This window comes from Pseudomonas sp. MWU12-2345 (assembly GCF_023242385.1).
GTDB lineage: Bacteria > Pseudomonadota > Gammaproteobacteria > Pseudomonadales > Pseudomonadaceae > Aquipseudomonas > Aquipseudomonas gingeri_D.
This window is the reverse complement of sequence record NZ_JALLJA010000008.1, coordinates 1-56,530: the sequence shown is the minus strand read 5'-3', so window position 1 is coordinate 56,530 and position 56,530 is coordinate 1. Positions and strand designations below refer to the sequence as shown.

The following is a 56,530-nucleotide window of genomic DNA, read 5'->3' as shown; positions in this document are numbered from 1 at the left end:
GATGGTGCCGCGCCAGTTCCTTCTCGGTCAGCGCAATCATGTGCCGGCGGTTGAACAGGCCGGTCAAGGAATCTGTCGTTGCCATCCGCGCCAGGCTCCTGTGGGCACGGGTCACCGTGACCACATAGAACAGCGCCAGATAGCTGAACATGCAGAACACCACGGTCAGGTTGAAAATGTGCACACCCAATAGGGCATTGGAGGAAATGGGTTGCAGGGGCTGGATGTACCACATGAGCACATCCAGCCCCACATAGTAGGCCCACAGGCAAGCCGCGAGGATCCAGGCGCTACGGGCACGCATGGTCACGAACAGGGGCGGAATGAACATCAGCAGGAAATAATGGAAGCCGCTTTCCCAGCCAATCAGTACCGTTCCCAACCCTGCGTGCACCAGCACTTCAGCGCGGATCAGCAGGATCGCCAGCCGATTGCGCCGCTGGCTGAACGCGCGATAGGCGTAGACATACATGGCCACGCTGATCACGTTGACCCAGGCCAGGATGGGTGAACCCAGCATGAGAAAAATGAAGAGAAAAGCGACGTCCACGGCACCAGCCAGCTGGCAGCAACGCATGGAAAGCTGCCAGAACTCGGGACGCGCATAACTCTTGTGCTGGTTTTCCGGGGAAGTCCCTGACATCAAACCTGTCACCTCAGGTTCCGGTTATGATTCCCGGTCCCTATGTAGGTTGACTACCTGATAGCCGACAGCTAAGTAGAGCCTGAAGTGTAGTGAATCGCCCGGGGATCGGCCAGCCCAAAAATGGCACATTGCCTCTATGATTTGAAGCGCCCCACCAAGCCGTTCAATTCATTCGAGAGGTGCGAAAGCCGGCCCGAGTCTTCCTGTGCGGAACTGGCCAGGCTTTCGACCAATCGCGCCTCGTCGTAGATCTGCTGGATATGCCGATTGATCTCCTCGGCCACGCTGTGCTGCTCTTCCGCCGCTGCCGATATCTGCAGGTTCTGATCGCGGATTTCATTCACCGACTGCTGGATGCCTTCAAAGCTGTCACGGGCACTCTCGATCGAGGACACACTGGCGCGCGACAGGTCCAGGCAGCTTTCCATCTTCTGCGACACTTCTTGGGTCTTGCTGCCGAGCGTACCGAGCAACTGGTCGATTTCCCCGGTGGAGTCGGACGTGCGCTTGGCCAGGGCCCTGACCTCATCCGCGACCACGGCAAAACCCCGCCCCTGGTCACCTGCCCTGGCCGCCTCGATCGCCGCGTTCAGCGCCAACAGATTGGTCTGCTCGGCGATGGCGCGAATGGTGCCGAGAATCTGGTTGATATTGCGGCTACCCTCCTCCAGCTCAACCATGGCCTGGGAAGACTCGGTCAAGCGCCGGCCCAGGCGGCCGACGTTCTGGGTGGTCAATTCGATCTGCTGTTTGCCCTCGGCCACACGCTGGTGTCCGCTCTCGGCGGAGTCGGCGGCCGTGCTGCATGAACGGGCCACTTCGTTGGCGGTGGCGACCATTTCGTTGAAAGCCGTGGACACCAACTCCACCGCTTCACGCTGGCGACCGGCCGCCTGGTTCATGTTGTCGGCCACTTCGCTGTTGACCCGCGAGGCGTCCTGCAAATTGGTCGAAGCGGCGCCGATACGCTGGATCAACTGGCGTATCGCGGCGAGAAACTTGTTGAACCAGCCGGCCAGCTCCGCGGTTTCGTCCTTGCCCTGCACCTCGAGATCACGGCGCAGATCGCCCTCGCCCTCGGCAATCGACTGCAACCCCGTGCTGACCTGGCCGATCGGCTTGACGATGACCCTGGCGAACGCCGCGGCGAGCAGCGCAAAGAGCAACACCAGCACGACCACAATCACCGCCGTCACATAGGTCATGCGCGTAGCCGCGCCCATGACTTCGTTGTACTCGATCAAACCGACATAACGCCAACCCAGGCCGGGGGATGTCCAGACATTGGCCATGTACCTGACCCCATTGATTTCCACCTCGGTGGAACCTTGCGCGGTGGCGGCCAGTTTGGCGTAGGGCTCGCCCAGATCCTTGAGCTGCTTGAAGCTGTGCGCGGCGTCACGGGGGTCGACCAGCACGGTGCCGTCTTCGATCAGCATCACGTAGCCGCTTTCGCCGAGCTTGATGCTTTTGACCAGCTCGGTGAGGTTTTTCAGCGAAACGCTGACGACAAACACACCCTTGGCCTTGCCGGCGTCATCGAGCATTGCCCGGGCAGTGCCGACCAGCGCCACCGCGTCCTTGTCATAGTAGTAAGCGGGGGTTCGCACCGTTTTGCCGGGGCTGGCCATGGCGGCCTTGTACCAGGGGCGCGAACGCGGGTCGTAGTTCGATAGCTGCGGGTCGTCCGGCCATTTGGCGTAGCTGCCATCTTCCAGGCCGATGGACAGGATGGCGGCGGCCGGGTGGGTCGCGCCATAACGGGCGAACGCATCGATCACCTGGCGAGCGGCCGCTGGCAGAGGATGGCTGGCGGCATCCGCGGTTTCATAGTGCTTCAGGCTGTCGACCGATGTGTATACAGGATCAACCGCCATTTGATCGACGTTCTGCTGAGATCCATCGAAAAACTGCCGGATATTGCCGTCGATCTGGCGTATTTCACGGGTGCTGCCGTCGATAAACTGATCGACGGCCTGAGCCCGTATATTCAGCACCGATATCACTGCCACAAGGCTCACCGGGATAAAGGCGACCAATACAAAGGCAAGGACAAGCTTGTTTTTTATTTTCATTACGACAATCACCATCCGCGCAAGTGGGGTGCGAATGGCCAGACTACACGGGCAAATAGCGATTTGCCACCCAACCTGGATCAGATGACCAGATACAATATCCGCCGATTTTTCGTATACAAAAATATAAAATATTGTACCAATCGTTAGCGAAGACCTACCGTTTGACCAAGACCGGCCGCCCCTTTTCGAGCGATCCGGCCCTTCAGGCTCAAACTTTTCTGGTCTTCGGCAACAACACCGCCAACACCCCGAACAATGGCAGGAACGAGCACATCGTGTACACGTACTCGATGCCGTGAATATCCGCCAGATGCCCCAGCAACGCCGCGCCGATCCCGCCAAAGCCGAACATCAAACCGAAGAACACCCCGGCGATCATCCCGACATTGCCCGGCACCAGTTCCTGGGCGAACACCACAATGGCCGAGAAGGCCGACGCCAGGATAAAGCCGATAACCACACTCAGCACCGTGGTCCAGAACAGGTCCACATAGGGCAGCATCAAGGTGAACGGCGCCACGCCCAGGATCGAGAACCAGATCACCGCCTTGCGCCCGATCTTGTCGCCAATCGGCCCGCCGGCAAAGGTCCCCGCCGCCACCGCGCCGAGAAACAGGAACAGGTGCAGTTGCGAGCTGGCCACCGACAGCTGGAATTTCTCAATCAGGTAAAAGGTGAAGTAGCTGGTGAAGCTGGCCATGTAGAAATACTTGGAGAACACCAGCAAGCCGAGCACCACCAGCGCCCCGATCACCCGATGCTTCGACAACCCGTGAGTGGCCTTCTGGCCCTGCTTGAGCTTGAAAAGATTCAGGTGCGCGCGGTACCAGCGACTGATCCCGTAGAGCACGCCCAGGGCAAACAGCGCGAACAGGCCGAACCAGGCGATATGGCCCTGGCCGAACGGAATGATGATCGCCGCCGCCAGCAACGGGCCAAAGGCGGAACCGGCATTACCGCCGACCTGGAAACTCGACTGCGCCAGCCCATAACGCCCACCCGAGGCCAGGCGGGCGACCCGCGAAGCTTCCGGGTGGAAGGTCGAGGAGCCAACACCGATCAAGGCCGACGCCAGCAGGATCAACGGGAAACTGCCGACCTGGGACAGCATCAGAATCCCGATCAGCGTGCTGATCATCCCCATCGGCAACAGCAAGGGCTTGGGATGACGGTCGGTATAAAAGCCGACCCAGGGCTGCAACAAGGAAGCCGTCACCTGGAAGGTCAGGGTAATCAGCCCGACCTGGGTAAAGGTCAGGCCATAGTTGGCCTTGAGCATTGGATAGATCGACGGCAAGACCGACTGGATCAGATCGTTGATCAGGTGCGCCAGTGCCACGGCACCGATCACGCGCATCACCAACGGGCTGGTTTGCGGCGCTGTCGCCGTCGAGATCGAAGCGCTGGACGTTTCAGAAAGGGCCATGAAGTGATTCCGTAACACGGATGGATGCACAGTTGCAGGTGCAGCAATGTGCCATTTTTCGGTGCACTCACGCCAGATACTTGCAGAGCTAACAATCGGTTTTTTCCCGATGAAATGGCTGATAGCGTAACGCCATTGGTCTGAATCTTGCGTGCTCTGAGTGCTTACAGCACGCCCCCTTACAAAGGGAGCCGAGAATGGGAAGTTTCGCTACAACGGCTAACCTACACCGCCTCACAGCCGGACTTCCGAAGTATCTAATGACGGCACCCGTTACGATCGCACCAAAATCGTGCGCGGCGCCCTGAGGAGTAGTCGACCATGCACGCTTTTTTATCACCGGGGATTCGACTGCTGGGCCACTTCGGGTTCGCCCGCAAGTTTCAGGTACTGTTCCTGTTGTTCATCGTCCCACTGATGGGCAGCCTGTACCTGATCGGCCAGGATTATCGCAGCAAGCTGGCACTGATCACTGAAGAGCGCGCCGGCGTCCATCAACTGCTCTCCCTCGATTCACTGGACAACCTGCTGGAGGCCCAGCGTGATCGTGCCGCCCGTTGGCGCGCCACGGAAACCAACCGGCAGCCGACACCCGCCACCCTGGCGGCCATGGCAACACTGGACAAGGCCCAACCGGAGATCGACCAGGCCGTCGAGGCACTGGGCAAGACCCTGCAAAACGAAGGTGCCGATGCCGACACCCTGAAGCGCTACCAGATCCTCCAAGCCGCCCTGAGCGGCCTCGACTCCGCCAGCCTGAGCAAGGTCGGCTGGTGGCCGGACGGCTACGATCGTTTCACCAGCGCCTTGAGTGCATTGCAAGCGTTGCGCGAACAAATCGCCATGGACAGTCGCCTGATCCTCGCCCCCTGGATGGAAACCTACCTGCTCACGCAAATCGCCACCCAGCATGCGCCGGACCTGATCGAACGGGTCGGCCGGCTGGCCAGTGTCGGCCAGGCCTCCGTGGTCTCGGGCCAGTTCAGCCTGCAAAGCCGCCTGCAATTGAAGGACCTGCGTAGTCGTATCGGCGATGCCCGGGACCAGTTGACCAAGACCGGCAACCTGCTGGAAAGCCGTCTGCCGGCGGAGCTGAAAAGCTGGGCCGAGCGTTACCATGCCAGCCTGACGCACCTGGACGAGGGCCTCAAGGTGCTCGACGACGGCATGTTCGGTGGCAGCATCACCCTCAAGCCCGATGGCTTCGAACAGGCCCTGGACAAAATGCTGGGTGAGCTCGCCAGCTTGCGCCAGGACAGCCTCACCTCCCTCGACAGTCGCCTGGACTATTACCACGGCGCGGCCATCCGCCAGTTCAGCCTGTTGGCGGCGATCTTCGGTTGCCTGCTGCTGGCAGCGCTGTACCTGTTCGTCTGCCTGCAAGCCTCGATCCGCCGTAGTGCCAGCGGTATCACCTTGCTGGCCGAATCCCTGCGCGACGGCAACCTCTGCTTGCAAGTGCCGGTGGAGGGGCGTGACGAACTCGCGGCCATCAGCACCGCGTTGAACGTCGCCGTGGTGCAACTGCGTACCAGCCTGCAGGGGGTCGACCATGAAACCCTGCAACTGAGCGCGGCCGTGCGCACCCTCAACACCCACTCCAGCGGTGCCCTCAGCGAGGTCGAGACGCAACAGGCGCAGATCAGCCAGATCGCCGCGGCGGCCACCCAACTGGCGGCCACCTCCCAGGGCGTGGCGCAGAGTTGCGAACAGGCTTCCGGCAGTGCCCAGAACACCCAGCGCATTGCCTCGGAAAGCAGCCGCGACAGCCAGCGCACCACCGCCAGCATCCAGCAGTTGAATCAACGCCTCAACGAAACGGCAGCCGCATTGGGCCGGGTCAGCGAGCAGGGCCAGCAGATCCAGCTGGTGGTCGACACCATTCGTGGCGTGGCCGAACAGACCAACCTGCTGGCCCTGAACGCCGCTATCGAAGCGGCGCGGGCCGGCGAGCAAGGGCGGGGCTTTGCGGTGGTGGCGGATGAGGTGCGCAGCCTGTCGCAGCGCACGCAATCGTCCACCGCGCAGATCGCCAGCACCGTCGACAGCCTGCGCTCCACGGTCAGCCAGGCGGTGACCTTGATGGAAGCGGCCTGTATCCAGGCCGAGACCGACGCCCAATCGGTGACCGGACTGGGTCAGCGCCTGGTGGAAATCGCCGGCGCGGTGCAGACCGTCACCGACACCCTGGCGCAGATCGCCACGGCGGTGGACGAACAGGCGAGCACGGCGGATGAGGTCAGCGGCAATATCCAGCAAATCGACCAGGCGGCCGTACGGCTGCTGGAAGGGGCTCGCGCGGTTAACCGCGCGGCGGACAGCCTGAGCGAAGGCAGCAAGGCTCTGAGCGACAATACCGGGCGTTTCCGCCTGAGTTGAGACGGCGTTGGCCCGCGGTTTTCACCGTCGGGCCTTAACCGGTTGATAGCGCAGAGAAAATTTTCAGATATTTGCTTGACACAATAGCGTTACCGGCGAATAATGCGCGCCACTTGGCTACATAGCTCAGTTGGTTAGAGCATAGCATTCATAATGCTGGGGTCCGGGGTTCAAGTCCCTGTGTAGCCACCAAGTACTAAAAACGGCTTACCGAAAGGTAGGCCGTTTTTTTATGCCTGGAGAAAAGTGCCAGGCCGGGCAAGCCGCTCCCGATCTCAAAAAGGCAGGTCTCGGCGGCCTGAAAAAGCCGTGCGTCCCTGGAAAGCCCGCCCGGGATAAATGGCAGGGATTTGCCGCCCAAGACTGACTGGATAAGCGCCGACTCGAGGTAAATCATACGGTAGCGAAAGCCGGCTTCGGTACAGGTGTCACTGGCCATGGTAACTTTATTACCTTCGAGACAGGACCTCCAGTTCAACCATGAAAATGCCCGACATCGACGCTATCCAGGCGTTTGTCCTGGTCGCGGAGCTCAAGAGCTTCACCCGCGCCGCTGATGTTATAGGCGGCACCCAGGCAGCTATCAGCCTGAAGATAAAGCGGCTGGAAGAAACCCTGGGGCGCAAGCTGCTGGAACGCACGCCGCGGCGGGTAACGCTATCTGCCCATGGGCAGACTTTCTTGGCCAGCGCACGGCATTTGCTGGATAACTACCAGCAAGCGCTGAACTGCTTCGGCAAGCAGAAACGCACCCTGCGGGTCGGCGTCAGCCATCACATTGTCGGGGCCGATCTCACCCTATGGCTGCGACGTATGGCGAACACCGACCCGGAGGTTATCGTCGCCTTCAGCCTGGGCACTTCCCGGGACATGCTGGAGAACTACGAGCAGGGCAAGCTGGATGTGGCCTTGATCCTGAGGCACGACAACCGACGCCAGGACGGTGAGGTGATTGGCGCGGCACGATTTAGCTGGATGGCTGCACGCGACTTCGAACTGCCGCCCGGAGCACCTTTACCCCTGGCGATACAACCGGCGCCCTGTGGCATGCGGTGCATGGTGATGGCGGTGCTACAAACACAGAATCGCCCTTGGGAAGAGGTCTTTGTCGGCAGCGGGATTCTGGCCATCGGCGCAGCCGTCGCCGCCGGCATCGGAATAGGCGCGATGGTCGGGCGCATGGCTCCAAACGGCTGCGTCGACGCGGCACAGCGGATCGACCTGCCGCCCCTGCCCTCTCGCGAAATCGTGCTCTACACCGCGCAGCGCGACGCCCAGGCGCAAGCGCTGATCAGTACTTTGAGCGCAGACATTTCAAATGGTTGAGCTAGAAGAATAAGCGCCCAGTCAAGGCCATCATCATCGTCAGGCTCAGCAAACCCAGGCTGACGAGGACGAATGCCGCGAGATGTACAAGTACGATCATGAGCGACCGCATTCGATACTGTTCCATATTGGCTTCCTTGGTGGGCTCCAGAAGCAGCAGTATGGGGAGGGGGATAGTGCGTGAAACAGACGTCGCGGGCTATTTCAGTGATAACCAAGTACTAAAAACGACTTACCGAAAGGTAGGCCGTTTTTTATGCCTGGAGAAAAGTGATGAGCAAGGAAGGCAAAAACAAAAGGCCCGGAACGGGGCCTGGCTTGGCAAGGTTCAGGATTTATGGGTGAATGAATTTTGCTGCAGTGAAGGCAAGCCCCGCGAGAACAGCTGAGATTTGTACGAAGCGCCAAGTCAAGTCACTGACGACTTTTTGAACGTCAGTAGAGATTGAGCCGCGCAGAGCCTCCACATCCGACTTGGTTGCCATGTTTTTCTCAACGTTGTCGAGTTTTGTCTCGACGCGAGCAAACCGTTCCCTGATCTCAGGGATTGCTTTCTCCAGTGCGGCTACGCGCGCTTCCATGGGGTGATCTCCAGGCGGTTCCTCACCACCAGTATTGCTCGAACCCTCTTTCTTGTCATCCCAGCGACCAGAAACGACATCACCCATTTTCTTTCTCCATGGCAGACAAGCCCTCCACAACTTTTTTAACGCTGGTGTAAGCCATGTAGCCGCAGCTTGGGCACTCCATCGAGAATGTTGGATGCGCCACTCGCTCAGAAAACAAATCCTCTGGTGACATCCCATCCATCCTGGTGATCATCATGCAGGACTCAACGCCCATTCCCAGGGACTTGTCGATATAGAAATTCCACTCTCCATCGTGGGGGCATACCGGACAAGAGCTTGAGCGGCCAACCTTTACCAGAAAGCTTATGAATTGGTTCAACGTGATCCGCCATTCCTTTGGTATAGAGTCGTTGTCTTCCAACCTTCACTCCTCAGTAAATCGCCTGATTTTTGACCACTTCACCGCAATGACTGGACGGATAGCCCTCATCCAACCAAGCGCTCTTACTCTATCCCCCGGCGCTTTTCCTCGACCTGCAAGACACATCTCTTTTCATCGTCTGAAATTTCCTAGAAACTTCCGACCTGTTGCGCCTGCCGATTTCGCTGGCTAGCCTTGAGTCGTCACTGCCAAATGCAGTGATCGGGTTTAGCAGCTCGGATTCGATTGGCGCACAGCGCCCCCTTTAGTCAGGCGCTTTTTATTGCCTGCCTTTTATGGTGGCTGTGCGCAGGGCACCTTCGGGTGCGCCGGGTTCTCCAATCGACCGGTCTGCTAACCTGCGTACAGCTGCCACCCCAAAATCGTTTAGCAGCGATGGTGTCGGCTCCAACCGATTTGATTGGAGATTCATCATGTTCAAGGTAACGCCCAATCCACCCGCCTCATTCGGCATGGAAACCATCGACCCACAAGCTGTCGACCGCGCCCTGGCTCACTACATACAGCCAGAAGGCCACGCACCAAGGTCTCCCGGTTCGATAGCACCGCACAAATGCCCGGCCACCTCCCAAAGCCGCGAAGACGCCCTGGTCAACGCCAGCTCGATCCTCGACTCCGCTGCCGCCACCGCCTATGAAAATGCTGACAACCTCACAGGTGCCAACCGCAAGGTGGCGATGGGTATCGTGCATCTGATCGAGCTGGCACAGCGGCAGGTAGACTCTGTGATTGAAGAAATAGCCGTGCCGGGCTGACAGAGCAGTGCGATGGGGGAGCCTGGCTAAATGCCCTCTCCTTTTTGCCATCCAAAAGCCCTTGCTATTAGCCCCACAAAAAGCCCAGGGCGCCCGTAATGCTCTGGGGCTTTGACCTTGTCCCTGAAAAACGTATTCCTTGCCAGCCAGCGCCCAACGTCGCCGCAAGGATATGGCATGGCTAAGCCCAAGGCAGATCGCGCAAAGCATGCGCTAGCGGCCTATTTGTCTAATTGATTTATCTATTTAAATGAGTTGGCCGCCTGTTTCCTGATTATTTAGATTATCGAATTCCCCGCACAAAAAACCAGCACCGACACCGCGCTGACACGGATCGTGGCGGTGTTCGGCGTGGTGAAGCGTTACTGTGTTTATCTGTTCACGAAGCGCCTGTCTAGCGAGGCAACCGTCCTATCTGTGTAGATTGAAGGAACCGAATAAAGAATTTGGTACAGATTTCAAAAAAAACCACCATACAGATGACCATCTGATTAGTTGTACGGTGAAAAAAACAACGGTCTGGATCTTAGTTTTTCGGTAAAAACGGTAAAAAATATCACGTCATGGATATTGACCACTCTCTAACAAAACACCAACAAGCCAATAAATAATGGCGAATTTATCACTGTCTATAAGCACTCAAATACTTTAAACAAATCAAGTTATGAGCCCGCTAGCGTCGCTTTCAACCACCGTTCTTTTGAAAACGCCCACTCAATGGATGAGCTCGCCGTGAACAAAACAGCTGAATTCGACAACCGCCAGGATAATAAAGCCTCACAACTGAAAGCACGAAATGCGTCGAGAATGGCTGAAATAAGCACTCCACATTTCGACGGCGCTTATGAAAAAAGCCTGATGGGCGTGTCTTGCAGAGTTTTCGAGAACCTACGCATCGAGATTGCCACCCGCGCAAGGGAGGTGATCGATTACACCCGATACGGCTACCTCAGCCTGGACAGTCATCCCAAAGTGCTCGCGATAGCGGTCGCCAACTTTGCCTCGGTCCTTCAGACATACAGGTGCTGAGCATGAATATCGCCAACTGGCTGGACCAAGCCGGCCTTCGCTACCCGAAGCATCCGGCCTTGTTCGAGGGCCGGCAGCAAGTCGCCAACTATGGCGACTTTGTCGCTCTGGTCCGGCACCGAGCTGCGTATCTGATCGACGAGCACGGCATTGCCCCCGGCGACCGTGTCGCGCTGTCCATGAAGAACTGTTGCGAATACCTCGAACTGCTCTACGCCATCTGGTGGGCCGGTGCCGTGGCGGTGCCGATCAACTGCAAGCTGCACCCAGTCGAAGTCGGCTGGATCGTGCGCAACTCGCAGTCTCGGCTGATTTTCACCGATGGCGGCCAGGTGTTCGCGCCCGGAGCCCTGCCCCAGGAGTGTCGAGAGCTGGATCGAGAGGACATGGGAGCACTCACATCAATCACTTCGCCACCGGACACGCCTTGTCCGCGTCAGGCCAATGACGTGGCCTGGTTATTCTACACCTGCAGCCCCACTGATCACTCCCAGGGGGTGATGCTGAGCCACGGTGACATGACGGCCATGTCGCAAGACTGTACGCCCGATGTCGATCCGATCGACGCCATGGTGTATGCCGCGACAATGTCTCACTGCGCCGGACTCTACAGCCTGATCCATGTGCGTCGGGGCGCTCGCCATGTCGTCCCGGAGTCTCGCGACTTCAAGGCCGACGAGCTGTTCGAACTGGCGAGCAGGTTCGGCAATATCACGTTGTTCGTGGCTCCCGCCATGTTCACAGACATGGTCGAACAGGCCCGCCGCCAAGGCTACGACGGCAAGGGAATCAAGACAATCATCTATGGCGACGCGCCCATCTACCCGATAGATCTGCGCAACGTACTGCTCAGGAACAACTACGGCGAGCTCCTCAAGACGGAGCTGAGCCTGTGGTTGAAGGTGAGCGCCAATGACGCAAGTGTTCCCTGAAGAACGTTTTCGCAGATAGCCGAACCTTCGGCGGGATCGACCCTACAGCAGTTCATCCAACTGGGGCTGGTACAGATCGTCATTGCCACATGGAGGGAGGACTTACGTGAACATAACGACCGTTATAACAAGGGCCATACTTCTCGTTCAGGAAACTTGAACGCTCACTGACACACAATGTCGGGCCGCCTACTCACTCATGTTCGCTTGCACCTGCACGCAGGATCAAAAGCAAGTTAAACAGTGTACAAAAACCCCCACACAGACCCGACATTACGCTGATAAAGCCGACAAAGTAGTGGTGTTAACCTCTGATCAGCTTCGGGACTTTCCCGCAGCCGGCCCCTCTGAATGGTCAAATAATTCAGAGACTACAAATGACTACCTGCGCCTCTCGTTCCGACTCACGCAGGCTTTCCCAGTATTCCGGAGGTCACGATGTCTATCGGTGCAATCTCAGCTTCGATTTCAACCCCCACCACCGCCACCACCCAGGCCGCGACAACCGCTGCGAACCAGGCCGCTACGCAATCCGCGACCACCAGCACCACCGCCAGCACCGCGGCAACCCATAAGCACCATCACCGCCACGCCGCACAAAGCAGCACCAGCAGCGACAGCGAAAGCACAACCGCTTCGGCCAAACCGTCTGTAAGCGGCAGCGGGCAGAGCATCGGCGAGACCATCAGCGTCACCGCCTAAGCGCTGCTCAAGCCCGTCAAAACAACAAACCCCGCTTCGGCGGGGTTTGTCGTTATACAGCGCAATCCGAGTCATCACGCCAGTGGCCATGAGCCACGAGCCCCTATTGTTGCATCGGAACCGGTTGTGGCTGGTAGTAGTAGCCCGGCGGCGGAGGGGGTGGCGGTGCCTGGTAGTAAACCGGCTGCGGCTGCTGGACGTACACCGGCTGCGGCTGGACGTAGACCGGCTGTTGAACGTAAACCGGTGGCTGGGAGTTGGCGACGACCGTCCCCACTACCGCGGCGCCGACCACACCACCCAGTAAGGCCGCCCCCAAACCATACCCACCACGGGCCTCAGCCTGTCCCGCGACGGCGAGCACGCCCAGGAGCACGACGGCTATTTTTGCTCTTGAGAGCGGAGTCATCATGGTAAATCCTCTTTTCTACATCAAACCGGCTATTTTAATAAATGCTCCGGGACTACTGATCAGACCGTTTTTCCTGGGGAATACGTCACGCGCCAAAGTAAAGACTTGGTAAATCCTGTATCCCATTTGTTACCTTCAACTTTCCCCCGCCGCCCGACAGTTCCAAAAATGCAGAAACACCCTCATAAATGGATTGAACTCACCGATCCAACGCCAACTTCCAGCCATTTTTTGTGTATATAAAACGATACATGATATAAAAAACAGCGTGACATATTAAATGCAGCACGGCGATAGCAGTATGCCTGCACCCTCGCACCCGCCATTTTGACCACGCCTCGACGGCGCAAGGGTGTCAGCCGGGTCCTGCCTTTTGGCCGCGCAAACAAACAGGTCCCGTTTTCAGGTGGGACCTGCATCACTCAGAACATCACGGTGACCAACGAGCACTTAACGGGGCGCCGGAACCGGTTGTGGCGCGTAGTAGTAGCCCGGAGGCGGTGCCTGGTAGTAGACCGGCGGCGGTTGCTGGATATACACAGGCTGCGGCTGGACGTAAACCGGCTGTTGAACGTAAACCGGTTGGGAGTTGGCGACAACCGAGCCCACTACGAGCCCGCCGACCACCGCACCCAACAGGGCCGGACCGCCCCAACCCCAGCCGTAACCGTGGCCGTAGCCATAGTGGCCGTAACCGTACCCACCCCGGGCATCAGCCTGCCCTGCAATGGCGAGTACGCCAACAAGCAAGACAGCTACTTTCATTTTTGAGAGTCGACTAATCATGATAAGTCCTCTGCATTTGCACCGAACCGGATTTAATAATATCCCCGGGCATACCTTTCAGACAGTTCTTTTTGATGAATTCGCAACGCGCCAAAGTAAAGACTAGGTAAAGTTTGTACCCCGTTCGTCACTTAACATCGAAACCGAATTAAACACCTGCTTTGGGCAGTTCCATGAATACGAAAATAAGCCCGCAAATGAATGGCTTCCGCCCTCCCCGTCTCAACTTTTGACACGTTTATATGTATATAAAACCATACCCGGCGGCGACGACTTCGATGCGCTGACGGCGGAACGCTATGGCTGGCTCAATCGTGCGTTACCGGATGTCGAGCTGGATGGTTTCGTCGACCGGCTTGCCAGACGAATCGCCTCGTTCGACGGTCAGGCCCGGGCGAACGCGCCGCCGGACTGGGCCTTGAGTTCGAGCTGCGCATGGGTCACCACCTAGGGTGGTTGTAGTGCCTTCTCTGATATGAAATTCTCTCAAGCATCACCTTTTTTGAACTCACCTCAATGTCGCGCTCCCAACGTCTCCTGGCCTTGATCCAGATTTTACGGTGCCACCGCTTTCCGGTGGCCGGTGCAGTGCTGGCCCAGGAGCTTGGCATCACCTTGCGCAGCCTCTACAGGGACATCGGGACCTTGAAGGAACAAGGCGCAAATATCGAGGGGGTAGCCGGACTGGGGTTTGTGCTGCACCCCGGCTTTCTACTTCCGCCACTGATGTTTTCAGAGGAGGAGATAGAGGCCCTCGTCCTGGGTTCGCGCTGGGTAGTCGAGCGTGCAGATGAACGCCTGGGTCGGGCAGCCCGTAATGCCCTGGATAAAATTTCGGCGGTCCTTCCATCGGGCCTGAGGGACGAACTGGACGCCTCTGCGCTACTCATCGGGCCCAGCACCTCGCCGTTGCCGGTAGACATTGTGCAGCCGCTGATTCGCCAGGCGATCAGGGCAGAACTGAAAGTGGACATCGTCTACCAGGACTTGAAAGGCGAACAGTCCTGCCGAATCATCTGGCCGTTTGCTCTGGGTTATTTTGATGAAGCCCGCGTACTGGTGGCCTGGTGCGAACTGCGTGAGGGCTTTCGGCATTTCCGCAGTGACCGGATAACCGAATTCAAGGTGGCCCAGGAGCGATATCCGCGCCGACGCCAGGCACTGCTGAAGGCTTGGCGTCTACAGGAAGGAATCAGGCCCCAATAGGCGATGACTGCTGACAAAAATGGGTAGGGGCCTGCGTAGGATAGAAAGCGCCAGCCAGCACTGTGCTGATAGCACCACTTCCATCCCAGGCCAGGAGCCCTTCAATGATCAAGCCCAATTTTTTCATCTTGTATGTCGACAGCCCGGAAGCCAGCGCCCGCTTCTACGCCGATTTGTTCGGTAGCGCGGCGATAGAGGCTTCGGCCACGTTTGCGATGTTCGCCTTGGGCTCCGGGGTCATGTTGGGTCTTTGGTCGAAGCACACGGTGGAACCACGGGTCGCCGACATCGGGGTTGCAGGAGAAGTGGCGTTCTCCGTCGCGGAAAAATCGCTGGTTGAGTCAACCTATCAAGCGTGGCTCGCCAAGGGGCTGAGCATTCTCCAGACACCGGTAGAGATGGATTTCGGCTATACCTTTGTCGCCCTTGATCCGGACGGTCATCGACTGCGTGTGTTCGCTTCGTCGGACGCCTAGTGGCGGGCCAGGCGAGCACCTACCCAGGTCGGCAATCCCACTCACCCGCAGTGTCGGCGGGCGAGTGGGGCCAACTCCCGCGCTCCGCCTTGTCAGTCGTCTTCTTCAAGCAGCAACAGCGCACTCAGCGTCTGGCGCTTCCTGATCAGACGATGCTCGCTACCCGTCACCAACACCTCCGCCGCCTGGGTACGGCTGTTGTAGTTGGAAGACATGGAGGCGCCGTACCGTCAGCCTGATCAAACCTTTGCACCGCCCGGCTTCCAGGCTGGTCAGCCTGTTTGAGGAAGCCTTGCGGGAAGAGGCTGCGGCAATTGAAGCCCGATTGGCGGCGATCAGTGCTCATTCAAGGGTGAACTTGTAGACTCCAGGCATTGATGCTCTTACCAAGTACAAGGACGTATGAACCTGCTCGACGATATGCTGACCGAAGTGATTGTTCGCGCCATCTGCTTTCCCGTCGGCTGGCCCGTCGTGAAGTTGCTGACGCGAGGTAAATACCCAGCCAAGGGCTCATGGTTCGCCGATACACCGCAAGCTCAATGGACTACTGCTGTGGGACTTGCGGCCCTGGTTATCGCCATGATGGCGGCACTGAAACAGTTTGCATTGCCATAACAATGCCTCCCATGGTGCAAACTCGCGAAGCTTCAGAGCAGCTTTGCCGACACTTTCACTGCAACCAGTCCCACAACCCAGGCGACAACGGTCAACTTGATCAGGGTCAGATAACCTTCCCCGGTGAAAATTCTCAAACTGATGAAGTAAACCAGCGCACTGAGCAATATCCAGAGCAGACTCGTCTGCTGACGAGCCTCTGGCAGCAATAGATTCAGTCCTTCGCCCAGGCTCGTGACAATCAGGGCTTGAACGAAACCAAGGGAGATATTCATGAGGTGCGCGGCCAACCACAACGTAGCGGCAGTCACAGCGATTGATAGAAGTGCACCGATGAGCATAGGGCCTATTCCTTTAGACACCTGAGTGGCAGCCAGAATATTCTGGCTACGTCTTAGGTAAGTGTGATCCATGGACATTGATTTATCAGAGCCGACACCATCAGCATGGCGTGTAGCCATCAGTGGCGATCATCGGCGCGAAACCTTAACTGCTTTTCAACGCAAACTCCATGGGATAAACAGACTATCAATTGAGGAGGCCTGCTCAGGCTCACCATGTAGCCATGTAGCCGTCGCTCAACCCCTGAGTCGCTTTAAAACTTACGACATATTGCTTCACGCCCCCCAGACACTGAAAAAACCCATCATAAACGGTGAGGTAGTAACCATGGCTCAAACCACATCGGCCTGAGCCCTTGGTGCGGCGCAAAAATCAGAGATGGAAAGCCTGCCGGCCAACCAGCAACCATTTGCCATGCTGCTTCTGCCAGACCTGGAAGTTCTCGATCTCAGTGGGAATCAACTCGCTGCCCTTGATCGCCTGTCCCGAAAAGTGATGGCGGACGAACGCCACGTCACCTGACAGGGTGATGGTCTGGTTCTGCATCTCCAGCGTCTTGAACGCGCTTTTCCCTGTTTCGATATCGCCGATAAAGTCCTTCTTGCCCTGTACCTTCCCACTGGAATGCCCGTAGGTCAGGTTCTCGGAGGTCAGGGCTTTCAACTCAGGGATATCCCTGGTCAACATGGCCTGGGTCAGGTGATCCACTGCGGCGGCAACCTCCTTCTCTCCCGTCGAAGGGGCTGCGGCTACGTAGCCACTGAAGAGGCACAGGAAACCAATAAGCAGCTTGATTCTTGTCATGGGGTATTTCCTTGTTGTTATGGGCACGTGGGCGGTTTTCGCTACCGACGATATCGTCAGTCATCGTACAACACAACGGGCTTTTGCCGGGCAGACCGACGGACGAAGTGCTTGATGAATCCACCACTCCGGCCTAGCTTCGTGACACGTGCCGTTGAACGCCTGGCCGTACCGCCAACCTACGCAAAAGGATTAACCCATGCCTTTAGTCAGAATCGATGTGGCCGCCGACACCGCGCCTGAAACCATTGCCACCATCAGCGATGTGGTTTACCAGGCCATGGTCCATACCGCCAATGTGCCTGAACACGACAAGTTTCAGATCATCAACCGCCATGCCAGGGATGAGTTGGTCTATCCCGCTGACGGCTACCTCGGTATTACCTATACACCGAACATCGTGTTTATCCAGGTCACCTGGAATGCCGGACGAACGGTTGCGGTCAAGAAGGCGTTCTACAGGGCGATCGCCGAGGGGATTCATACCCGGACCGGGCTGCGTAAAGAGGACGTGTGGATCAACCTGATCGATGTAAAACGCGAGGACTGGTCGTTCGGCAACGGCGAGATGCAATACGCGCCAACGGAATGAGATGACATTTTAAATATTGGGGTGGCGCGCTCAATACGACGCCCCATTGACGGCTACACTACAAGGCAAGGCCGCCTATCATTCGTTCAGTTGATAGTAACCATCAAGGAATGCAAGTTCAGTTTTTCTGTCAAAGGAGGAGGATAGCGTCATGCCGAACCGACTTCAGAAGGAAAACGCGCGATGAGAATTTCTACCTTGCTGGCTCTTGTCGCCGTATTGACCGGCGGCTTCGTCGCTACCGTCCCAGCCTACGCGGCGGACGATCAATCCTGCCATTTCCTGCCGGTGGCCGACAGTGCCGCCAGCCTCAAGCACGCCCAATCGGTGGGGGTGCTTTACAGTGAAAACACAGTCAGCACCCTCCAGTACCTTGAGCGCTACCATAGCGTTGCGCTGAGCGGTGCGAAGAATGCGGCACTGGACCCGCGTATCAGCGACGCCTTCGTCAACAGCTCAGATCCGAAGCTGGCCATCGACTGGCTCATGGGCTCGCTGCAGAAACAGTTCAGCTCGGTGACCGTCTACGACAACCTCGACGCGCTGGTAAAGGCCCGTCCTGACGTGGTGGTGATGCTCGACACCTACAGCCGTCTGGTGACCAAACGCAACAGCCAGTTCGAAGCGCGTTTCGTCGCCACGTTCTACGACTCGAACCTGCAGTACATCGGCAAGGCCGAAGGCTTCGGTGGCAAGGAACTGCCTTCGGTCTGGGTCCATGGCAAGGCCGCGCCGGAGATTGCCGCGCAAATCAACCAGCAACGCGATTTGCAGGTCAACGCCCTGAAGCAATTCGATGCCTCGCTCAAAGCCTTGGTGACCACCGGTGAAACCGATCGGGTCGCCACCAACTGATTCCATACATCGCCAGGGGAAGCCACGCTTCCCCTGCTCTTTTCTACTCGCCAGCAATCAATATCCCGCCACTATTGGCGTCAATACAAGTGCCTTCGAACACGACACGATTAAACATTAAGATTCGCATTTAAGAACATAAGCAATATGCAGACGAAACAAATTTTCAATCGCCCTGATTATTTAAATAGCCTGTGTATCCCCTTCAACTTTTGAGTATGCTTTATCCCTTGAACTCGTCTATTTCAAGGCGAACGCCAATGATTGCCAATGACCTCAGAACCCACACCTGGTTAGTCGACTAGCCTGGTGCGCCGCGGGCTGAGAGTCATTTGCAAATAAGGGAAGAAGTTTCTAATGAACGATGAACAGTTCTCCGACGAACACGAGGACGAACGCTACAGTCCTGCCGAACGTGCGGCAGCGGCGTCCCGTTGTACCTGGGTCAGTGTCGGGGTCAACCTGGCGTTGTCCTGCATTCAGATCATCGTCGGTATCCTGTCGAAATCCCAAGGCCTGATCGCCGACGGTATTCATTCCCTGTCGGATTTGATTGCCGACTTTGTGGTGTTGTTCGCCGGCCATAAAAGCAAGCAGGACGCCGACGAAGGCCATCCCTATGGACACCTGCGCTTTGAAACCGCCGCCTCGATGATCCTCGGCCTGCTGCTGCTGGCCGTGGGCATCGGCATGATCGGTTCGGCCGTGCTCAAGCTGCAAACCCCGGAATCCATCCAGAAAGTACACATCACCGCGCTATGGGTGGCGGGCGCCGCGCTGGTGACCAAGGAACTGCTGTTTCGCTACATGCTCGCCGTGGCGAAGAAGGTGAAGTCGAGCCTGTTGATTGCCAATGCCTGGCATGCACGCTCGGATGCGGCCTCGTCACTGGTGGTCGGTGTCGGGATTGTCGGCAACCTGGCGGGCTACCCGATTCTTGATCCGATTGCCGCACTGGTGGTCGGCGGCATGATTGCCAGGATGGGCTGGTCGTTCGGCTGGAATGCCTTGAACGACCTGATGGACAGCGCCGCCGATGAAGAAGAGGTGGCGTCCATCCGCACTACGCTCCTGGAAACCCCCGGCATCAAGGGCGTGCACGATGTACGCACACGCAAGATGGGCGACATGCTCGCGGTCGATGCACATATCGAAGTCGAGGCTTCTATTTCCGTTGAAGAAGGGCATGCGATTGCCGTGGCCGCGCGTGAAAATGTCATGCTGCGCCATCGGGTCCTGAACCTGATGACGCACATTGACCCCTGGCATCGGCCGGACCTGGACCATCTCGACCCGTCCAGATCCGGAGCCTGAAACCAGGGCTCTTCCACGGGCCTTTTAACGGCTGTTCTTCAGACTCCTGCGCGCCGCATGCCGCTCCAGCGCCAGTTCGATCAAGCGGCTCACCAGCTCGCTATAGCTCATCCCTGCCGCCTGCCAGAGCTTGGGGTACATGCTGATGCGGGTAAAGCCGGGCAACGAGTTGACCTCGTTGATCAGCACTTCGCCGCCAGTGGTAAGAAACACATCGACCCGCGCCAACCCGGCGCAGCCCAGCACCTGGAACGCCTCGATGGCCTGTGCGCGAATGCGCTCGCTGTCCTCTTCGCTGATCGCCGCCGGCACCACCACTTCGGCGGCCTGCTCATCAATGTATTTACTGTCGTAGGAGTAGAAGCCGCTGCGCACGACGATCTCGCCGCAACCGCTGGCAATCGGTTGGTCGTTGCCGAGGATCGCGCATTCGATCTCCCGCCCGCTGACCGCCGATTCGATCAAGACCTTTTCGTCAAAGCTCAGCGCCAGGGCCAAGGCGGCCTGATATTCCTCGGCGGTCTCCACCTTGCTCACGCCCACCGACGAGCCCTGGTTCGCCGGTTTGATGAACAGCGGCAGGCCCAGCTTCGCCTGTGCGGCCTCGAAGCCAAGCCGCGCGGCGGTGGCCCGGTTCACGCTGATAAAGGGGGTCACCGCCAGCCCGGCATCGCGCAACAGGCGCTTGCTCACGTCCTTGTCCATGCACACCGCCGAGCCGAGCACGTCGGAGCCGACAAAGGGCAGGTCGGTCATGCGCAGCAAGCCTTGCAGGCAACCGTCTTCGCCGAGGGTGCCGTGGACGATGGGGAAGATCACATCGACCTGCTCCAGCAGCGCCTGGCTGCTGGTGTCCACCAACTGCTGGCTGGACTTGCCGGGCACCACGGCCAGTTCGCGATTGGATTGGTTCAAGGCGATAAGCGCCGGGTTTTCGGCGTTGATCAGGTAGTTGGAGCTGTCGTTGAGGTGCCAGTGGCCCTGCTTGTCGATACCGATCAGGATCGGCTCGAAACGCTCGCGGTCCAGTGCATCGACCACATTACGCGCCGATTGCAGCGACACCTCATGCTCCGCCCCCAGCCCACCGAAAATAATCCCGACTCGCAACTTGCCCATCTTCCGACCTCGTGTCCAAATCTGTGTTTCAGGGAGATTCCCTTTGTGCGCAGACTATTCGCAAGGCGGGGATTTGGCACCCCCCTGATGGGTAATTTCTTGAACACGGCCCCTTGCAGGAGCCGGCTTGCCGGCTCCTGCAAGACTTATTGTTCGTCGCGCCAGTTCACATTCACTGTCTGGCTGGCCTCGCCATTCAGGACAACACTCTGCCGGTTCTCGCGACCATTACGATGGCTGACAACCTCGTACTTGCCTGCGGGCAACTTCACGTACAGCATCGGCCCGACCTGGGTCAGCGACAGTACCGACTCCCCGCCAGCCTTGTTGATCGTGATGTCCGCATCGGGCACATACTCGCCCTTGGGGCCCACAGTCGCAACAATGTGCAGGTTGTAACCACGGGTTTGCTGTAATGCCTGGCTCTCATCCTGGCCGATGCCTCCCACCAGGTAAGACACGCCGTTCTGGGTTTGAGGCGATAACTGCACCGCCTCCTGATTGATCGGTTCACTCTCACCTGCCGCCCGAACCGTCGGCGACACGCCCAACAGCACAAGGCCCGGCAAGGTACAGAGCAAAAGAGCACGAATGGAGATCATGACGAATACTCCCTGGCTCCGATGGAGCCCGAGTCTCATCCTTCAGGCGGGGCTAGCGCCTGATTTCATTCGACAGGCAGCGGCGGATCCCTGGATGGCGAGCGAGCTGCGCGGATGAGCGGGGGTTGGTTTCACTTCGCAGCGAATGCTGCCTTTAAGTCTAGTACCCGCCGACCAACGACTTAGATCAATTTCAAACCGGGTCGAGATCGGATAGGACTAGCTGTTTCCAGTCGTCCTTATGAAAACGCCCGATGGCTGGCATCGGGCGTGGGTCAGGCAGGGCAGCGGCTCAAGCGGCGTTCAGCACACTCAGGTCCAGGCGCCCTTCGCGCAACGGCGGGCACCAGTAATAGCCGCCGGTAATCGGCCGGCTGAAGCGATACAAGCCGTCGACGATGCCATCGTCCAGGCCGCTCATGCGCCGCAGTTGCGCCTCGAACGCCTCTAAGGAATGGCCGAACGCCAGGAACATCAGGCCCGCACCCTGCTCGTTAGCCCAGGGCATCGAACGACGCACCACGAAGGCCTCCGGGGCAAAGCTCTCCTGGGCGGTACGTTTGACGTGGGCGGACTCCGGTGCGTCGTCCAGCTCTTCATTGTCGCTCTTGCGCCGCCCCATGATGTTGTCCTGCTCATGGGCGGGCAGCGCGGCGAAACCATCCAGGTCATGCTGCCACTGCTGGATCGCGGCAAAGCTGCCACCGTCCGCGGCGATCCCCGCCGCCACCGCGGCCTCGTCCACCGGGTTCTCGGTGCCGTCTTCATAACCGGTCAGGTCGTGGCCGCTCTTGTGGCGGAAGGCCTCGGTCATCTGCACCAACTTCAGGGCCGGCGCCAGCGCCTGCTCCAGCGCACGACTGCGCAGCAGCAAATCGCCACGATCTTCACCCTGTAACCAGCACCACAGGGCATGCTGGGTCGACGGATTATCCACCCCTACGCCGGTGATAACGGGAAAGGCCCGCAACCCTTGGACATGACCACCCAGCGCCTGCACCAACGACTCGCCAAAACCGACCACGGTATGCTTTACGTCCACCAGCCGGGTGAGATTGTCGAGTGCGGCCGGCAATGCTTCGGCGGATTCAAGGGCGAAAAACAGGTGGCGTGCCTGCAAGGGCACAGGCTTGGCAAGGATGCCGGGCTGGTAGTGACTCATGGGAGCTCCTTTGGCAAAGCACGGAGTTTACCTTTGTTGCGCTCGCTACGCTTGCGACTGAAGCGACGGCGCCCTCAGAGCTTCTGTGTCATATAACGACCGCGCCCGGTTTTCTTGGCCTGGTACATGACCCGATCAGCGGCCAGCAGCAACGCATCGGCGGAACTCTCGCCGTTGCCCAGGGCGATACCGATCGAGACCCCCACCTGGCAAACCGTGCCGGCAATCAGAAAGGGCGCACTCAGCGCCGCGATGCATTTGGTGGCCACGGTACTCACGGTGTCTTCGGCATCGGTCCCGAGATCGCTCAACAGGATCACGAACTCATCACCACCAATACGCGCCAGGGTATCGTTCTGCCGTACCACCGCGCCAAAGCGCTTCGCCACCTGACGCAAGACCTCGTCACCGGCCTCGTGCCCGAGGGTGTCATTGATTCGTTTGAAGCCATCAAGGTCCATGAACAACAAGCCGACCTGCGTGCCTTTGCGCTGGGCCTGGGCCAACACCTGACGCAAGCGGCCAGAGAGGTGATGGCGGTTGGGCAAGCCCGTCAGGGTGTCGTGATGGGCGATCTTTTCGAGCTCCGCCTGCTTCTCGTTGAGCTTGAGCAACAGGCGATTGAACGCCGAGATCAAGTGACCGACTTCATCGTTACGCACCACCGGCAGGGGCGCATGGGGCAGTTCGTCTCGGGTCATGCAGTCCGCCTGGGCAGCGGCATGGAACAACGGACGAAAGAAAAAATACAGCACGATGGAACAGATAATGCCGAACAGAAAAATCGAGGCGATGGCCCCCCTGATCAGGAAACGCTGGGTTCGCTCAACGGTTGAAAAGGCCTCGTGGCCAGGCAGGCTGGCCACAATGAACCAACCCGTGCTGGGTACGGAGACCATGGCGCGGAGTTCTTCCTTGCCCTCGGCGTTGAGCGTGATCCCGGTACCGCGAAAACCCGCCATGGCCTGGTCCATCAGGGCATCGAGGCCCGGCCGCGATACCGGCTTGAAACCGATCCCCTGCGTGGAAGATTCGATCTGCAGGCGACTTTCCGGAAAAACCAGCTGGAACTCGCCCGTTGTCGTTCCCCCGCGGCTCTGCAGCAAGGAATCAAGAAACCCGGGGGCGGCGAGCGACATCATGCCAACGATGGCGCCCTGCACCTCACCCGCCGCATTCCTGATCGGCGCGGAGATCGGCAGCATCGGTTCCGCCTTCGACCGGCCCTCGATCGGCCGGCCGATAAAGGGCTTACCGGCCAACCCGGCCTGAACATAATCACGATCCGCATAATCGCTATCGGGAGAAGCCTCTTGATTGGGGTCGCCCGCTACCCGCTTGCCACGGGCGTCGACGATAAAGAGATCGGTCGAGATCAGGGCCTGGTAGGGAGATCGGTCCTTCAGCCAGCCGCGCAGTTGTTCAGGCTGCGCCAACAAGTCGAGGGGCACGCTGGCTGCAAGGCGCTCGATCAAGAGCCTGCGCCGAACAATCTTGCTGTCGACATCGTGCGCGACATAAGTCGCCAACGCCAGTTGCTGGCCCTCCACGACGGCGCTCAGGTCCTCGCGCAGGAAGTGGGTCAATACGTAATAGCGCACGATAGCGCCAGACACGACAATGCACAGCGCCAACACCAGCAATCGGGTCAACACGCTGTTGTAGATTCGGGCGAAGGTCAAAACGGCATGATGTTTTTTTGACATTATCGAAGTGTAACCGACGACATTACACTTTTCGCTATTTTCCCCAACGCTGCACGCACGCCATAGCAAAGCCTTGCGTAGGCAGAATCGCGCTTAGCCCATATGCACTGAACATCACTTATCAGGAGCTGGACCATGTCAGACACCAGAAACGCCTCATTTGATGCCATCGCCCGGGAACTCGGCTACAGCTTCGACGGTGAAATGAAGATCGGCGGCAACTACGTACCGGCGGTGCGGAACGATCTTGAAGTCTATGTCAGCGGGCAGATTCCGCGCGTCGATAGTACCGTGATGGTGACGGGCCGAGTGGGCGCCGAAACCACACTGGAGCGGGCGCGGCACGGGGCGCAGATCAGCACCATGCGGGCCCTGGCGATTTTGCGCCAGCTGCTCGACGGCGACCTCGGACGGATCAGGAAAGTCCTGCGCATCAATGTGTACGTGCAGAGCGCGGCGGACTTCACTCAACAGAGTGAAGTCGCCGACGGGGCGTCCGAGGTACTGTATTCGGTATTCGGCGAGGCCGGAGTGCATACACGTACCTCGGTCGGGGTGTACCAACTGCCGAAAAACGCCTCGGTCGAGGTGGATATGGTAGTGGCGCTCAACTAGACAACTGGTTGGCGAACTGCCCGACCGCATTGACCACCTTCTGCGCGCCGTCCTGGATCTCGACGATCACCGTGCCCGCCTCTGCCGCCAGCGCAAGACCTTCCTCGGCCTGGGTCTTGCCGCTGTTCATCAGCGACACCGCGTCCCGCGCCATGTCCTGGTTCTGCCGGACCACACCGACGATCTCGTCCGTAGCCTGGCTGGTACGCGAGGCCAACTGCCGCACTTCGTCGGCCACCACCGCAAACCCACGACCCTGCTCACCCGCGCGCGCCGCCTCGATGGCCGCGTTGAGCGCCAGCAGGTTGGTCTGCTCGGCAATGCCGCTGATGGTCTTGACGATGGTGCCGATCACCTGGGACTGCGCATTCAAGGCTTCGATGCCGTCGCTGGCGGTTTGCATGTGCGCGGCCAGGTCACGCATCACTTCCACCGCCTGGGTCACCACGGTGGTCCCGCGCTGGGCGGTGCTGTCGGTCTGCAACGAAGTGCTGTAGGCAATGTTCGCCGCCTCGGCCACCGCCTTCTCCTGATTCACCTGGGCGGTGATCACGGTGGCGAACTTGACCACTTTGTAGAGCTTTTCGTTGGCATCGAGGACCGGGTTATAGGACGCCTCCAGCCAGACCTCGCGACCATGGCTGTCGACCCGCTTGAAGCGACCGGCGACGAACTCACCGGCATTCAGGCGCTTCCAGAACGCCTGGTATTCGGCGCTGCTGGATTCAGCCGGCTCGCAGAAGACACGGTGATGCTTGCCCTGGATCTGCGGCAGGCTGTAACCCATGGCATTGAGGAAGCGGTCGTTGGCGGTGAGCACTTCACCGGCCAGGTTGAACTCGATCACCGCGGTGGAACGCAACAGCGCACCGATCAGATTTTCGTGCTCGCGGGACGATTCGATGGTGCGGGTCAGATCGTTGGAATAAATCGAAAAATGGCGGATACGTCCCAGGGAATCACGAATCGGCTGCAGGATCGAACGCAGCCAGGCTTCCTGGCCATTACCGCGCAGCAAGCGCACCGCACCGCTGAAATGCTCGCCCCGGGTCAAGGCATTCTTGAAACGCTGCTGAAAGTCAGAATGCTTGAGATAGTCCGGCACGAACTCATCCAGGCTACGCCCCACCAGCGACGTGCTCGGGTAGAGCATTTCCTGGATGAAATTCTGGTTGGCCGATTCGATGCGACCGTCGGGGTCCAGGGTCAGCACGAGCATTTCCTGCTCCAGGCTATCCTTGACTTGCTGGACGCTGGAGAGTTCTTCGCGAAGAGCCGAGAGCTCCTGCTTCAAGCCTTTGTTAAACATGGGTGGCACCGATGGGCAAATGAAAGCGCGGGTAATCAGTCATTGGCATCGGCTAGGGCAGTTTTTTCTGAAGGCGGATTCCGGGTTATTTCCAGCGAGCGGCCAGCGAACAATTCGACTGAATTTTTTCCGCCCCCCGGGATCACTTTAGAACGACAAGGACGTATCCCCAGGAGGATTCCCAGGTTTATGAGCACGGCAAAGCTTTTCGTTATCGACTACACCCTTAATGGCACGCCCAAGTCTTTCGTGATTCGCTTGGAGCACATGGACAATGCCGAGGCCTGGCACTGGGCCAGTTGTGATGCCGGCGTGGGCCGCATCGGCAAGTTCGGTCGCGAACGGGTGAAGAAAACCAGCAAACCCATGGCCGAGAAATTCGGCATCGACGCGGTGAGCTGGCGCCAGGCCTGAAACATTCCCGCTGCGTGGCCGGGGGCCGTTTGTTGCCCCTGGCCGCGCCCTTATTCCGGCTTGAGCAATGCCTCATAGTCCGGACTGATTTCCGCCAGGATCATCAAGGCCGCCGCCCCCAGCGCCACCGCGTCGTGCCCGGCGGTGCCGAGTTGCAGACGTGGGTACTCGCGGTCGCGACGACTGCTGATGGAACGGCTCAACGGTTCCAGCCCCTCCACCAGCCGATTCATGATCGCGGGCGGCAGGAAACCACTGATCAGGATGGTCTGCGGATCGAGTAGAGACTCGAGGATATTGATCGCCTGGCGCAAGGCCGGCACCGCCTCGTCGAGCCAGGCCTGGACACCAGCGGCAAAGCGCGGCTCGCTCATGTCCCAGGTGCTGATGTCCTGGTCGGCACGCTGGCCCAGGTGCTCGAGCAAGGCGGCGATGGAGATGTAGCGCTCCAGGCAACCGTGGTTGCCGCAATGACAGACCTTGCCGCCGGGCACCACAGTCATGTGGCCGATTTCCCCGGCGTTGTGCCAGTGCCCGGAATACAAGCGGTTACCCAGGTACAAGCCGGCCCCCAGGCCACTGCCGATAAACAGGTGGACGAAGTGCTGCAGGTCGCTGGCAATGCCGTGCAGGCGCTCGCCCATGGTCGCCGCCGTGGCATCGTTTTCCAGCAGCACCGGCAGGCCGACGGCCTGTTGCAGGCGCAGGGCAATATCAGGCTCGTCCCAACCGGACATCGCGGTCGGCCCCACCGCGGTCATGCCCTCGACACTGAACGGTCCCGGCAGAGCCACGCCGACGCCGAGGAAGCGTCCGTGGGGCAGTTGCCCGCGAAACGCCGTTACCGTCTCGAGAATCAGCGGCAAAGCCTCTTCGAAGCTGGGGTAGTTCACCGTCAGGGTGACTTGGGCGCGGGTGTTGCCCAACAGGTCGAGCATCACGCCGATGATCGAGTGCTGCGCCACGTGAAAGCCGAGGGAAAAGCCACCCTCCGGATTGATCGACAACGGCACCGGCGGCTGGCCACGACCGATTTTCTCGGCCGCGTGCACCAGCAGCATCCCCTCCTCTTGCAACTCGGCGACGATATTCGACACCGTCTGCGCCGTCAGCGAGGTCAGTCGCGTCAGGTCGGCACGGGTCAGGCGTCCGCCCAGGCGAATGGCTTCGAGGATCACCCGGCGGTTGTGCAGGCGAGCGTGTTCAGCGTTGGTGCCGGTGGTCACCGTGCGGGTGTTCTGGAGACTTTTCATCGGCGAATGATCGGCGCTGCCAATTAATTAAATCAAGTTGAATTAATACTCGTGACGTGCTTTTCTATTCGTCAGGTCGCCGCTGTCCCAGGCGCCCGCAACCCATAACAATAACGATACCGAGTCGCTGCAAGGCGTCGCCGGCACGCAGCACCTTCGCTACCTGCCGCCACCTTCGGTTACTCGCGCAAGAGGACGTCACAGCATGAGCATCTCCAATCCCCCCGGGCAGAGCTCGTCCGGCAGCAAACGCAAGATCGGTCTGTTTCCCGCCACGGCCATCAACATGAGCCAGATGTGCGGCGTCGGCCCGTTCATCACCATTCCCACCATGATCGTCATCATGGGCGGCCCGCAGGCTTACCTGGGCTGGATCCTCGGCGCGCTGCTGGCCCTGTGCGACGGCCTGGTCTGGGCCGAGCTCGGCGCTTCGCTGCCCGGCGCCGGTGGTACCTACGTCTACCTGCGCGAAGCCTTCGGCAAACGCACCGGCAAGCTGTTGCCGTTCCTGTTCGTGTGGACCGCAATGCTGTTTATCCCGCTGATCATGTCCACCGGGATCATCGGCTTCGTGCAGTACCTGACCTGGTTCTGGCCGGACATGAGCCAGACCACCGGCAACCTCATCGGCCTGGTGCTGATCTGGCTGATCATCGTGCTGCTCTGGCGCAAGATCGAATCCATCGCCCGCCTGAGCATCGTGCTCTGGGTGATCATGCTGGCGAGTATCGCGGCGCTGATCGCCGCGGCCTTTTCGCACTTCCATCCGGAACTGGCTTTCAGCTTTCCCGAGGGCGCCTTCAACCTCGGCGACAGCAGTTTCTGGCTCGGCATGGCCGGTGGCCTGACCATCGGCATCTACGACTACCTGGGCTACAACACCTCGGCCTACCTGGCCGGGGAAGTCGAACAACCGGGCCGGGTGATCCCCAAGTCGATCGTCTGGTCGGTGCTCGGCATGCTGGTGATCTACCTGTTGATGCAGGTCGGCGTGCTCGGGGTGGTGGACTGGCACCGCATGCTCGACCAGAAGTCGGCGGCCTACAACTCCGTAGCCTCGGTGCTGCTCAGTGAAACCTGGGGCGATACCGCCGCGGCCGTGGTCACCGTGCTGATCCTGATCACCGCCGTGGCCTCGGTGTTCGCCGGCCTGCTGGGTGGTTCGCGGGTGCCGTTCGAGGCGGCGAAGGACAAGGTGTTCTTCAACGCCTTCAGCGTCACCCACCCCAAGCACGACTTCCCGGTCTACGGCATCCTGAGCATGGGCGTGCTGACCTCCGTCGGCTTCATGATCGGGCGCCTGACCGACCTCACCACCCTGATCCAGTTGCTGACCACGGTGATGATCCTGGTGCAGTCGGTGGCGCAGATCATTTCGCTGTTCGTGCTGCGCAAGACCAAGCCGCACCTGAGCCGTCCCTACACCATGTGGCTGTACCCGGTGCCAGCAGTGATCGCCCTGCTCGGCTGGGTCTACATTTACCTGGCGTCCAACCACAACGCTCCTGGCGCCTACCCGATCCAGTGGTCGCTGGTGTGGGTCGCGGCCGGTTGCGTGGCCTACCTGTTCTGGGCGCGGGTGCAACAACTCTGGCCCTTCAACAAGACAAGCGATACCCACGATGCACGAGCCGTTGAATAACCCGGACGCCACGGCGTCCACCCAAGGTGTGCTGCTGGCGATCGACGTCGGCGGCACCAAGACCCAGATCGCCTGCTACGACCCGGTCAGCCAGCACCTGAGCACCCGCAGGCTGACCACCCATGCCGACGGCGCCCGTGGCGTACCGGCCTTCGAGCGCATCCTCGCGGCGGCACGCGCCTGTGTCGGCGATTTTGGTACCTCACGGGTGGCCAGCGTGGCCGCGGTGTTCCCCGGGGTCGTGCGTGGTCGCAACCTGTTGATGGCACCGAACACGCCGGGGTTCGAAGAACTCGACCTGCCGTCGTTGCTGGGCGAAGGCCTGGACACCCAAGCCGTGATGCTCGACAACGACGTCAAGGCCGGCGCGCTGGCCGAGGCCCGCTGGGGAGCGCTGGCGGGCATCGACAACGCCATCTACCTCAACCTGGGCACCGGCCTGGCGGCGGCGGCCATCGCCAATGGCCGTTTGATTCGCGGGCAGAACGGCGCGGCCATGGAAATCGGCTACATGCTGGAGCCCTTTCTCGACCCGATGTACCCCGAGCTGTGGCGGACCCACGCACAAGGTGCCGCGCCACTGGAAGAGTTTTTCTCGGGCGCCGCGCTGACCCGCCTGGCCACGGAAATGCTCGGGCCGGGCCACCGCGCCCTGGACCTGTTTGCCAGCCGCGACCTGACGGTTCGCCAGGTGCTGGAACGGCGTATCGCCGGCATGGCGGTGCAGGTCAGCAATCTTGCCGTGGCCCTCGACGTCGAGCGCATCGCCATCGGCGGCGGGCTGTTTCACCAGGCCTCGACCCTGGCACCGGCACTGAAACAACTGATCGGCCAGGTGGTGCCCTTCCCTCCGGAGATTGTCGCCGCCCACTTTACCCATGACGCGCCGCTGTGGGGCGCCTTGAGCATGGCCATGGACGCCGCCGGCCTGAGCTTCATTCCCGGCGATCTTCTTTGCGTACCCGACGGCCCACGGGGCTGACGGACATCCAGGTATTTACGTTATGTCACTGATGCTCCAGGAAACCCTGTCGATACCCGCCGTCGTGCAACGCATGCTCGACGATGACCGCGCCATCGTCGCCCTCGGCGAGCAACTGGCCGCCGCGCCGCCGGAGCTGATCATCAGCGTCGCCCGTGGCAGCTCCGATCACGCGGCCGCTTACTTCGGCTATGCCATGATGAGCCAGGTGGGGATTCCCTGGCTGTCGATTCCGCTGTCACTGGTAAGCCTGCAACAGCCGCCGCTGCGCCTGAAACACTGCTGGGTAGCCGCCCTGTCGCAATCGGGCAAGAGCCCGGACCTGATCGCCAGCGTGAACTACCTGAAACAACTGGGGGCCCGCGTGGCCGCGTTCGTCAACACCGCCGAGTCGCCATTGGCCGCCGCCAGCGATGCCGAGGTACTGCTCCCGGCCGGGCTGGAACAGAGCGTGGCCGCAACCAAAAGCTATGTCGCCATGTTGATGGCCGGGGTGCAGACCGTGGCGGCGCTGAGCGCCAGGCTGGGGCAGGACAATGGCCTCGGTGTCGCCCTGCAAGGCTTGCCCGCCGTCCTGGCGCGGGCGGTCGACGAGGACTGGTCGCTGGCCCTTGAGGTTTTGCGCCCGGTCGACAAGATGGTGGTGATCGGACGCGGCCCGGCGCTGCCCATCGCCCAGGAAGCGGCGCTGAAACTCAAGGAAACCTCGGGGATCCAGGCCGAAGCCTTTTCCAGTGCCGAGGTCCGCCACGGACCGATGGAAATCATCGAGGCCGGTTATCCGGTCCTGCTCTTCGCCCCGTCCGGGCCCGAGCAGGCCGGCACCCTGGCGTTCGCCGAGGACATGCGCCAGCGCGGCGCCCGGGTCTTGCTGGTGGCGCCACGAGGAACGCCCGGCGCCAACCTGGTCAGCGTGCCGACGGCCCACCCGTTGCTGGAGCCATTCACCATGATCCAGGGGTTTTACCTGATGGCCGCCAGACTGGCCGAGTTGCGTGGCCGCAATCCCGATCAGCCACGCTTCCTCAAGAAGGTGACCGAGACGCGCTGACTGCGCAAAGCCGCCAGGGACGGACGCGGCTCAACAGCCGCGAACGCTCGAAGCCTCGGCCGTCGCAGAGGCACGCGGCCCGAAGTACAACGCGATCAGCACACCGACGCCGCCCATCACCGCGCAATAACCGACGCAGACCCAAGGACTCCAGGGCATCAGGCCGATCAGCAACAGCGGCGTGGTGCTGGCCCAGAGTGCGTAGGCGATATTGTAGGTAAAGGAAATACCGGAGACCCGGATGCGCGCCGGGAACAATCCCACCATCACTGAAGGCACCGCCCCTACAACACCACAGGCCAGGCCCGCCAGGGCATAGGCCAGGCCAACCCATTCAGCGCCATGGATCAGGCAGCTATAGAGCAGCGCGATGCCCAACGGCAGCAAGGCGCTGTAGAACAGCACCGCGCGCCAGGCACCGATCCGGTCCACCAGCCGGCCGGCCAGGACACAGCCAATGTTCAGGAACACGATCCCCAGGCTGCTGAGGGCGAATGTATGGCTGGCGCTCATGCCGAAGACCTTCTGCATCACGGTCGGCGTGACCACCACCAGCACCACCACCGCCGAGGTCAGGACACAGGTCAGCAGCATCGCCGGCAGGATCGCCCGACGGTGAGTGCGCAGGACCGCCTGCAACGGCACCTCCTCGCCTTCTTCACGACGCGCCTGCAAGGCCATGAACACCGGGGTTTCGCTGAGCCAGCGACGCAGCCAGACACCAATCACGCCGAACACCCCACCCAGCAGGAACGGAAAGCGCCAGGCGAAATCGAGGATTTCGCCGGGGCTGTAGATCCGCGCCAGGGCGGTCGCGGTCAAGGCGCCCAGCAGATAACCGAAGGTCAACCCGGCCTGCAAAACCCCCAGGGCATAACCGCGGTGCCCGGCTGGCGCGTGCTCGGCAACAAAGACCCAGGCACTCGGCACCTCGCCGCCCACCGCCGCGCCTTGCAACACCCGCAGCAATAACAGCAGCAGTGGCGCCCAGTAACCGATCTGGGCATAGGTCGGCATGATCCCGATCAGCAGGCACGGCAGGGCCATCATCAGGATGCTCAGGCTGAAGACCCGCTTGCGCCCCAGGCGGTCGGCGAAGTGCGCCATCAGGATGCCGCCCAGCGGGCGAGCCAGATAACCGGTGACGAAAATTCCGAAGCTTTGCAGCAAGCGCAACCATTCGGGCATTTGCGGGGGGAAGAACAACTCGCTGAGGGTCAGCGCGAAGAACATGAAAATAATGAAATCGTAGATTTCCAGCGCACCGCCCAACGCCGCCAGGCCCAGGGTCTTGTAGTCAGCCTGAGAGAAACGCCCGGCGCGAGAATAGTGATTGGCCTTCATGAAGGGACCCTGAACAGACTTTCTGGAAAACTCGCGACTGAAACCGTACGGCCCTACACAGCCCCTAAAGGGGCATCTCGATCCCAATCGCACGATTACATAGCGCTAGCAATGGTCCATCGAATCACCGAAAGGGACAAGCTGACAATGCATCTGGGTTGGTTTTCAGCCCGAACCTGTACATTGAATTTTCGCGACTTTAACCAATAATCGGGCTTGCTCCTACCCATGAGACAGAACACAACATGGAACAAACCGAGCACCATCATGGCATTTTTTCTCACCCGAAACTTGAGGCCCCTTCTGGTGCAGGAGGTGAGTTCGAGCATGAGCATTTTCGCGCAAGAATTCCTGTCGAAGATTTCAAACTTCAACAGCTTGACCCGTGATCTGCGCAAGTGCGGTATCGAGATCAAATATCTGGGGCTTCTCGATAACAAAATCGTTATCGAACAGAACAGTGCTCATCAATTACACCACGAATTCGGTAATGAACTGCGTGGCATGAACTACCGCACCGAGGGGCGAATTACCCGCAACACCTTGATGGTTCGTGGTGTTGATGTTTCATGGCTCACCCTGGTGAAGGAGCAGGATCAATGAACCCGTCCTAATCACTGCAATCGCCGTGATACGCGATGCAGTCGAACATGAAGATCCCACCACGAAACTGCCCGTTCCAACTGGCGCGGGCAAGTGCCTTTCAGGAGAAACGCCTTGCCTGCATTGTGTATCCATTGGTGCTCGCCGCTCGACAACGGCCAGCAAAAAGCGACCAAGCAGCACAACACCAACGCGCTTGATTTCACCAGCATCGTCGACTTTGCCCAGGAAGCGGATGAACTCGGGATCGACTCCTTGCTAATGAGCATCAGTTATCACATGCCCGACCCGCCGCGGATGATCGGCGCTATGCATGGTGGGCAGCTATCAGGAAGTCGCCGAATACTTGCTGGAGTACAAAAAAGTCGGCATCAGCGAGTTCATCTTCTCTGGCTGGCAGACCCGTGAAGAGATGCGCGGGTTCTGTCGCCATGTATTGCCACGGCTGCGCAAGCTTGAAAACGCACTGGAAAATCAGCATGCGTGATTCCCCACGCTGACCGCCTTGGCATTGCTGGCTGTAACCCCAGACGCCCCGGAAAACCGAGCCTTCAATCACAAGAGGAAGACACCGATGAGCATCCATGCCCGTACCCAACGATTGACAGTTCCCCAACTGGTCGCCATGAAAGGTCAACAGAAAATCGTCTCGCTGACGGCGTACTCCAGTTCGATAGCCAAGCTGATCGACCCTATCGTCGATTTCATTCTGGTCGGTGATTCCACCGCGATGGTCGGCTACGGTCGTGCCTCGACGCTCAGTATGCAACTTGAAGAAATCATCGGGCACACCCGGGCAGTGGTCGACAGCACACGATTGTCCTGCGTCATCGCCGATATGCCGTTCGGCAGCTATCAGGAGTCCAACGAGCAAGCCTTTCGCAACTGCGCCCAGGTCCTGGCACGTACCGGTTGCGATGCGGTCAAGCTGGAAGCGAACAAAGCCCTGGCAGGCACCGTCGAGTTTCTTGTAGCACGTGGTATTCCGGTGATGGCCCATGTCGGGCTGATGCCACAATTCGTGAATATCATGGGCGGCTTCAAAGCCCAGGGCCTGAGCCCTGAAACCGCCGCGGCGATTACCCTTGACGCCCAGGCCAATCTGGAAGCCGGGGCCTTCAGCCTGCTACTCGAAGGCGTGGCCGAAGGTGTCGCTCGCCAGATTACCCTGGACTCGAAGATGCCCACCATCGGTATAGGGGCGTCGCCGGCGTGCGACGGCCAAGTGCTGGTGACAGAGGACCTGTTGGGCCTGGGTGGCGAGCACGCGCCTCGCTTCGTCAAGCAGTATGCCGACGTCGGTACCGTGATTCGTGACGCCTACGAGCGCTTTGCCGACGAAGTCCGCCACGGCCAATTCCCTGAACCACGGCATTGCTACGGTATCTGATCCTCGTCGGCAATCGCCTGGACCAGGACCTTCAGGGCGTGGGTAATGTCCTTGCTCCAATCGATGGTGTAGCTCAGTCGCAAGTAGTGCCTCCAGGCACCTTGCAGGCTGAAAATTTCACCTGGAGCAATCACGATACGCCTGGCCAGCAGACGCTCGAAAACCCGTCGCATGTCCACTGGCCGTGCAGCTTCGAGCCAGAAGGTCGCGCCACCGTCCGGCACCATCATCCGCAATTGGCCATCGCCGTGTTCGTGAAGCAAGCCCTGCAGGCGTTTCATCCGGTCCAGCAGCATGGCACGCAAGACTACCAGATGCTGGTCGATACGCCGGGAACTGAAGAGTTTGGCTATAGCTTTCTGACGAATCGGCGACAGGCGAAACGCCCTATCCAGAAATAGCCGGTGCAGCGCAGGGCCGTGCCGGCGACACAGCAGATAGCCATAAGGAGCCTCCGAACCGATGATTTTATCGAAGGTGGAGAACACCAACAGTTTCTCCGGGTCGGCAAAATCGCGGTAACGCGTCGGCTGCGCAGAAAAACAGAACTCGCCATAACTGTCGTTCTCGAACAGCCAGATATCCCGCTCCGCCAACCAGCGACAGATCTGTTGCTTGTCCTGTGCCGGCATCAGCATGCCCTGAGGGATATTCACCGTCGAAGACAGCACCGCCAGCCCCACCGGCTCGCACCTGAGCAGATCCTGCAAAGCAACGAGATTGAATCGCCCATCGTTACCCAGGGGTACCTCGATAACGCGGATCCTGGCGGCTTGCAACTGGCGCAGGATCGCCCAGGAGCAAGGTGACTCAACCAACGCCACACTCCCGCTCAAATTCAGGGCTTCGAGTGACAGCTCCAACACGCTGCGCAGGTCCGAGCCGACATACACGTGCTCAGCCTGCCAGTAGCAGTGGGCTGAACGGGTGTAGCGATCAGCAATCACACTGCGCAACTCCGGTTCTCCGAAGGGCTGATAAAGCGGAGCGTGGGTACGCGGATATTGCCGCGCCAGTTCGCGCTCAATCATCAGCAGCGGCCCCTCCAAGGACAGCAACATCGCCGGGGCATCGCTGCTCAGGGCTAGCATTCCCGGCTGCCGGGCATTGGCGAACACATTGTCGAGCAGGTTGGGCGATCCTTCACTCAGCGGGGGAGCCGGCATAGCCTTGGCGAAATAGCCGAGTTTCGGCCTGGCATAGATCCTGCCCTCGTCCTCTAGCAACGAATAGGCATATTTGGTCGTCGACACCGATACATTCAGGCGCAAGGCCAACTGTCGCAAGGAGGGGAGTTTCTGCTCGCTCGTGGAGTTACCGGTCTCGATCAACTCGACGAGGTAGCGATAAACCGCCTGGTAGGAGAAGGAAGACTCCTTGTTCATGTCCATATTCACTTGCGTTCATTCCCGTGAGCCCCTGTCAGGGACATCAGAGTATGCAAGACCGAGCTCGGATAAAAGAGAATCGGAAAATGCCATGAGATTGATTTATCGTGGGCATCTGCCTACACGTGGCGTTTCACACTCATCGCTTGTAGCTCCCCAATAAAATCAAGAACAAGAGGACCTCTCCATGGCCGCTGCTATAGAAACCAGCCGCTACGCCCGCTTTGCCCTGCTCTGCTCGAACTGGGCCGAACGCTGGTTTCCCGACTCCTGGGTGTTTGCCGCACTGGCGGTGATCGTCGTCGCCCTGGCCACCCTGGCCATCGGTGCCAAGCCGAGCGAAGCCGCGATGGCCTTCGGCGACGGCTTCTGGAGCCTGATCCCCTTCACCATGCAGATGGCCTTCGTGGTGATCGGCGGTTATGTGGTGGCCAGTTCGCCACCGGCGGTGAAGCTGATCGACCGCCTGGCCCGGATCCCGAAGAACGGCCGTTCGGCGGTGGCCTGGGTCGCCCTGATTTCCATGGTCGCCTCGCTGCTGAACTGGGGGCTGTCCCTGGTCTTCGGCGGCTTGCTGGTCCGCGCCCTGGCGCGCCGCACCGATCTGCGCATGGACTACCGCGCCGCCGGTGCCGCCGCCTACCTGGGCCTGGGCGCCGTCTGGGCCCTGGGGCTGTCGTCGTCCGCCGCCCAGCTGCAGGCCAACCCGGCCAGCCTGCCACCGTCGATCCTGTCGATCACCGGGGTGATTCCTTTCACCCAGACCATCTTTCTCTGGCAGTCCGGCGTGCTCTTGCTGGCGCTGATCGTGGTCTCGCTGGTGATCGCCTACGCCACCGCACCGGGCCCCGACTCGGCCCGGGACGCCAAGGCCTGCGGCGTCGATCCGAGCTTCAACCTGCCACCGCTGAGCCAGCGCTCGCGCCCCGGCGAATGGCTGGAATACAGCCCGCTGCTGATCATTCTGCTGGCCTTGCTGGCCGCCGGCTGGCTGTTCCATGAGTTCTCGACCAAACCGGCGATCAGTGCCATTTCCGGGCTGAACACCTACAACTTCCTGTTCCTGATGGCCGGTGCCCTGCTGCATTGGCGCCCGCGCAGTTTTCTCGACGCCGTGGCCCGTGCCGTGCCGACCACCACCGGCGTGCTGATCCAGTTCCCGCTGTACGGTTCCATCGCGGCGCTGATGACCACGGTCAAGGGCGGCGACGCGCTGACCCTGGCCCACCACATCTCGACCTTCTTTACCCAGATCGCTTCGCACGATACCTACGCGTTGCTGATGGGGGTGTACTCGGCGGTGCTCGGCTTCTTCATTCCCTCCGGTGGCGGCAAATGGATCATAGAGGCGCCCTATGTGATGCAGGTGGCCAATGACCTGAAATACCACCTGGGCTGGGCAGTCCAGATCTACAACGCGGCCGAGGCGCTGCCGAACCTGATCAACCCCTTCTACATGCTGCCGCTGCTGGGCGTGCTGGGATTGAAGGCGCGGGACCTGATCGGCTTCTCCTTCGTACAACTACTGGTGCACGCACCGTTGGTACTGTTCCTGCTGTGGGCGCTGGGGACCACCCTGGCCTACAACGCACCCGTCATGCCATAGCGATTGCTACAAACTACAAGCCGCTGCAAGAGCGCAGTTATCCGCGCTCTTGTGGCTCGCCGCCCCCCAGTAAAGTAACAAGTAAGTGACAATTTCAAAAACGACGACGCTAATTGCAACAATGCTGAATTGATGCTGAATAAGTACGCAAGAACGCAAATTCCGCGAGTCAGTGATCCGCGTCATGTATTACGCTGTCCGGACAAACCGGCACGATCGTACCATCACGTTTTTTTCCGAGCGTGCCCCGCCCCACCCGTCGTGCTTCAAGGTGGATGAATCATGGACCAATGGAAAGAAGAGCAATTGCGGCTTCTGGGTTCGGCGCAAGACGAGCAGGAATTGTTCGAGCTCTTGCCCGGTCTGGTCAGGCAACTAGGCTACCCCTATTACCGCTATATCAGACTGAACCCCGGTGCCTCCCCCTGGATAAAGAACAACTATCCCGAGGAGTGGAACCAGTACTATCAGGACCACAACCTCTACGAGATCGACCCGGTGCTGACCCGTGCCCGGCATTCCCATATGCCTGTGCTCTGGTCGCCGGAAATTTTTGCCAAGGCCCCAGCGTTCTGGACCCAAAAACAATCGTTTGGCATGCGTCATGGCTGGTCACAGACGGTACAGCATGTTCAGGGCCACCAGAGCATTCTGTGCGTCGCCCGCCCCAAGGGCGAAATCGATCGCCGCGAGTTCTACCAAAAAGCCGGGCATATTCTGTGGCTGTGCAATGTCCTGCATTCAGCAGCCATCCGCGACCTGTCCAGCACGCCCACGTATCTGCTGTCTCCTCGGGAAGTCGAGGTATTGAAGTGGTCGGGCGAAGGCAAGACAGCACCGGAAATCGCCCGGTTGCTTGAGCTCAACGTGCGCACGGTGAACTTCCATATCGCCAACGCGATCACCAAGACCGGCACCACCAACAAAGTCGCGGCGATGGTCGCGGCGATTCAGTCCGGGGACCTGTAAGGCCCCCGGCAAAATTCCGTCACGCAATCCCTGCCCCATCCCCCTCGACAATTGGCATACTGCCCGGCGGCAGAATGGATCTGTCGTTGTTCCGTCATATTGCATTGCTAAGTTTCGATGCGAAATATTTTGATACGTCAAACCCAGCCAGCAGGAACCCAGGATGAGTGACGAGAAAGACCTCGACCAGTCGCAAGCGCCCGAAAACGATAACCCCACCGACACCAGTCGTCGCCGCTTTCTCGGTGGCGTGGCGGTGCTGGGCGTTGGCGCGACGCTGACCGCCTGCGGTTCCCCGAGCGAACCCGGCAAGCCGGACACCCGCGAGCTGTCGGGGGCCGAGCTGGACAAGGCGCTGCACGACCAGGTGAAAACCGTGGTGGTGATCTACGCCGAGAACCGCAGCTTCAATAACCTGTTCGCCGACTTTCCCGGCCTCGAGAAACCCTTGTCAGCCCTTGCGGCGGCGGACTACCAGCAACGCGACCGTGATGGCAGCCTGCTGCAGACCCTGCCGCCGGCCTGGGGCGGTGTGCTGCAGATCGGCCCGCAAAGCGTTGACGGCGTGACCTACCCCGCGGAAACCCAGTTCCAGCAGAACCTGCCCAACGCTCCGTACGCCCTCAAGGGCCCGAACGGCGAGGACCTGCCCCTGAGCCTGGTCACCCGCGACCTGTGGCACGTGTTCTACCAGAACCAGATGCAGATCAACGGCGGCAAGAACGACCAGTTCGTCGCCTGGGCTGACTCCGGCGGCCTGACCATGGGTCACTACGCCCAGAACCGTTACTCGTTGCGCCTGTGGGACGTGGCGAAGGAGTTCGTGCTCTGCGACAACTTCTTCCAGGGTGCCTTCGGTGGTTCGTTCCTCAACCACCAATACCTGATCAGCGCGACCGTGCCCTTCTACCCGGACGCCGCCAACTCGGTGGCCAAACCGCAGATCGCCACGCTGCAGAGTGACGACCCGCTCGGCACGCGCCTCAAACCCCTGGAGAAATCCCCGGCCAGCGCCATGACCGGCGCGCCGCAGTTCGGCCCCAGTGCGTTGACTCCAGATGGCTACGCGGTGAACACCATGGCCCCGCCTTACTGGCCGACCTGGATCCGCGACCCCGATCATCCGGACTATGCCAAGCCGGGCTTGCCCACGGTACTGGTGCCCCAGGGCCACGAACACATCGGCGACAAGTTGTCGAAGAAGAACGTCGACTGGGCCTGGTACGCCGGTGCCTGGCAGGTCACCCTGGACCAGTTCAAGGACTCGGCCGGCATTCCGAAGATCCCGAATTTCCAGTACCACCACCAGCCGTTCAACTACTTCAAGCAGCAGGGTCCGGAAAACCCTGGCGAGCGTGCCAAGCGCCTGCGCGATGGTGGACTGGGTGAGGACCCGAGCAGCAACAAGTTCCTCGCCGATGCCCAGGCCGGCAAGTTGCCAGCGGTGACCTTCTACAAGCCCCAGGGCAACCTGAACATGCACGCCGGTTACGCCGACGTGGCGTCCGGCGACCGGCATATCGACCGTATCCTGAAAGTACTGCAAGAAAGCCCGCAATGGAAAAACATGGTGGTGATCGTCACCGTCGATGAAAACGGCGGCTGGTGGGACCACGTGGCGCCACCGCAAGGCGATCGCTGGGGGCCGGGCACACGGGTTCCGGCCCTGGTGGTCTCGCCTTTCGCCCGCAAGGGCACGGTGGATCACACGGTGTATGACACCGCCTCGATCCTGCGCTTGATCACCCGGGTATTCCAGCTGGAGAAGCTCGACGGTCTCAAGCAGCGTGATGACGCAATGGTCGCCCGCGGCCAGAAGCCGATGGGCGATCTGACCAACGCGCTACGATTTACCGTCTGAGACAGGCACGCGGAGGAGCCAGTAGCTGGCTCCTCTTCTCGCCCCCCGTAGAAGCCTGCTTCTGCAGGTTCGCTCATGTATCGGCGCCGACCAAATAATAGCCCAGAGCCACTATCCGCTTTACCCCCTCCGTACTCCGGTAATATCCTTGCCCGCTAGTATTCTGTTTCAGAATTTTGCCGAGCGAAAAGGGAGTTCGTCGTAATGATCGTAGGGATTGACCTGGGGACCACCAACAGCCTCGTTGCCGTCTGGCGCGGGGAAACCAGCGAGTTGGTACCCAATGCCCTCGGCCAGTTCCTGACCCCCAGCGTGGTCGGCCTGGACGATGAAGGCCGGGTACTGGTCGGCCAGGCGGCGAAAGAACGGCTGCACACCCACTCCCAGACCACCACGTCACTGTTCAAGCGCCATATGGGCAGCGCCCAGGAAGTACGCCTGGGCGATCGCCTTTTCCGTCCGGAGGAACTCTCCGCCCTGGTGCTCAAGAGCCTCAAGGAAGACGTCGAACGTGCCTACGGTGAAACCGTGCACGAAGCCGTGATCAGCGTCCCGGCCTACTTCAGCGATGCCCAGCGCAAAGCCACCCGGATCGCCGGTGAGTTGGCGGGACTGAAAGTCGAAAAACTGATCAACGAACCCACCGCCGCCGCTCTCGCCTATGGCCTGCACCAACGCGACAAGGAAACCTCGTTCCTGGTCTTCGACCTCGGCGGCGGCACGTTCGACGTGTCGATCCTTGAGCTCTTCGACGGTGTCATGGAAGTCCGCGCCAGCGCGGGTGACAACTTCCTCGGCGGTGAGGATTTCGATAGCGTATTGCTCGAATACTTTGTCGACAGTCAACGCGGGGCCGCGGACTTCCCGGCCCCGGCCAGCGTCAGCCAGGTACTGCGGCGCGAAGCCGAACGTGTGCGCAAGGCGCTGGGCCAGGATGCCAGCGCCGAGTTCAGCCTGCGTGTCGACGGCCGGCAGTGGAGCCGGACCGTTACCCAACAGCAATTGGCCGAACTCTACGCTCCGCTGCTGGAACGTCTGCGCGGCCCGATCGAACGGGCCCTGCGCGATGCACGGATTCGGGTCAACGACCTGGACGAAATCCTGCTGGTGGGGGGCACCACACGCATGCCGCTGGTGCGCAAGCTGGCCGCCGGCCTTTTCGGACGCTTCCCCTCCATCAGCCTCAACCCGGACGAAGTCGTGGCCCACGGTGCCGCCATTCAAGCCGCACTGAAAGCACGCTCCGCCGCACTCGAAGAAGTGGTGCTGACCGATGTCTGCTCCTACACCCTTGGGATCGAAACCTCCCATCAGTTCGGCCAACAGATCGACAGCGGACACTACCTGCCCATCATCGAGCGCAACAGCATCGTGCCGGTCAGCCGGGTCAAGACCGTGTATACCCTGCAAGACAACCAGGCCGTGGTGCTGCTGAAAATCTACCAGGGAGAAAGCCGCCTGGTACGCGACAACGTCTTTCTGGGACAGCTGGAAATGCCGGTGCCCAAGCGCAAGGCCGGCGAGGTCTCGCTGGATGTGCGCTTCACCTACGACAACAACGGTCTGCTCGAAGCCCAGGTCAATATTCCGCTGACCGGCGAACAGCACTCGCTGATCATCGAGAACAACCCCGGGGTGCTGTCACCGGAAGAGATCCAACAGCGCTTGCAGGCCCTGACCTTGCTCAAGGTGCACCCACGCGATCAGCAGGTGAACACGGTGCTGAGCGCACGCCTGGAACGTCTTTACCAGGAAAGCCTGGGCGAGTTGCGCGAACGTATCGGCCAATGGGCCGGGCAGTTCCAGCAAGTGCTCGAGGGACAGGACGAACGACGCATTCGCGAGATCCGTCAGGAACTGATCGAACAGCTGGATAAACTGGACAACGGTATCTGGCACTGACAGGAGTCGCGACATGAATTGCTGGACGCTCTTGCAACTGCCGGAAGACGCCGATGAACGCAGCATCAAGCGCAGCTACGCGCGACTGCTGAAAAGCAATCGCCCGGATGAAGACGCCGAGGGTTTTCAACGCCTGCGCGAAGCCTATGAGCATGCGCTCGAGATTGCTCGCTGGCGGGACGATGACTCGCCAGAAGAAGCGCCTCCCCTGCCCATGGCCGTCCTGACAGCCGACGCGATGGAACACGCCCAAACGTATGAATGGTCCTGGCCCGCGGATATTCAACCGCTGAACACGCGCCCCGCTGCGCCAGTCCGCGATGATCCGGTCCCGTCCCTCCTGGCCGACCTCACCGAACAGAACTTGCCGGAGCGTTGGCAGCAGGCACGACAACAGCAATGCGCCGACGCGTTTCAACAGGCGCTGTTGAACCTGTGCTTCGAACAACCGGGGCTGCGTCGTTCAATTGCCGCTTGGGCCGTTCAGCAGTTGGAATGGTTGACGCCCTGGCAAACCGTGCGCATGACACCCTGGCAAGCTGAAGCCTTGTCCAGTGGATTGCTGCAGGAATATCGGCAGGCACTGCAGGACCTGCTGGAGGCCGGGCAGGAACGGCCATTCCTCCAGCAGTTGAAACATTACTCGCAACAGCCCTGGATGAAGATTTTCGACCGAAGCCAGGAATGGCAACGGATCGTGCTGCAGTTGTTGAACGATACCCAATGGAGCGTGCCGTTATTCGACCGGGTCTGCCAGGCGTTCGGCTGGGACAACCGGGTAGGCATTACCCCAGAACCACTATGGGTCTGGCAATCGCTGAACAGGCGCTGCGAACGGGAAGCCTTCCATGAGGAGCTGCAAGCCAGGGCCTTGAAGCATCTCTACAGGGCGCCCGCGCAAAAAGCAGCCTACCTACTTCTGACCCCGCTCTCTCTCCGGCAACAGGACCGCGAATTCAAGGAATTTACCAATAGCCATTGGCAGGCCTGCCAGGACCTTGCAGACCAACTCACCCACAGGTACCCGGAACTTATCGAGCGCCTGCCCAATCCCGACGTTTTTTTCTGGCGCAAGTTCCTACCCCGCGCCGTCCCCCCCTCCAGTTGGAGATGGCTATGGGCCGGCTGCTCGCTGGCGGTGACACTGTCGACGATTCCCGCCTGGCAGACCTGGCTAGCCAAGGGCACGCTATGGACCAATTTGCTGACTTCGCTGCTGACCGGTTTAGTCCCGGTGATTATCGGTACCTACGCGATGCGCCTTTGGCAACCGATGTGCTGGAGGCTGATGGCGATCGATTTATGGCTGAGCGAATACCTGCTGCCCAAACGCATCAACCCGAACCGATATTGGCTGGTCATTCGTCACGGCGTGCCACAGGCAGTCATCGCACTGCTGTTTCTGGCCTGGTCCGGCGGACTGGGCATGGCGACATTCATCGGCATCGGTGCAATCGGCCTCTTCGACAGCAAGCGCCAGGGCGGCGAGCGCCCCGAATCGATCTGGCGACACCCCTGGCAGGCCATCCTGCACTTCACCCACTGGAGCCCCCTGCAACTGGGATTCTTCCTGCTGATGTTGTGCATCACGATCACATGTTTGCTGGTGGTCCCTGGCTATCCACTGACCGCGGACAGCAGGCGATGAAGTCCGGGGGAACGCCTACGCTTGGTCAGGGATATCAAGTACAAGAAAAATCACAGTTTCCCCATAACGGGAAAATACCACCTGCAGCAGTATGAGCAGTCACCTCACCCAATGGTCAACGCTGAAAAGGATCTGAGCATGTCAAAACTCGCTGTATTGACGAGTACCTTAGCCGCACTCACCCTGAGCACCCTTGCCCACGCCGATGTCGAAATGAAACTGGGTAGCCGGGAACGCGTCACCCAGCTTTTCGCCTATCCCAACAACTGCAACGTCATCTGCTTTCGCAACTGGACCCTGGAACAGACCGCCGAGCACTACCTGAACCAGAGCGTGCAGCGCGACGGCTACACCAACGCCAAGGTGACGGTGAAAGCCGAAGCCGGCCAACTCTATGCCCACTTCAGCGGCGTGCCGAACGGTTATGACAAACCGCTGGCGCAACTGCTCAATGCTGGCGAACTGGCCTACAAAGGCGCCTCGAAACTGAATGCCGACAATAAATGGGCCTACAACTGGTACCTGTTCCTGCCGCTGGGCCTGGCCCTGGACAACCGCAAGAGTGTCGAACTGCTGCACTTCCCGCCGGATTACTCGTTGACCCAGGCCCAGGACTACCTGGAGTCGGCCACCACCGACCGCTGGGCCGAGCTCCTGACCGACAACGGTATTCCCAAGGAGCAGACACCGGGTTACCAGACCATCATCGACATCGCCCCGATTGCCGCGCCGTCCAACGCCGGCAGTACCCTGGAAACCGTCTACAGCTACTTCACCGACTACCAGACCACCATGGTCAAGGAAGTCAGTGTCACGTCCAAGGGCACGGCGTTGCCGATGGTGGCCTTCGGTGCACCGGTGCGCAACTGGATCAAGCAGCAATATGGCGCGGACGTCGGTGTGCTACAGCTGGGCCTCATCCGCCCGGCAGCGGGGACGATAGTGCCGGTGCTGGGCTCCAATCACCCGAGCTATATCTGGTACGCAGCGGACCCGGCCAGCTATGGCGGCGATCAGGCGAAGGCCGATGCGGCGGGCTTGAAGGTGATGGGACAGGACTTGAGTGCCGCCTGCTGGCAGGCCGGCATGGGCCAGAAACCGGGCAGCGATCCGGCGGCGCAGCTGAAAAGCTGTACTGATAACTGGCAGGTGACCAACACCCAGAAAACCTGCGTGCTGTTCTATGAGTCGATACGCAAGCTGTCGCCAGCCGATGCCGAGAAGCAATGCTCGACCACGGCGATCAAGACGCAGCTCAACGAACTGAAGAAACCGGCGCCGGCACCAGTGACGGCGATGCCGGTCATCTGACCGCGTAAGGTTCAAGGGCCTATTCGCGGGCAAGCCCTGCTCCTACAGGTTTGTGTCGTACACAAAATCGGTGACCGACAGAGGACTGTAGGAGCAGGGCTTGCCCGCGAAGACGTCAGCTCAAACGACGCAAGCCTTAAGAACCTCCGCCTACAAAGCTCGCGGTATCAGCAGGACTTCAGAGCGCATCCACCGGCCGCAACCGGTACTGCGGCGGCAACTGCTCGATGCCGCTGATGGTGGCGTTCAGACTCTTCCAGCGCCCATCCTTGATCCCGTAGATGCAGCCATGGATCGACAGGCTCTGCCCACGGTGCCAGGCGTTCTGCACAATGGTGGTATGCCCGACGTTGGCCACCTGCTGGATCACGTTCAACTCGCACAAGCGGTCGACCCGCTCTTCCTCGGTCGGCAACTGCGCCAGCACTTCGCGGTTCTCGTAGTACAGGTCGCGAATCGACCGCAGCCAGCCATCGATCAGGCCCAACTGGCGATCCTGCATCGAAGCCCGCACACCGCCGCAACCGTAGTGGCCGGTAACCAGGATATGCTTGACCTTGAGCACATCCACCGCGTACTGGATCACCGACAGGCAATTGAGATCGGTGTGCAGTACCACGTTGGCCACGTTACGGTGCACGAACAGGTCGCCCGGCAGCATGCCGACGATCTCGTTGGCCGGAACCCGCGCATCGGAGCAGCCGATCCAGAGGAATTCCGGGGTCTGCTGGCGCGCGAGCTTGGCGAAAAACTCCGGGTCTTCTTCCTTGATCGCAGCAGCCCAGCGCTCGTTGTTATCAATCAGATCCTGTAGTTCGTTCATGCTCTGCCGCCTCAAGATAGTCCGAAGTTATGACACCCGACCCCGGCTCGGGGTCACGTGGAAAATCTTCAGTCAACCAACGTACACGCCATCACCACCGCGTCTTCGCGTCCACCCACCGCCGGGTAGTAATCGCGACGGCGTCCGACCTCATTGAAACCATAACGCTCATACAGGCGGAAGGCCGCCCGATTGCTGTCGCGCACTTCAAGGAAACATTCCCGGGCCTCGGCCGCATGGGCCCGCGACATCAGGTGTTCGAGCAGGCGCAAACCCAGGCCACGGCCCTGGCTCTCCGGCTTGACCGTGATATTGAGCAGGTGCGCCTCATCGAGAATGATCTGCACCACGCCATGCCCGACCTGCTGGCTGCCTTCGAACATCAACCAGATCTGGTACTTGCCCAGGCCATCGAGGAAAATCCCGCGGGTCCAGGGATGGCTGAACGCCGCGTATTCGATCTTCAGGACCGCATCCAGGTCCGCCTCGGTCATCGGGCGAAAACTTACCGCATCACTCATCGTTACTTTTCCATCGCGCCATCAGCCGGCGCATGGCTTGCCAGACATCAGCCTTGCGCTGTGGCTCATCCATCAATAATTCCAGACCGGGCAACGCCCAGGCCGCTCCCAGGCCTTCGACCTGCAGTTCACGGTTATACGATTCGGCATCGGCTTCACCGGCAAAACGCACCGCCGGCAGGCCGATCAGCCACAGGCAGGCGCACTCGCCCTCTTCCCGCCGGGCCTGGACAAAGCCCTGGACAAAGTCCCGCGCCGCATCCGGGCCCTGGTCGAGGTTGCCGCGTACCAGCAGCGGCCAGCGCACCGGCTCGCCGACAATCTGCGGGCTGTCCGGCAGCCCGGCGGCGCGCAACATGTCCTTGAGCAACAGGTAGGCCGGGTCGCGACTCTGGAACGCCTCGCCTGTGGGTAACTCCACCAGCACCAGGCAACGCCCGGCGCGCAACAATTGCAGGGCGAAACGCGGCGGTGGGACCTGAACCGCCTTGACCGGGGCCGGTGCCTCTTCAACAGCGACCGCCGGCTTGCTTTCGGCGCGCTGGATCGGCGAGGGCCGTGGCACTTCGATCTTTGGCCGCTCGACGGGCCTGGCCACCGGTTCAGCGGCCTTGCTCGCCTCAGGCACGGGAGCCTGGACCTCGACCAATGGCTCCGGCTCGACAAACAACTCCGGCCGCGACGGCGCGGCGAACGGCAGTTCGGTGCGGGGTAGCCAGTGGACCACCTGCATGGCGGTCAGATAAGCGCGGCGGCGGGACTCGATAAGCAAAGGTCGGCCATCTGTGGATAAGTTGAAGCAGGGATTCTACCGCCCTTCGGCGAAGATCGCCCGCAGTTGATCGCAAGAACGCCAAGCCTCTGATCAGCTGGGGATAAATCAGGCGCGGCATGCAGTACAATCGCTCCTTTTAATTTGCCAACCAGCCGGCCTCTCCCATGATCGAACCCAAGCGCGTCTTGCGCGCCCTCGCCGAGCACTGGGCCCTTCTGGAGCCTCTGTGCGAACACTTCGACCAAGGCACCCTGAGCCTCGGTGAACTGCGCCAGCAACTGGCTGCCCAGCAGCTGGACAGCACGCCCCAGGACATCACCAGCCTGCTGGACGTGTGGATTCGCCTCGATATCCTGGTGCCCGTGGCGAAAAGCCCGAACCGTTTCGAGCTCAATGCCCAGATCCACGACTTCCTCGCCTACCTGCGCCGCGAACACCGCCTGGGCCTGTGCCTGGAGATCGAAGCCTACCTGCGCCACCTCGAGCGCCTGGCCGGTTACATCCAGGATGCCTTCGATATCCGCGACGGCAACGACCTGGCCCGCCAGCTGCGCCTGCTCGACATGCGTGTGCGCGATGTACTGAAAAAGCTCGCCAACGACGAACAGGCCCTGGTGGCCGTTGCCGAACGGGCCAAGACCAGCGACCGGCAGATCCCGCTGCGCCAGCGTTACGCCGAGGTCCTGGCGACCTGGGACGAATACGTCGAGCCGATGATCCAGCTGGTGAACGCCGACGGCGCCTTCGAACAGGGCGTGCGCAAGGTCGAGAACGTGCTGTTGCGCATGCTCAGCGAACAGCAACGTCTTGGCCACCTGGTGGACGACGACATGCTGCTGCGCACCCATGCGCGGATCCTGGAAATGCAGACCAGCGCCCAGTTGACCCTGCGCCATGCCCGCGAACTGCTGCTGCCGCTGCGTGAAGAAGCCCGCCGGCACAACGCCGTGACCCGTGGCGCGGCCCTGGCCCTGTCGGTGATCCGCCGCAAAGGGCTGGACGCCGTGCCGCAAGCGGCGATGCCGATGTTCACCCGCCCGCAAAGCACCTTTCTCGGCAGCTCCGGCCAGGTCGAGGCCTATGTCTACGCCCTGGCCCGCTTCGAAGCCAAGCCGTCGCGTTTCCCCAAGGCGCACAAGTCGTCCAAGGGCGGCGAGTCGCCACGGGCGCCGCGCACGGTCAAGGAAATGCTCGAACGCTGCAGCGACGCCCTGCCGATGCCGGACCTGATGAGCTGGCTGCTGGAGCAGGAACCGGACGGTGCCACCGACGAATTGCTCTACTGGTTCTCGCGCCTGTCGCGGGAAAAACGTTTCCAGCGCGAGCGCCTCGAACGCCGCGACTACCACACCCAGGAGCACCAGGTCAGCCTGCGCTCCTTCGCCCTGCTCTCGCGTGTCGAAGAAGCCGGCGAAAATTCCGCGAGCACAGCCCATGCATCTTGATCTTTCCGAACTGTCCCAGCTGGCGCCGATCTTTCGCGAGCTGTTCAAGGGTTACCACATCAGCCGCCGCGACCCGGAGCTGTACGCCCAACTGTCCAACTGCCAGGACCAGTACCGCACCCTGTTCAAGGCCCTGGGCTTCGAGCTGGTCTGCGACACCCGCGGTTTCTACTACTTCGTCCCGGACAATGCCGCCGCCCAGGTGAACAAGACCGCCCAGCGCCTGGCGCTGTTCACCTTCATCCTGGTGGAACACCTCGCCGACCAGGGCCGCGACCCGGTGGCCGTGCTCGATGGCGGCAGCCTCGGTCGTGACGAACTGCCGTCGCTGCTGGAGAAATACCGCGACCTGTTCGTCCAGGCCGAAGTCACCACCCAGGAAGAGCTGGAAGAGAAGATCATGCGCCGCATGACCCAGCTCGGCTTCGCCCTCGAAGAACCCGGCCTGTTCCGCTTCCTGCCACCGATGCACCGCTTCCTCGACGTCTGCCTGTCGGTCCAGCAGGACCGCGACATGGCCGCCAGCCTGCACAGCGTGCTGCCGTTGCCGACGCCGGTGCTGGTGGATGACGACAGCGACGAAAAATTGCTGGAAACCGATGACCCGCTGGACCTCAGCGAATTCGTCGAGCCCACCGAAGAAAGTGAAGAAGACGCGCTGGCCCGGGCCATTGCCGCCGAGCAACAGGAGATGGACGCATGAGCCAGGAACGCTACGGTATTCGCCGCTTCGCCCTGCTGAACACCGCCGGCTACAGCCTCGGCCTGTTTCCCCTGGAACATCCGCTGTCGGTGTACGGCGCGAACAACCTGGGTAAATCGGCCTCGATCAACGCCTTGCAGTTCCCGATCCTGGCACGCATGTCGGACATGAGCTTCGGCAAGTACAGCCTGGAACAGTCGCGGCGCTTCTACTTCGCCACCGACACCAGCTACATCCTCGTCGAAGTCGCCCTGCCCCACGGCCCCCATGTGATCGGCGTGGTCGGACGCGGCCCGGGCGGCGGTTTCGGCCACCAGTTCTTCGCCTACGCCGGACGCCTGGACCTGGCCCACTACCAGAAAGACGACACCTGCCTGCGCCAGAAGGAACTGTTCAACAACCTTGAACGCAACGGCCTGAAAGCCTACGAACTCAAGCCCGATGAACTGCGTCGGCTGCTGGTCGGCGGTCATACTTCGATTCCGCTGGACCTGACGCTGATCCCGCTGCGCTCCACCAGCGAACAGAGCCTGAAGACCTTCCGCGCGCTGTTCATCAACCTGCTGCACATGCGCGAGATCACCGCCGCCAAGCTCAAGCAACTGTTCCTCGATGCCTTCGAACACAGCCTGCGCTCCGGCAGCGTCGACTATATCGCCGCCTGCGAGGAAGCCTTCCGCGACGTGCGGCGCATGGAGCAGGACTACAACGCCATGGTGGCCGCCGGCCCCCTGGTCGAGGCGCTGGCCTCGGGGGTACGCCAGCGCGATGTGCTACGCGGCAAGCTGCACCGTATTTCGCCGCTGCTGGACTCGTTGCTCGGTACCTGGTCGGACTATGCCGGTGCACGCAAGGAAGAGCTGGTCATCCAGTCCGAGCATTACCGTAATGAACAGGACGCCTTGCAGAACGACCAGCGCAGCAGCACCCAGGAGCTGATGCGCCTGGAGCGGGAAATCAGCGACCTGCAACGCTGGCTCGGCGAACTGTCGGTACTCAAGAATCGCTTCGCCCTGGTCAACGATGTGAAGGTGCTGGAGCAGCAACTGCTGGCGGCCAAGGATGCCCACGACGAACTGGCCGGCGCCCTGGCCCAGTCCCGGCAGTTCAGCGCCGAGGACCTGGAAGAACGTCTGCGCGACCTGGAAAAACGCCTGAAGTCGGTGAAACAGCAACTCGATCACGCCGACAACAACAGCTATGCCCGGCTGCGCGAAGAGTTCTCGCAACAGGATGTCGAGCGCCTGATGCGCCTGTTCAATAGCGCCCTGTTCAGCCTGCCCCTGGGCGAGCACGGCATTGCCCTGGACGAGGAAGGCGAGTGGGTCAAGTCCATGGAACTGATCCTCGACGGCTTCAAGGGCGAGCGTTTCGAAGTGCCGGGCCTGTCCATCGACCTGTCCCATATCGAGCCGCCGGCGCTGCAAGCTCTGGCCGATCGTGCTGCATTGCGTGACCAGAAAGAGCGCCTGGAGAAAGAGCTCAAGCAGCTGAAAACCCAGCAGGCCGTCGCCGCCGACCGGGCCGCGAGCAAGACCCAGACCGAAGCGCTGTACCAGCAGGTGCTGGATGCGCAGAAAGCCCTGGAAGACTTCCGTCGCGCCCAGACCCTGAGCGCCGAGGAAGGCGACAAGCTGGAACAGTTGGCCCAACTGGAAGGCGCGCAGGATGAACTGAAGCGCTCCAGCGATGCCTTCACCGAACGCGTCCAGCAGCTGTCGGCCAAGCTGCAACTGGTGGGCCGGCAGATCGGCGATATGGAAGCCAAGCAGCGCACCCTCGACGACGCCCTGCGCCGTCGCCAGCTGCTGCCGGCCGACCTGCCGTTCGGCACGCCGTTCATGGATCCGATAGATGACTCCATGGACAACCTGCTGCCGCTGCTCAACGACTACCAGGACAGCTGGCAGGGCTTGCAGCGGGCCGATGGGCAGATCGATGCGCTCTACGCCCAGGTGCGTCTCAAGGGCGTGGCCAAGTTCGACAGCGAGGACGACATCGAGCGCCGCCTGCAACTGCTGATCAACGCCTATGACCACCGCACCGACGAAGCCCTGACCCTGGGCAAGGCGCGCCGTGCGGCGGTGACCGATATCGCCCGGACCCTGCGTAATATCCGCAGCGACTACGACAGCCTGGAACACCAGCTGGCGCTGTTCAACCGCGAGATCAACAAGCGCCAGGTCTCCAACCTGCAGAGCTTCCGTATCGTGCTGGCGCCAAACAAGGACGCGCTCAAGCATATCGACCAGATCATCCACAGTGCCGGCCAGTACGAGGAAGGCGAAACCCTGTCGGTCTTCGACCTGAGCCAGAGTGCCGATCAGGACAACAAGAACGAAGAGGCCAAGGAATACCTGGCGCGGCTGGTGGCGGCAAACCACAACCAGCTGGGCTTGAAGGACCTGTTCGAGCTGGCGTTCGAGATCACCAAGGTCAACGGCCAGCCGGTGATCCACACCGATATCGACGGCGCGGCGTCCAACGGGACGACCATGACCATCAAGGCGCTGACCAACATGTACCTGTTGCTGCACCTGATGGACCGCGACCAGGCCGGGCGCGTGCGTCTGCCGTACTACCTCGACGAGGCCGCGGACATCGACGAACGCAACCAGGCGGCGTTGCTGGAGACCAGCCTGCAACTGGGCTTCGTGCCGATCCTGGCGAGCGTGAAGCCGCAGGTGTCGGCGCACGTAGCCATCGACCTTGAAGGCGGCAGCGGACCGAACGGGATCTATATCGACGAAGCGGACTGGAAGTACATCCGCCGGCACGATGAAGTCCGGGCAACGGTGCCGAGCGAAGCGGCGGAACCGGAGCTGGACGAGGTCTGACTTCAGAAGCTGGAAAGCAAAAGGCCGCGATCATTGATCGCGGCCTTTTCATTTTGGCGGGAGAAATACTGTCGCCCCCTGTAGGAGCCAGCTTGCTGGCGATGAGGCCAGTGAGCCTTGCATCGCCTGACCAGCCGTCATCGCCAGCAAGCCCTACAAAGGCGATGCTATTTACCGAGGCTGATCTTCGGTGCCCAGGTCAGCCACTCATCCTCGAACTTGTCAAACAGCGGGAAGGTCTGCAACGGCCGCGCCGCCGCGCCCATGCGCTCGCCATCCGGCGTGGCAAAGGCAATCCCGCCCTGGATCAGCGTCTCCAGCGACTCGGTCCGCACCGTCGCGCCTTTGAACAAGCCGAAGTCGACACCAAACCCGCTGGTGTTCCAGAACCGGCTGCCGGTGTGCACCAGCGATGCATAACGGGGCTCGATCAGGATATGGATCAACACCCGGTCGGCGGTCGCTCCCAGCTCATACCCGGTCACCTTGCCCACCGTCACCTCGCGGTAGGTCACCGGCACGCCTTCCTTCAGCGAACCACGTCGCGCGGCGCTCAGGGTCAGGCTCAACCCGGCTTGCGGCACCGCCGCATCCGGCGGTTCCTTGAGCGCGACAAAATCCTTCTGCACCCCGAGTTTCTTCGTTGCCGGCTGCACTTCGAGGTACTGCCCGGTAACCAGGGTTTCCAGGTTGGCGGTCTTGATCAGGCCCAACTCCGGTTTCACCACCCAGAACTGGCTGCCAACCCGAGCGATACGCTCCGGCACTTCGGTAATCCGCGCCGACAGCAACACCGATTGCAGGTCATCGCTCAGGTCGACACTTTCGATCTTGCCCACATCCAGGCCTTTGAAGCGGATCGGCGTGCCACTGCGCAGGCCGTCGGCGCGATCGACCCGAATGGTGATCAGGGTGCCTTGCTGCTGCGCCTCGTCATGGTTGGGGAACAGGCGGAAGCGCGGAATGCGTTTTTGCAACGGGGCTTTGTCCAGTGGGGTCTCGAAGGCGATACCACCGGCCATCAGGCTTTGCAGGGACTCACTCTTCACCTGGATGCCACCGGTCAGGCCACCGCTGAGGGTGATGCCACTGGCGTTCCAGAAACGGCTCGAAGCGTTGACCAGGTTTTCATATTCCTTCTCGATATGGACGCCGATAATCACTTGCTTGCGCGTGCGGGAGAACTGGTAGCTCTGTACCGAACCGACTTTCACCTGGCGGTAGAGCACCGGGCTGCCGACATCCAGGGAACCCAGGTTGTCGGTAAAGAGCACCATGTGCAGCCCCGGGGAGCGCAGATCCAGTGGCGGCGCCTTGGCCCGGGCCTCGAACTCACGCTGCGGGTGACCGCCTTTGTCGCCGGGGCGAATGGCGATGTAGTTGCCTTTGACCAGGGCCTCGATCCCGGTGATACCGGCCAGGGAAATCGACGGCTTGACCACCCAGAACTGGGTACCGTCCACCAGGTAATCCTCGGCCAGCGGATCGAGGGTCAACTCGGCGTTGGCGCTGGTCAGGTCGGGGTCGATCTTCAGGGTTTTCAGGCTGCCGACCTGGATACCTTTGTACATCACCGGCGTACGCCCGGCCTGCAACCCCTCGAAGTCGCTGAGTTTCACCTTGACGCGGATCCCGGCCTGGGCGGCGTCGAAATCCTCATAAAGGCGGAACGGCAGGCTCGGGTCGGTGGGCGGGCTGTCCTTGCGATTCTCCGGCGTGGCGAAGGCGATACCGCCGGCGACGATGCTCGCCAGGGACTCGCTGCGCACCTTCACACCCGACAGGTTGGCGTCGATGCTAATGCCGCTGGCGTTCCAGAAACGCGTGTGTTTACGCACCAGGTTGGCGTAGGTCGGCTCGATAAAGACCTTGAGCTCGACCATGTTCTGGTCCGCCGAGAGTGCATAACTCTTGATCTGGCCGACCTGGATCTGCTTGTAGAACACCGGGCTGCCACGGTTCAGGGAACCCAGGCGGTCGGCCCTGATGGTGATATGCAGGCCCGGCTTGAGGTCCGACAGCGGCGGCTCCTGGTTCAACGCCTTGAACCTGCGCTCCGGTTCGCCATCCCCGGGGCTGACCGCGATGTAGTTGCCGGACACCAGGGTGTCCAGGCCGGTGATCCCCGCCAGGGTCACGCTCGGCTTGACCAGCCAGAAGCGGGTATTGGTGCGCAGGGACGACTCGACATCCTTGTTCATCTCGATGGTGGCGACGACCCCCTTGGTGGAGCCTTCGACATCCAGGCTCAGGCCCTTGACCTTGCCGATGGGCATGCCCTTGTAGACGATCTCGGTCTTGTTGGCCTGGATGCCCTCGCCGCTTTCGAAGCGCACCTGGATTTCAATGCCGGTCTGGTTATAGGCACGCCAGCCGAGCCAGCCGCCGATGATCAGGGCAATCAGCGGCAGGACCCAGACGGCCGACCAGTTCGAGGCCGGACGGGTTTTGGCTTTTGGCAAATCACTCATGGTCGTCGTCCGACTCCGTGTTGTCCCAGATGAGTCGGGGATCGAAGGTTACTGCGGCAAGCATCGTCAAGATCACCACACTGGCAAAGGCTATCGCGCCGAGATTGGCTTCGACGCTGGCAATTCTTCCAAAGTTCACGACCGCCACCAGAATGGCGATCACAAAGATATCCAACATTGACCAGCGGCCAATGAACTCGATAAAGCGGTACATGATGATCCGCTGCCGGGCCGACAGCGGCTGGTGGCGCTGCACCGAGAACAAGAGCAGGGCGATGCCCACCAGTTTGAACGTCGGTACCAGAATACTGGCGACAAAAACCACGGCGGCAATGGGAAACATACCGTGCTGCACCAGGGTGATGACACCGGACATGATGGTACTGGGATCGCCCTTGCCCAGGGAACTGACGGTCATGATCGGCAACATATTGGCCGGGATATAGAGAATCGCCGAGGTCAGCAGCAAGGCCCAGGTACGCATCAGGCTGTTGGGGCGCCGTGGGTGCACAGCCGCGCCGCAGCGGGTACAGACCTGCTCGTCGCTGTCCTCTTCCTGGCGGTTCAACTCGTGGCATTCCGTACAGATCAGGATGCCTGCATCAATCGCCCGCATGTTCGTCCTCTCCCGATAACGCCTGCCAGATCTGGTGGGGCGACATGACCACCTCCAGCATTACTTGGACCAACAGCAAACCGACAAAGCAGGCCAGGCCCAATCCGAGGCTCAGCTCCGCCAGGTCGGCGAGTTTGACAATCGCCACCAGCACGCCCATGAGATAGACCTCAAGCATGCCCCAATCGCGCAGGTGGTGGTAAATGCGGTACAGCAACAAGCCATAGCTGCGCCCGATATCCCAGCGAATGCTCAACAGCACGGCCAACTGGCAGAGCAGCTTGAGCAAAGGGATACCCATGCTGCACAGGAACACCACCACGGCGATGCCGGACATGCCGGTATGGTACAGGCCCAGTACGCCGCTCCAGACCGTATCGTCGGAAGTCCGGCCCAGAAGATTGAGCTGCATGATGGGTAAAAAGTTCGCCGGGATGTACAACAGCAGTGCGGCGAGCACCAGGGCCAGGCTACGCTCGACGACATTGTGCCGATGGGCGTAGAGCTCGTAGCCGCAGCGTGGGCACTGGGCTTTTTCGCCAAGGCCGAGCTGGGGCTTGCGCATCAGCAGGTCGCACTCGTGACAGGCCACCAGCGTGTCCAGGGGAAGTTCCGACACCTTTGAAGGGTCAACCGGATCCGGCATAAATGGGCTCAGGTTCTGTAAAAGACGGGGGCTATTCTAGTGTTCCGGCTCAAAAATAACCTTGTCAATTTGTCAGGAAACGGTCTGCATTCTCGTATGCTCCCGGCTTGCCGGCGATGAGGCCCGC

General features: G+C 60.5%; 53 protein-coding genes, 1 tRNA gene and 4 pseudogenes (1 of these 58 cut by a window edge). 33 read left to right on the top strand and 25 right to left on the bottom strand.

The genetic code is table 11. From position 1 onward, the window contains the following. Positions 1-643, bottom strand: the 5' portion of a protein-coding gene (locus tag M5C71_RS17150; protein WP_248746742.1) for a GGDEF domain-containing protein. 410 nt of this gene lie to the left of the window's left edge; the window shows 643 of its 1,053 coding nt (coding positions 1-643); the start codon lies at positions 641-643; the stop codon falls past the left edge of the window. Positions 644-780: 137 nt separating this feature from the next. After that, entirely contained in the window at positions 781-2,640 is a 1,860-nt protein-coding gene (locus M5C71_RS17145) for a methyl-accepting chemotaxis protein (RefSeq protein WP_247263317.1), read from the bottom strand. Between M5C71_RS17145 and M5C71_RS17140 the strand changes: the two genes are divergently transcribed. Then, positions 2,524-2,871, top strand: coding sequence for a hypothetical protein (locus M5C71_RS17140; protein ID WP_247263320.1), 348 nt, complete (start codon positions 2,524-2,526; stop codon positions 2,869-2,871). The genes M5C71_RS17145 and M5C71_RS17140 overlap by 117 nt on opposite strands. A 61-nt stretch (positions 2,872-2,932) precedes the next feature. Here M5C71_RS17140 and M5C71_RS17135 read toward each other — a convergent pair whose 3' ends face one another. After that, the gene (locus M5C71_RS17135; protein WP_103496906.1) at positions 2,933-4,150 is read right to left on the bottom strand and encodes an MFS transporter; all 1,218 of its coding nucleotides are present in this window, start codon (positions 4,148-4,150) and stop codon (positions 2,933-2,935) included. Between the two features lie 321 nt (positions 4,151-4,471). Here M5C71_RS17135 and M5C71_RS17130 point away from each other — a divergent pair, with 321 nt between their 5' ends. Continuing rightward, positions 4,472-6,529 (top strand): methyl-accepting chemotaxis protein, encoded by a 2,058-nt coding sequence (locus M5C71_RS17130; protein WP_248746741.1) that lies wholly within the window; start codon positions 4,472-4,474, stop codon positions 6,527-6,529. Between the two features lie 115 nt (positions 6,530-6,644). Next, positions 6,645-6,721, top strand: a tRNA-Met gene (locus M5C71_RS17125). Positions 6,722-6,818: 97 nt separating this feature from the next. Here M5C71_RS17125 and M5C71_RS17120 read toward each other — a convergent pair. Continuing rightward, positions 6,819-6,950, bottom strand: a pseudogene (locus tag M5C71_RS17120) (AraC family transcriptional regulator); the annotation flags it as partial. Positions 6,951-7,009: 59 nt separating this feature from the next. Between M5C71_RS17120 and M5C71_RS17115 the strand changes: the two are divergent. After that, entirely contained in the window at positions 7,010-7,855 is an 846-nt protein-coding gene (locus M5C71_RS17115; protein WP_248768347.1) for a LysR family transcriptional regulator, read from the top strand. 335 nt (positions 7,856-8,190) lie between these two features. Here M5C71_RS17115 and M5C71_RS17110 read toward each other — a convergent pair whose 3' ends face one another. Beyond that, on the bottom strand, positions 8,191-8,523 hold the full coding sequence (locus M5C71_RS17110) for a hypothetical protein (protein WP_248768346.1): 333 nt from the start codon (positions 8,521-8,523) through the stop codon (positions 8,191-8,193). Further along, positions 8,516-8,845, bottom strand: coding sequence for a hypothetical protein (locus tag M5C71_RS17105; protein WP_103496931.1), 330 nt, complete (start codon positions 8,843-8,845; stop codon positions 8,516-8,518). The genes M5C71_RS17110 and M5C71_RS17105 overlap by 8 nt, the downstream gene beginning before the upstream one ends. A gap of 434 nt (positions 8,846-9,279) precedes the next feature. Between M5C71_RS17105 and M5C71_RS17100 the strand changes: the two genes are divergently transcribed. From M5C71_RS17100 to M5C71_RS17085, 4 genes and pseudogenes are all read left to right on the top strand, one after another. Further along, on the top strand, positions 9,280-9,621 hold the full coding sequence (locus M5C71_RS17100; RefSeq protein WP_248768345.1) for a hypothetical protein: 342 nt from the start codon (positions 9,280-9,282) through the stop codon (positions 9,619-9,621). 717 nt (positions 9,622-10,338) lie between these two features. Beyond that, complete coding sequence (locus M5C71_RS17095; protein ID WP_248768344.1) at positions 10,339-10,650, top strand: hypothetical protein; 312 nt, start codon at positions 10,339-10,341, stop codon at positions 10,648-10,650. A 2-nt stretch (positions 10,651-10,652) separates the two neighbouring features. After that, positions 10,653-11,489: pseudogene (locus M5C71_RS17090) on the top strand (AMP-binding protein); the annotation flags it as partial. 531 nt (positions 11,490-12,020) lie between these two features. Next, positions 12,021-12,284 (top strand): hypothetical protein, encoded by a 264-nt coding sequence (locus tag M5C71_RS17085; protein WP_248768343.1) that lies wholly within the window; start codon positions 12,021-12,023, stop codon positions 12,282-12,284. Positions 12,285-12,387: 103 nt separating this feature from the next. Here M5C71_RS17085 and M5C71_RS17080 read toward each other — a convergent pair whose 3' ends face one another. Together M5C71_RS17080 and M5C71_RS17075 are read right to left on the bottom strand one after the other, a co-directional pair. Beyond that, a complete protein-coding gene (locus M5C71_RS17080) occupies positions 12,388-12,693 on the bottom strand; it encodes a hypothetical protein (RefSeq protein ID WP_247263316.1) in 306 nt (101 codons plus the stop codon). A gap of 453 nt (positions 12,694-13,146) precedes the next feature. After that, the gene (locus M5C71_RS17075; RefSeq protein ID WP_103497530.1) at positions 13,147-13,482 is read right to left on the bottom strand and encodes a hypothetical protein; all 336 of its coding nucleotides are present in this window, start codon (positions 13,480-13,482) and stop codon (positions 13,147-13,149) included. A 229-nt stretch (positions 13,483-13,711) separates the two neighbouring features. Between M5C71_RS17075 and M5C71_RS33755 the strand changes: the two genes are divergently transcribed. The 3 genes from M5C71_RS33755 to M5C71_RS17060 all read left to right on the top strand — a co-directional run bounded on the left by M5C71_RS33755 (position 13,712) and on the right by M5C71_RS17060 (position 15,164). Next, positions 13,712-13,933 (top strand): hypothetical protein, encoded by a 222-nt coding sequence (locus M5C71_RS33755; protein WP_349294015.1) that lies wholly within the window; start codon positions 13,712-13,714, stop codon positions 13,931-13,933. A gap of 92 nt (positions 13,934-14,025) precedes the next feature. Continuing rightward, positions 14,026-14,688, top strand: a complete 663-nt coding sequence (locus tag M5C71_RS17065; RefSeq protein WP_306110044.1) for a YafY family protein — start codon at positions 14,026-14,028, stop codon at positions 14,686-14,688. A gap of 104 nt (positions 14,689-14,792) precedes the next feature. After that, a complete protein-coding gene (locus tag M5C71_RS17060) occupies positions 14,793-15,164 on the top strand; it encodes a VOC family protein (RefSeq protein WP_103497532.1) in 372 nt (123 codons plus the stop codon). Positions 15,165-15,256: 92 nt separating this feature from the next. Here the strand turns inward: M5C71_RS17060 and M5C71_RS17055 are convergent. Then, a pseudogene (locus tag M5C71_RS17055) lies at positions 15,257-15,391 on the bottom strand (diaminopimelate decarboxylase); the annotation flags it as partial. On the opposite strand from M5C71_RS17055, the pseudogene M5C71_RS33750 reads away from it, so the two are divergent. Both M5C71_RS33750 and M5C71_RS17050 read left to right on the top strand, forming a co-directional pair. Further along, positions 15,391-15,528 (top strand): annotated as a pseudogene (locus tag M5C71_RS33750) (LysR family transcriptional regulator); the annotation flags it as partial. The pseudogenes M5C71_RS17055 and M5C71_RS33750 overlap by 1 nt on opposite strands. Positions 15,529-15,566: 38 nt before the next feature. Further along, complete coding sequence (locus M5C71_RS17050) at positions 15,567-15,782, top strand: hypothetical protein (RefSeq protein WP_248768342.1); 216 nt, start codon at positions 15,567-15,569, stop codon at positions 15,780-15,782. A gap of 32 nt (positions 15,783-15,814) precedes the next feature. Here the strand turns inward: M5C71_RS17050 and M5C71_RS17045 are convergent, their stop codons facing one another. Together M5C71_RS17045 and M5C71_RS17040 are read right to left on the bottom strand one after the other, a co-directional pair. Then, entirely contained in the window at positions 15,815-16,123 is a 309-nt protein-coding gene (locus M5C71_RS17045) for a hypothetical protein (protein WP_248768341.1), read from the bottom strand. A 373-nt stretch (positions 16,124-16,496) separates the two neighbouring features. After that, positions 16,497-16,928: a nuclear transport factor 2 family protein gene (locus tag M5C71_RS17040; RefSeq protein ID WP_103497536.1), complete on the bottom strand. Its 432-nt coding sequence runs from the start codon at positions 16,926-16,928 to the stop codon at positions 16,497-16,499. 199 nt (positions 16,929-17,127) lie between these two features. Here M5C71_RS17040 and M5C71_RS17035 point away from each other — a divergent pair, with 199 nt between their 5' ends. From M5C71_RS17035 to M5C71_RS17025, 3 genes are all read left to right on the top strand, one after another. Next, positions 17,128-17,520 (top strand): tautomerase family protein, encoded by a 393-nt coding sequence (locus M5C71_RS17035; protein WP_248768340.1) that lies wholly within the window; start codon positions 17,128-17,130, stop codon positions 17,518-17,520. A 183-nt stretch (positions 17,521-17,703) separates the two neighbouring features. After that, positions 17,704-18,375 (top strand): ATPase, encoded by a 672-nt coding sequence (locus M5C71_RS17030; protein ID WP_103497538.1) that lies wholly within the window; start codon positions 17,704-17,706, stop codon positions 18,373-18,375. A gap of 357 nt (positions 18,376-18,732) precedes the next feature. Then, entirely contained in the window at positions 18,733-19,689 is a 957-nt protein-coding gene (locus M5C71_RS17025; RefSeq protein WP_103497539.1) for a cation diffusion facilitator family transporter, read from the top strand. A 24-nt stretch (positions 19,690-19,713) separates the two neighbouring features. Here the strand turns inward: M5C71_RS17025 and ddlA are convergent, their stop codons facing one another. The 4 genes from ddlA to M5C71_RS17005 all read right to left on the bottom strand — a co-directional run bounded on the left by ddlA (position 19,714) and on the right by M5C71_RS17005 (position 24,278). Next, positions 19,714-20,808, bottom strand: a complete 1,095-nt coding sequence (gene ddlA, locus M5C71_RS17020) for a D-alanine--D-alanine ligase (protein ID WP_248768339.1) — start codon at positions 20,806-20,808, stop codon at positions 19,714-19,716. Positions 20,809-20,954: 146 nt separating this feature from the next. Further along, the gene (locus M5C71_RS17015; RefSeq protein WP_103497541.1) at positions 20,955-21,410 is read right to left on the bottom strand and encodes a hypothetical protein; all 456 of its coding nucleotides are present in this window, start codon (positions 21,408-21,410) and stop codon (positions 20,955-20,957) included. Between the two features lie 292 nt (positions 21,411-21,702). Further along, on the bottom strand, positions 21,703-22,572 hold the full coding sequence (locus M5C71_RS17010) for a Dyp-type peroxidase (RefSeq protein WP_248768338.1): 870 nt from the start codon (positions 22,570-22,572) through the stop codon (positions 21,703-21,705). Positions 22,573-22,646: 74 nt separating this feature from the next. Continuing rightward, complete coding sequence (locus M5C71_RS17005) at positions 22,647-24,278, bottom strand: sensor domain-containing diguanylate cyclase (RefSeq protein ID WP_248768337.1); 1,632 nt, start codon at positions 24,276-24,278, stop codon at positions 22,647-22,649. Between the two features lie 135 nt (positions 24,279-24,413). Between M5C71_RS17005 and M5C71_RS17000 the strand changes: the two genes are divergently transcribed. Next, positions 24,414-24,893 (top strand): RidA family protein, encoded by a 480-nt coding sequence (locus M5C71_RS17000; protein ID WP_248768336.1) that lies wholly within the window; start codon positions 24,414-24,416, stop codon positions 24,891-24,893. Here M5C71_RS17000 and M5C71_RS33690 read toward each other — a convergent pair. Further along, positions 24,886-26,202 carry a PAS domain-containing methyl-accepting chemotaxis protein gene (locus tag M5C71_RS33690; protein WP_103497545.1) on the bottom strand — a complete coding sequence of 439 codons (1,317 nt, stop codon included), beginning with the start codon at positions 26,200-26,202 and terminating at the stop codon, positions 24,886-24,888. The genes M5C71_RS17000 and M5C71_RS33690 overlap by 8 nt on opposite strands. Positions 26,203-26,391: 189 nt before the next feature. On the opposite strand from M5C71_RS33690, the gene M5C71_RS16985 reads away from it, so the two are divergent. Next, positions 26,392-26,616 carry a DUF6555 family protein gene (locus tag M5C71_RS16985; protein ID WP_103497546.1) on the top strand — a complete coding sequence of 75 codons (225 nt, stop codon included), beginning with the start codon at positions 26,392-26,394 and terminating at the stop codon, positions 26,614-26,616. 50 nt (positions 26,617-26,666) lie between these two features. Here the strand turns inward: M5C71_RS16985 and M5C71_RS16980 are convergent, their stop codons facing one another. Next, a complete protein-coding gene (locus tag M5C71_RS16980; RefSeq protein ID WP_103497547.1) occupies positions 26,667-27,869 on the bottom strand; it encodes an ROK family transcriptional regulator in 1,203 nt (400 codons plus the stop codon). 205 nt (positions 27,870-28,074) lie between these two features. Here M5C71_RS16980 and M5C71_RS16975 point away from each other — a divergent pair, with 205 nt between their 5' ends. The 3 genes from M5C71_RS16975 to M5C71_RS16965 are packed head-to-tail and all read left to right on the top strand — an operon-like array spanning position 28,075 to position 31,544. Beyond that, on the top strand, positions 28,075-29,511 hold the full coding sequence (locus M5C71_RS16975; protein ID WP_103497548.1) for an APC family permease: 1,437 nt from the start codon (positions 28,075-28,077) through the stop codon (positions 29,509-29,511). Then, positions 29,492-30,493 (top strand): ROK family protein, encoded by a 1,002-nt coding sequence (locus tag M5C71_RS16970; protein ID WP_248768335.1) that lies wholly within the window; start codon positions 29,492-29,494, stop codon positions 30,491-30,493. The genes M5C71_RS16975 and M5C71_RS16970 overlap by 20 nt, the downstream gene beginning before the upstream one ends. A 22-nt stretch (positions 30,494-30,515) precedes the next feature. Then, positions 30,516-31,544, top strand: coding sequence for an SIS domain-containing protein (locus M5C71_RS16965; RefSeq protein ID WP_248768334.1), 1,029 nt, complete (start codon positions 30,516-30,518; stop codon positions 31,542-31,544). A gap of 30 nt (positions 31,545-31,574) precedes the next feature. On the opposite strand, the gene M5C71_RS16960 is transcribed toward M5C71_RS16965, so the two are convergent. Then, positions 31,575-32,888 (bottom strand): MFS transporter, encoded by a 1,314-nt coding sequence (locus tag M5C71_RS16960; protein ID WP_248768333.1) that lies wholly within the window; start codon positions 32,886-32,888, stop codon positions 31,575-31,577. A 327-nt stretch (positions 32,889-33,215) separates the two neighbouring features. On the opposite strand from M5C71_RS16960, the gene M5C71_RS16955 reads away from it, so the two are divergent. The 3 genes from M5C71_RS16955 (at position 33,216) to panB (ending at position 34,881) form a co-directional block, all read left to right on the top strand. Next, positions 33,216-33,491, top strand: a complete 276-nt coding sequence (locus tag M5C71_RS16955; protein ID WP_248768332.1) for a hypothetical protein — start codon at positions 33,216-33,218, stop codon at positions 33,489-33,491. Positions 33,492-33,804: 313 nt separating this feature from the next. After that, positions 33,805-33,978 carry a hypothetical protein gene (locus M5C71_RS16950; protein ID WP_248768331.1) on the top strand — a complete coding sequence of 58 codons (174 nt, stop codon included), beginning with the start codon at positions 33,805-33,807 and terminating at the stop codon, positions 33,976-33,978. 87 nt (positions 33,979-34,065) lie between these two features. Continuing rightward, a complete protein-coding gene (gene panB, locus M5C71_RS16945) occupies positions 34,066-34,881 on the top strand; it encodes a 3-methyl-2-oxobutanoate hydroxymethyltransferase (protein WP_248768330.1) in 816 nt (271 codons plus the stop codon). Here panB and M5C71_RS16940 read toward each other — a convergent pair. After that, complete coding sequence (locus tag M5C71_RS16940) at positions 34,869-36,272, bottom strand: PLP-dependent aminotransferase family protein (protein ID WP_248768432.1); 1,404 nt, start codon at positions 36,270-36,272, stop codon at positions 34,869-34,871. The genes panB and M5C71_RS16940 overlap by 13 nt on opposite strands. A 184-nt stretch (positions 36,273-36,456) precedes the next feature. On the opposite strand from M5C71_RS16940, the gene M5C71_RS16935 reads away from it, so the two are divergent. The 6 genes from M5C71_RS16935 to M5C71_RS16910 all read left to right on the top strand — a co-directional run bounded on the left by M5C71_RS16935 (position 36,457) and on the right by M5C71_RS16910 (position 45,566). Continuing rightward, positions 36,457-37,875 carry a TIGR00366 family protein gene (locus tag M5C71_RS16935; protein ID WP_248768329.1) on the top strand — a complete coding sequence of 473 codons (1,419 nt, stop codon included), beginning with the start codon at positions 36,457-36,459 and terminating at the stop codon, positions 37,873-37,875. 282 nt (positions 37,876-38,157) lie between these two features. Next, positions 38,158-38,844: an autoinducer binding domain-containing protein gene (locus M5C71_RS16930; protein WP_248768328.1), complete on the top strand. Its 687-nt coding sequence runs from the start codon at positions 38,158-38,160 to the stop codon at positions 38,842-38,844. Positions 38,845-39,007: 163 nt separating this feature from the next. Further along, positions 39,008-40,705, top strand: a complete 1,698-nt coding sequence (locus tag M5C71_RS16925) for an acid phosphatase (protein ID WP_103497553.1) — start codon at positions 39,008-39,010, stop codon at positions 40,703-40,705. A 204-nt stretch (positions 40,706-40,909) separates the two neighbouring features. Beyond that, positions 40,910-42,607 carry a molecular chaperone HscC gene (locus tag M5C71_RS16920; RefSeq protein ID WP_152740112.1) on the top strand — a complete coding sequence of 566 codons (1,698 nt, stop codon included), beginning with the start codon at positions 40,910-40,912 and terminating at the stop codon, positions 42,605-42,607. Between the two features lie 13 nt (positions 42,608-42,620). Continuing rightward, on the top strand, positions 42,621-44,255 hold the full coding sequence (locus M5C71_RS16915) for a J domain-containing protein (RefSeq protein ID WP_248768327.1): 1,635 nt from the start codon (positions 42,621-42,623) through the stop codon (positions 44,253-44,255). 138 nt (positions 44,256-44,393) lie between these two features. Next, entirely contained in the window at positions 44,394-45,566 is a 1,173-nt protein-coding gene (locus tag M5C71_RS16910; RefSeq protein WP_248768326.1) for a hypothetical protein, read from the top strand. A gap of 178 nt (positions 45,567-45,744) precedes the next feature. Here M5C71_RS16910 and can read toward each other — a convergent pair whose 3' ends face one another. From can to M5C71_RS16895, 3 genes are all read right to left on the bottom strand, one after another. After that, positions 45,745-46,389 (bottom strand): carbonate dehydratase, encoded by a 645-nt coding sequence (gene can / locus M5C71_RS16905; protein ID WP_103497556.1) that lies wholly within the window; start codon positions 46,387-46,389, stop codon positions 45,745-45,747. Positions 46,390-46,457: 68 nt separating this feature from the next. After that, positions 46,458-46,910, bottom strand: coding sequence for a ribosomal protein S18-alanine N-acetyltransferase (gene rimI, locus M5C71_RS16900; protein WP_100942348.1), 453 nt, complete (start codon positions 46,908-46,910; stop codon positions 46,458-46,460). Next, the gene (locus M5C71_RS16895) at positions 46,903-47,682 is read right to left on the bottom strand and encodes an energy transducer TonB (RefSeq protein WP_248768325.1); all 780 of its coding nucleotides are present in this window, start codon (positions 47,680-47,682) and stop codon (positions 46,903-46,905) included. The genes rimI and M5C71_RS16895 overlap by 8 nt, the downstream gene beginning before the upstream one ends. 167 nt (positions 47,683-47,849) lie before the next feature. Between M5C71_RS16895 and mksB the strand changes: the two genes are divergently transcribed. From mksB to mksF, 3 genes are read left to right on the top strand one after another with little or no spacing between them, the layout of a single operon-like run. Then, positions 47,850-49,130, top strand: a complete 1,281-nt coding sequence (gene mksB, locus M5C71_RS16890) for an Mks condensin complex protein MksB (protein ID WP_248746723.1) — start codon at positions 47,850-47,852, stop codon at positions 49,128-49,130. After that, positions 49,120-49,833 (top strand): Mks condensin complex protein MksE, encoded by a 714-nt coding sequence (gene mksE, locus M5C71_RS16885; protein WP_177101220.1) that lies wholly within the window; start codon positions 49,120-49,122, stop codon positions 49,831-49,833. The genes mksB and mksE overlap by 11 nt, the downstream gene beginning before the upstream one ends. Next, on the top strand, positions 49,830-52,670 hold the full coding sequence (gene mksF / locus M5C71_RS16880; RefSeq protein ID WP_103497559.1) for an Mks condensin complex protein MksF: 2,841 nt from the start codon (positions 49,830-49,832) through the stop codon (positions 52,668-52,670). Before mksE ends, mksF begins: the two co-directional genes overlap by 4 nt. Positions 52,671-52,837: 167 nt before the next feature. Here the strand turns inward: mksF and M5C71_RS16875 are convergent, their stop codons facing one another. Genes M5C71_RS16875 through M5C71_RS16865 form a run of 3 tightly spaced genes read right to left on the bottom strand, consistent with a single transcriptional unit; the run spans position 52,838 to position 56,403 of the window. Continuing rightward, positions 52,838-55,141, bottom strand: a complete 2,304-nt coding sequence (locus tag M5C71_RS16875) for an MlaD family protein (protein ID WP_248768324.1) — start codon at positions 55,139-55,141, stop codon at positions 52,838-52,840. Beyond that, positions 55,134-55,757 carry a paraquat-inducible protein A gene (locus M5C71_RS16870; RefSeq protein ID WP_152740118.1) on the bottom strand — a complete coding sequence of 208 codons (624 nt, stop codon included), beginning with the start codon at positions 55,755-55,757 and terminating at the stop codon, positions 55,134-55,136. The genes M5C71_RS16875 and M5C71_RS16870 overlap by 8 nt, the downstream gene beginning before the upstream one ends. Then, positions 55,744-56,403, bottom strand: a complete 660-nt coding sequence (locus M5C71_RS16865) for a paraquat-inducible protein A (protein WP_152740119.1) — start codon at positions 56,401-56,403, stop codon at positions 55,744-55,746. Before M5C71_RS16865 ends, M5C71_RS16870 begins: the two co-directional genes overlap by 14 nt. Between the last annotated feature and the right edge of the window lie 127 nt (positions 56,404-56,530).

Excerpts from the sequence above, each read along its gene's own strand:
- M5C71_RS17135 (WP_103496906.1), bottom strand. The coding sequence starts at position 4,150 with ATGGCCCTTTCTGAAACGTCCAGCGCTTCGATCTCGACGGCGACAGCG.
- M5C71_RS17130 (WP_248746741.1), top strand. The coding sequence starts at position 4,472 with ATGCACGCTTTTTTATCACCGGGGATTCGACTGCTGGGCCACTTCGGG.
- M5C71_RS17115 (WP_248768347.1), top strand. The coding sequence starts at position 7,010 with ATGAAAATGCCCGACATCGACGCTATCCAGGCGTTTGTCCTGGTCGCG.
- M5C71_RS17110 (WP_248768346.1), bottom strand. The coding sequence starts at position 8,523 with ATGGGTGATGTCGTTTCTGGTCGCTGGGATGACAAGAAAGAGGGTTCG.
- M5C71_RS17100 (WP_248768345.1), top strand. The coding sequence starts at position 9,280 with ATGTTCAAGGTAACGCCCAATCCACCCGCCTCATTCGGCATGGAAACC.
- M5C71_RS17095 (WP_248768344.1), top strand. The coding sequence starts at position 10,339 with ATGGATGAGCTCGCCGTGAACAAAACAGCTGAATTCGACAACCGCCAG.
- M5C71_RS17085 (WP_248768343.1), top strand. The coding sequence starts at position 12,021 with ATGTCTATCGGTGCAATCTCAGCTTCGATTTCAACCCCCACCACCGCC.
- M5C71_RS17080 (WP_247263316.1), bottom strand. The coding sequence starts at position 12,693 with ATGACTCCGCTCTCAAGAGCAAAAATAGCCGTCGTGCTCCTGGGCGTG.
- M5C71_RS17075 (WP_103497530.1), bottom strand. The coding sequence starts at position 13,482 with ATGATTAGTCGACTCTCAAAAATGAAAGTAGCTGTCTTGCTTGTTGGC.
- M5C71_RS17060 (WP_103497532.1), top strand. The coding sequence starts at position 14,793 with ATGATCAAGCCCAATTTTTTCATCTTGTATGTCGACAGCCCGGAAGCC.
- M5C71_RS17050 (WP_248768342.1), top strand. The coding sequence starts at position 15,567 with ATGAACCTGCTCGACGATATGCTGACCGAAGTGATTGTTCGCGCCATC.
- M5C71_RS17045 (WP_248768341.1), bottom strand. The coding sequence starts at position 16,123 with ATGCTCATCGGTGCACTTCTATCAATCGCTGTGACTGCCGCTACGTTG.
- M5C71_RS17040 (WP_103497536.1), bottom strand. The coding sequence starts at position 16,928 with ATGACAAGAATCAAGCTGCTTATTGGTTTCCTGTGCCTCTTCAGTGGC.
- M5C71_RS17035 (WP_248768340.1), top strand. The coding sequence starts at position 17,128 with ATGCCTTTAGTCAGAATCGATGTGGCCGCCGACACCGCGCCTGAAACC.
- M5C71_RS17030 (WP_103497538.1), top strand. The coding sequence starts at position 17,704 with ATGAGAATTTCTACCTTGCTGGCTCTTGTCGCCGTATTGACCGGCGGC.
- M5C71_RS17025 (WP_103497539.1), top strand. The coding sequence starts at position 18,733 with ATGAACGATGAACAGTTCTCCGACGAACACGAGGACGAACGCTACAGT.
- ddlA (WP_248768339.1), bottom strand. The coding sequence starts at position 20,808 with ATGGGCAAGTTGCGAGTCGGGATTATTTTCGGTGGGCTGGGGGCGGAG.
- M5C71_RS17015 (WP_103497541.1), bottom strand. The coding sequence starts at position 21,410 with ATGATCTCCATTCGTGCTCTTTTGCTCTGTACCTTGCCGGGCCTTGTG.
- M5C71_RS17010 (WP_248768338.1), bottom strand. The coding sequence starts at position 22,572 with ATGAGTCACTACCAGCCCGGCATCCTTGCCAAGCCTGTGCCCTTGCAG.
- M5C71_RS17005 (WP_248768337.1), bottom strand. The coding sequence starts at position 24,278 with ATGTCAAAAAAACATCATGCCGTTTTGACCTTCGCCCGAATCTACAAC.
- M5C71_RS17000 (WP_248768336.1), top strand. The coding sequence starts at position 24,414 with ATGTCAGACACCAGAAACGCCTCATTTGATGCCATCGCCCGGGAACTC.
- M5C71_RS33690 (WP_103497545.1), bottom strand. The coding sequence starts at position 26,202 with ATGTTTAACAAAGGCTTGAAGCAGGAGCTCTCGGCTCTTCGCGAAGAA.
- M5C71_RS16985 (WP_103497546.1), top strand. The coding sequence starts at position 26,392 with ATGAGCACGGCAAAGCTTTTCGTTATCGACTACACCCTTAATGGCACG.
- M5C71_RS16980 (WP_103497547.1), bottom strand. The coding sequence starts at position 27,869 with ATGAAAAGTCTCCAGAACACCCGCACGGTGACCACCGGCACCAACGCT.
- M5C71_RS16975 (WP_103497548.1), top strand. The coding sequence starts at position 28,075 with ATGAGCATCTCCAATCCCCCCGGGCAGAGCTCGTCCGGCAGCAAACGC.
- M5C71_RS16970 (WP_248768335.1), top strand. The coding sequence starts at position 29,492 with ATGCACGAGCCGTTGAATAACCCGGACGCCACGGCGTCCACCCAAGGT.
- M5C71_RS16965 (WP_248768334.1), top strand. The coding sequence starts at position 30,516 with ATGTCACTGATGCTCCAGGAAACCCTGTCGATACCCGCCGTCGTGCAA.
- M5C71_RS16960 (WP_248768333.1), bottom strand. The coding sequence starts at position 32,888 with ATGAAGGCCAATCACTATTCTCGCGCCGGGCGTTTCTCTCAGGCTGAC.
- M5C71_RS16955 (WP_248768332.1), top strand. The coding sequence starts at position 33,216 with ATGAGCATTTTCGCGCAAGAATTCCTGTCGAAGATTTCAAACTTCAAC.
- M5C71_RS16950 (WP_248768331.1), top strand. The coding sequence starts at position 33,805 with ATGGTGGGCAGCTATCAGGAAGTCGCCGAATACTTGCTGGAGTACAAA.
- panB (WP_248768330.1), top strand. The coding sequence starts at position 34,066 with ATGAGCATCCATGCCCGTACCCAACGATTGACAGTTCCCCAACTGGTC.
- M5C71_RS16940 (WP_248768432.1), bottom strand. The coding sequence starts at position 36,272 with ATGGACATGAACAAGGAGTCTTCCTTCTCCTACCAGGCGGTTTATCGC.
- M5C71_RS16935 (WP_248768329.1), top strand. The coding sequence starts at position 36,457 with ATGGCCGCTGCTATAGAAACCAGCCGCTACGCCCGCTTTGCCCTGCTC.
- M5C71_RS16930 (WP_248768328.1), top strand. The coding sequence starts at position 38,158 with ATGGACCAATGGAAAGAAGAGCAATTGCGGCTTCTGGGTTCGGCGCAA.
- M5C71_RS16925 (WP_103497553.1), top strand. The coding sequence starts at position 39,008 with ATGAGTGACGAGAAAGACCTCGACCAGTCGCAAGCGCCCGAAAACGAT.
- M5C71_RS16920 (WP_152740112.1), top strand. The coding sequence starts at position 40,910 with ATGATCGTAGGGATTGACCTGGGGACCACCAACAGCCTCGTTGCCGTC.
- M5C71_RS16915 (WP_248768327.1), top strand. The coding sequence starts at position 42,621 with ATGAATTGCTGGACGCTCTTGCAACTGCCGGAAGACGCCGATGAACGC.
- M5C71_RS16910 (WP_248768326.1), top strand. The coding sequence starts at position 44,394 with ATGTCAAAACTCGCTGTATTGACGAGTACCTTAGCCGCACTCACCCTG.
- can (WP_103497556.1), bottom strand. The coding sequence starts at position 46,389 with ATGAACGAACTACAGGATCTGATTGATAACAACGAGCGCTGGGCTGCT.
- rimI (WP_100942348.1), bottom strand. The coding sequence starts at position 46,910 with ATGAGTGATGCGGTAAGTTTTCGCCCGATGACCGAGGCGGACCTGGAT.
- mksB (WP_248746723.1), top strand. The coding sequence starts at position 47,850 with ATGATCGAACCCAAGCGCGTCTTGCGCGCCCTCGCCGAGCACTGGGCC.
- mksE (WP_177101220.1), top strand. The coding sequence starts at position 49,120 with ATGCATCTTGATCTTTCCGAACTGTCCCAGCTGGCGCCGATCTTTCGC.
- mksF (WP_103497559.1), top strand. The coding sequence starts at position 49,830 with ATGAGCCAGGAACGCTACGGTATTCGCCGCTTCGCCCTGCTGAACACC.
- M5C71_RS16875 (WP_248768324.1), bottom strand. The coding sequence starts at position 55,141 with ATGAGTGATTTGCCAAAAGCCAAAACCCGTCCGGCCTCGAACTGGTCG.
- M5C71_RS16870 (WP_152740118.1), bottom strand. The coding sequence starts at position 55,757 with ATGCGGGCGATTGATGCAGGCATCCTGATCTGTACGGAATGCCACGAG.
- M5C71_RS16865 (WP_152740119.1), bottom strand. The coding sequence starts at position 56,403 with ATGCCGGATCCGGTTGACCCTTCAAAGGTGTCGGAACTTCCCCTGGAC.